The following is a 56979-nucleotide window of genomic DNA, read 5'->3' as shown; positions in this document are numbered from 1 at the left end:
TTTTCACGAACAGGTCATCGACTTTTTGCAAGGCCTGGACATCCCGTGGCTCCACCGGCAAGAGCGATTCATCACCCCAGCTGCGCAGACGTTGCGAGACGTCCAAAGGGATGTCGTTGACCTTGGCGAAGACCCGCGCGTACTCGTCCTGGTTCTTCTGGGCCCATTCGAACGCCTTGGCGAAACGCTGCAACACGTCACTGAGCGCCTTGCGTTTCTGCGGGTCTCCCAGGACTTGATCCGAGGCGGTAATGAAGGTCAGCCCGGTGTTGATGCCCTCGCCAGTGATCAGCACGCGGGCGCCCTGCTGCTCCGCAAACGCCTGATAGATACCGAACGTGGCCCAGGCTTCGATCTTCCCGGCGTTGAACGCGGACAAGGCATCGGTGGGCAGCACGAAGCCGACATTGACGTCCTGTTCGGCGACCCCGGCATTGGCCAGTGCCCGTATCAGCAGATACTGGGAAATGCTGCCCCGGGCCGAAGACACCACAACGTTGCGCCCCTTCAGATCTGCCACGTCATGAATGGACGAATCGGCTGGCACCAGGATCGCGATCCCCCGCGATTGACTGCGCCGCACGGCGACGATACGCAACGGCGCGCCGCCGGTTGCCGCAGCCAGTACCGGCGTGTCCCCGGCTGGCGCCAGGTCGACAGCACCGGCGCGCAAGGCTTCGAACAACGGTGCAGCCCCCTGGAAGTTGGCCCATTCGACCTTGTAGTCGATACCCTCCAGCGCATTCGACGCCTCGACCACGGTGCGCAAGCCTTTGGCTTGATCGCCCAGTATCAGCGTCACCCCGGACAAGTCCGAGTGGGCAGCTGAGGTCGATTTACTGTCGAGCGTTTCACCGCACCCGCTGAGCAGCAGCGCGGCACCCGACAGTAACAAGACGGTAGATTTCCAAACGTGGATCGACATGGCGGAACATCCCTGTAGCAACAGTGTGAAAACGCGATCAGCCATGGGCGAAACGCCGGACAGTGTTGTTGGTCGCGTGTCGCTCGGCGACGGCCGCGTGTTCCACTTCAACGCCCAGCAAATTCAGCAGGCGTGCCCGGATGGCTTGAAAACCTGCCTGCCCAGTGTCTCGGGCCCGCGGCAGATCGATATAAACCTGTTCGGCGATCTTGCCATTGGCCAGCACGATGACCCGATCGGCCAGCAGGATTGCTTCATCGACATCATGGGTGACCAGCAATACGGCGGGCGTGTGTTTGCGCCACAACTCGATGATCAGCCGGTGCATGCGAATCCGGGTCAACGCATCGAGTGCGGCGAACGGTTCGTCCAGCAACAACAGCTTTGGCTCGCGCACCAGGCCACGGGCCAGTGCCACCCGTTGCGCTTCGCCGCCGGAAAGCGTGGCCGGGTAGGCGTCGAGCCGATGGGCCAGCCCCACTTCGGTCAGGGCCTGCACCGCACGCGCTTTGGCGTCCGGGATGCGCAGCCCGAGAATCACGTTTTTCCAGGCGCGCTTCCAGGGCATCAAGCGAGGTTCCTGAAACACCGCGGCCCGCGCTTTGGGTACCAGCAACTGACCGCTGTCGATACTGTCGAGACCCGCCAGGCTGCGCAGCAAGGTGGTCTTGCCCGAACCGCTGGCCCCCAGCAAGGCGACGAACTCGCCCGGCGCGATGTCCAGGTCCAGGCCATCAATGACCCGTTGCTCACCGAACTGGCGCACTACGTTGCGCAGTTGTACCGGCGCCGGCTGAGCAGATTTCGGCGCGTCCAAAAGATCGATGCTCGACATATCAGTTCCTCACAAAAGTTGGGCGCCAGGCCAGGGCAAAACGCTCCAGCGTGCGGATCAGTCCATCGATCAACAGGCCGAGGACGCTGTAAATAAGCAGGCAAATCACAATGACGTCGGTGCGCATGAAGTCCCGCGCATCGCTGGCCAGAAAGCCGATGCCGGCGGTGGTGTTGATCTGCTCGACGAACACCAGCGCCAGCCAGGAAATCCCCAGGGAGTAGCGCAGGCCGACAAAAAACGAGGGCAAGGAGCCCGGCAGGATCACGTGCCAGATCAGCTCGCGACGGTTCAGGCCCAGGGTGTTGGCGGCCTCGATCAGCTTGGGGTCGATGTTGCGAATGCCGGCGAAGAGGTTCAGGTACACCGGGAAGGTTGTGCCGGTGACGATCAGCGCGATCTTGGTGAACTCGCCAATACCGAACCAGAGAATGAACAGCGGTACCAGCGCCAGCGAGGGAATGGTGCGCAGCATTTGTAGCGGCGAATCGAGGATGACCTCGCCGCGTTTGGACAATCCGCTGATCAGGGCCGCGACCACACCGATACTGACACCGATGCTCAAGCCCACCAGCGCCCGTTGCAGCGACACCAGCAGATGTTTGCCCAACTCACCGGAGGCGATCATCGCCCACAACGTCCCGCCAATCTGCGAGGGCGCGGCAATGACTCGTTGTGGGATCAGCCCCGCTTGAGACGCCAGTTCCCACAGCAACAACAACGCGATCGGGCTGAGCAATCGCAGCAATACATCCGGTGTGCGCCAGTTGCGCAACCACTGCGGGAGCAGCCTTGACGCGCGCTGAAGTTCGCCGGTGTGGCGGGCAGCCTTATTGACGGAAAACGAGCTACCGGGGCTCTGTGGATCGAGGGTCTTTTCAGTCATCAGGCTTCCTTCCTCATAAAGAACATGGCCAGAGGTGCCATGGGTCAGCTTTGGTTTTCATGCTATTCGTATAAAAAACCTCAGTGAAATTCTTTTTAGGCATAACCTAATATGATTAAAAATAAGATATCGAATCCACCTGATGAATTGTTTGCATAATAAACCGGGCCAGCCCTGCCCTGCCGCGGCCTGCATGAATGCCTTGGCATAAAATGCAGTTATCTGATATCTACAAATAAACATAATTCTTTTTTTTAATAATTAACTTAGAACCAATCGGCATTTCACAGCCACGCACTGCTGCGTCTACTTTTGATCCCACAGACCGACCCCAATGCCAGGTGGAGGCTTGAATCACGCCTATTCAACGACAAGGAACTCCCCATGAGTATTGAATTCATCGGCTACATCGGCGGTCACCATTCTTCGGAAATCCACCCTCGCAGTGGTCCTGTGTTGCAGCCCGAGTATGTGGAAAAAGTCGCGCGCGCCCATGACGAAGCCGGGTTTGACCGGGCCTTGGTAGCCTTCCACTCCAACAGCCCGGACAGCACCCTGATTGCCTCGCACGCTGCCAGCGTGACCCGCAATCTCAAGTTCCTGATTGCCCATCGGCCGGGTTTTGCCGCGCCAACCCTGGCTGCACGACAGTTCACCACCCTCGACGTGTTCAATGGCGGACGCACCGCCGTGCACATCATTACCGGCGGTGATGATCGCGAGCTGCGGGCTGATGGCAGCTACATCGGCAAGGACGAGCGCTACGCGCGCACCGACGAATACCTCGATGTGCTGCGTCAGGAATGGACCCGCGAAAAACCCTTCGACTATGAAGGCAAGTATTACCAGGTCGAGGGCGCGCACTCGGCGGTGAAATCACCGCAACAGCCACACATCCCGCTGTACTTCGGCGGATCATCGACAGCGGCCATTGAAGTCGCGGGCAAGCATGCGGACGTGTATGCGTTATGGGGCGAAACCTACGAACAGGTCCGCGAGGTGGTGAAGCAGGTGCGTGCCGAGGCGGCCAAACATGGCCGCAGCATTCGCTTCAGCTTGTCGCTGCGGCCCATCCTGGCGGATACAGAAGCCCAGGCATGGGAACGTGCCGAGCGCATCCTGCAACAGGCCACCGCATTGGCCGAGCAGAATGGTTTTGTCCGCCGCGAACCACCGAACGAAGGCTCCCGCCGCCTGCTTGCCGCTGCCGCCCAGGGCTCGCGTCTGGACAAGCGCCTGTGGACGGGTATCGCCGGTTTGCTGGGTGCGCGAGGTAACTCGACCTCACTGGTCGGCACCCCGGAACAAGTGGCCGAAGCTTTGCTGGATTACTACGACCTGGGTATCACCACGTTCCTGATCCGCGGCTTCGACCCACTCGACGATGCCATCGACTACGGCAAACGCCTCATCCCCCTGACCCGCAAACTGGTGGCGGAGCGTGAACGGCAGGCGGCGGAAAAGGTAGCCTGAAGAGCTTGACCTGAAGACCCTGAGAAACTCATGTGGAAGCGGGCTTGCTCGCGATGGCGGCAGTACATTCAACGGGGATGTTGACTGATACTGCGCTTTCGCGAGCAAGCCCGATTGTTTTCCAGGCGCAGATTCAAAGGAACTGTGCGCCTGCAGGTATGTGGTGTACGCAACGCATGCGTACACCACAAAGAATCAGCTCTTGTATTCGGTATCACTGCGCTCAAGCTGACGAATCAGCGCATTCCAGTGCCGGGCAACTCCCGGTCCATCACCGCTCTTGAACACCTCCGCCTGCTTCTCGACCTTGGCCACCACTTCGGCCGGCGGGAAGATCAGTTCGGCGTTGCCGGCGGCCTGGGCAGCAATCTGAATATTGCAGGCCCGCTCCAAACCGTGCAGTTGCTGGAATGCATGTTCAACGCTGATGCCGGCCGTGAGCAGTCCGTGGTTGCGCAGGATCAACACGCTCTTGTCGCCCAGATCCGCCACCAGCCGCTCACGCTCGTCCAGGTCCAGCGCCACCCCTTCGTAACCGTGATATGCCACCCGCCCGGAAAAACCGATGGCATGCTGGGAAATCGGCAGCAAACCGTCACGCTGGGCGGACACCGCGATCCCGTCGCGCGTATGGGTATGCAGCACTGCTTGCAGGTCGGGTCGCGCAGCGTGAATCGCGCTGTGGATCACGTAACCGGCGGGGTTGATGCCAAGGCCGGTCGGGTCATCGATGAGGGTGCCATCGATGTCAACCTTGACCAGGTTGGAGGCGGTGATTTCGTCGAACAACAGGCCGAAGGCGTTGATCAGGAAATGCTCTTCGGGCCCTGGCACCCGAGCGGAAAAGTGCGTGTAGATGTGGTCGGTCCACTTGAACAGGGCTGCCAGCCGATAGGCCGCAGCCAGTTTTACACGCACTTCCCATTCTTCGGGACTGACGCGCTGGCGAACATTTTTCGAAACGCTGGATAACGGGCTGACGCTGCTCATGGCAAAACTTCCTGGATGGCCTTAAGGACTCCAGCAAGCCTAGGGGAAGGCAAAAAATAATAAAAAGCACATTTTAATCTAAGCTAATTATTATTTTTTTTTATTATGTGACCACCCTCCCCTCACGCCGCATTCTTGATCTTCTGCAGCGATCCAGCGACCAGTTTGCCAAAGGCGTCAACTGGCCCTTGCAGGTTGCCGAGAAAATGCGGGTAGATCAGCCACAGGTCCATCACCGGTTTGAAATCCTTGAGCGGCATGACGGCCAACTGATCGAAATGCACGCTGCGTTCCAACAACGGAAGCGGCACCAGGCCCAGTCCCAGGCCGTCGGCGACCAGGCCCAGCTGCAACTCGGTGCCAAAGGTTTCCAGGTTGACCCGCAGAGCCAGGCCCTGGTCCGACAAGGTGCGTTGCAGCCCGGCGCGGAAGCCGCAGCCATCGGGATTGAGAATCCAGCCATTCTGGTAAACGTCCGCCAGCTTGCACGGACGCTTGGGCAATTGCGCCTTGGCGCACACCACTACCAGCTGCATCTTGCCGATCGACTCACCGATGATGTTGTCCGGAAAAATCTTCCCGGCCGGAAACAATGCCGCCGCCGCATCCAGCTCACCGCGCTCGATCTTGCCGACCAACTGACTCCCCCAGCCCGTGGCCACTTGAGCGCGTAAGTCGGGGTATTCGATGCGCAAATGCTTGAGTGCATCGAGCAACACCACATCACCGATGGTTTGCGGAACTCCCAGGCGCAACAACCCGGTAGGCGGTGCATCGGTGGCAACCAGTTCGCGCAACGCATCCATTTCCCGCAGGATCACCCGGCATTGTTCATACACCCGTGTACCGATCAGCGTGGGTTTGAGCGGCTTGGTATTGCGGTCGAACAACTCAACGCCCAGCGCTTGCTCAAAGTTCTGCACGCGCCGCGTGATAGCCGGCTGAGTCAATTGCAGCGACTCGGCGGCATGGCTGATGGACTGGCAACGAATCACTTCGACAAAGGCGTCGATATCATCAATTTTCATTTGGCCCGCACATAGAGAACAGTCAATAAGATGTCTGAAAAGCATAGTTCCATTGTTGAAAGAAGGATAGTCCGCCCTACGCCAGACCGTTGGTCAATAGCCTATAGCGCTATGCAAACCAGTTATAAATTCCCTTCAGTTATAACCTAATCATCAAACAATCGCATATTGATACAAAACATTATGCTTAAATCAATCTATCGACATTCACCACGAACGATGGAATCGCCATGACCCAGGCCCGACACCCGGAGAGACTCAGAGCATTCATAGGCGCCTTGGCGGAACTGATCGACAGCAATCCCCGCGAGGGTGATTTGCTGCACCGCGGCGGCAAGCTGCTCGGCCAACTGGTCAGCCATGATGACTGGCTGCCGGAGGACTTTGCCCGGCCAGACCCCGAGCGCTATCAGCAATACCTGTTGCATGCCGATTCTCGGCAGCGTTTCAGCATCGTCAGTTTTGTCTGGGGGCCGGGGCAGCGCACGCCGATCCATGACCACCGCGTGTGGGGACTGATCGGCATGTTGCGCGGCGCGGAGTATTCCCAAGGGTTCCAGCGCCATACCGATGGTTCCTTGATCGCCGAAGGTGGCCGCGTGCACCTTCATCCTGGTCAGGTCGAGGCCGTTTCGCCCAAGATCGGTGACATCCACCAAGTCAGCAACGCCTTTGATGACCAGGTATCCATCAGCATTCATGTCTATGGCGCCAACATCGGCGCCGTGCGTCGGGCGGTGTATCAGGCCGACGGCAGCGAAAAACCGTTCATCTCCGGTTATTCCAACGCCTTTCTCCCCAACATCTGGGATCTGTCCAAAGAGAGCCAAGCCCTATGAGCACTGCACTCACCCGCTCCTATGCCGAAATTCGCAAGGCCTTGCTGAACCGTGAAGAACTGGCGCTGGTGGATGTGCGCGAAGAAGCCCCTTTCGCCGAATCGCATCCACTGTTTGCCGCCAACATTCCCTTATCGAAACTCGAGATTGAAGTGTTCTCGCGGATTCCACGGCGCGATACCCAAGTGACGGTCTACGACAATGACGAAGGCCTGGCGAGCATCGCAGCCCAGCGCTTGCAAGCGCTGGGCTACACCAATGTCAGCCTGCTCGAAGGCGGCCTTGAGGGTTGGCGCCGCGCCGGCGGCGAATTGTTCATCGACGTCAATGTGCCGAGCAAAGCCTTTGGCGAGCTGGTAGAAAGCCAGCGTCACACCCCCTCCCTGGCGGCCGAAGAAGTTCAGGCGCTGCTCGACAGCGAGGCCGATGTGGTGGTGCTCGATGCCCGGCGTTTCGATGAATACCAGACCATGAGCATTCCCACCGGTATCAGCGTTCCCGGGGCGGAACTGGTGCTGCGCGCCCGGGAACTGGCGCCCGACCCGTCCACGCGAATCATCGTCAACTGCGCCGGTCGTACCCGCAGCATCATCGGCACCCAGTCGTTGATCAACTCCGGTATCGCCAACCCGGTTTCAGCCTTGCGCAACGGCACCATCGGCTGGACCCTGGCCGGTCAGACTCTGCAGCACGGCCAGTCGCGCCGATTCGCGCCGACCAGCGAAGAGCATCGGCAAATTGCCGCCCGCGATGCCCGCCGCGTCGCCGACAAAGCGCTCGTAGGTCGCGCCAGGCTGGCGGACTTGCAGCGCTGGCAACAGGAGCCGACCCGCAGCACTTATCTGTTCGATGTGCGCACCCCTGAGGAATTCGAAGCCGGACACCTGCCTTCTGCGCGCTCGACACCCGGCGGGCAACTGGTCCAGGAAACCGATCACTTCGCCAGTGTGCGCGGCGCGCGCCTGGTGCTGGTCGACGACGATGGCGTACGCGCCAACATGTCGGCTTCCTGGCTCGCACAACTCGGTTGGGAAGTGCATGTACTGGACGACCTTGAACCTGCGCACTTCAGCGAACACGGTGCCTGGCAGGCGCCGGTTCCCGCACCACAACACGCCGAGGAAATCAGCCCTGAGACATTGGCCGAATGGCTGAGCCATGGCGACACCGCGGTCCTGGACTTCACCAGCAGCGCCAATTATGTCAAACGCCATATCCCGGGCGCCTGGTGGGCATTGCGCAGCCAACTGCGTGAGGCCTTGGCCAAGGTGCCGTCCGTCGAGCGCTATGTACTGACCTGCGGCAGCAGCCAATTGGCGCGCCTGGCGGTGGCCGAGGCCGAGGCGTTAACCGGTAAAACGGTGTTTCTGCTCAAGGGCGGCACGGCCAGCTGGATCGCTGCGCAATTGCCCCTGGAGGAAGGTGAAAGCCACTTGGCCTCACCGCGCATCGATCGCTATCGCCGCCCCTATGAAGGCACCGATAACCCGCGCGAAGCGATGCAGGCTTATCTGGACTGGGAGTTCGGACTGGTCGACCAACTGGCCCGTGACGGCACCCACGGCTTTTTTGTGATCTGACAGCTCACGCCCCGGCGCCGTAGCAGGCAAAGGGGCAACCCCCCCCCTACATCCGACCCCTCTCCAGGCGGAGGCTGAACCCATAATCGAGAGGATTGGCATCATGCCCGCTACCTTGCATCACACCGACTCACCACCTGCCGAAACGTTGCTCGTCACCCGCCTGGAACCCACCATCGGTGCAGAAGTCGGCGGCATCGACCTGCGTCAGCCGCTGACGCCGGCACTGCGCGATGAACTTCGCCGCCTGCTGCTTGAGCACAAGGTGATTTTCTTCCGCGACCAGGCCATCAGCACCGAACAACAGATTGCTTTCGCCCGGGAATTCGGCGAGCTGTACGTTCACCCGACGACCCAGCAAAACGACCCGACGCAGCCGCAAGCGCATCTGATTCAGGCGCAGGACGAACGCAAGCTCTACGGCCCAAGGATCAGCGGCCGTTGGCACACTGACACCAGCTGGTTGCTGCGCCCCACGCTTGGCGCGGTATTGCGCGCGGTCGACTTGCCCCCCGTCGGTGGCGATACCGTTTGGGCCGACACGGCCGCGGTCTATCGCGCCTTGCCCGACGCGCTACGCGAAGAGATCGATGACTTGCATGTGGTCCACGACTTCAAGTCGTCGCTGGAAAAGGTCGGCTACGACTATCCGATCCTTGCCCATCCGTTGGTCCGCACTCATCCGGAAACCGGCGAAGACGGTCTGTTCATCAATTTCTCGCAAAACCCTTCGGTGATCGGCTGGCCACCAGAGAAGAGCAAGCAGCTGATTGATCGCTTGCTGCTGGAGTTCAACAAGCCCGAACATCAGGTGCGTTTCAAATGGCGTGAAAACTCCGTGGCGTTCTGGGACAACCGCTCGACCCTGCACTACCCGGTCTACAACTACGGCGACTATCCGCGCCGCATGGAACGGGTACTGATCGCTTACGACGACATTCCTCATCGGGCAAGACGCGCCAGCGCGGCCTGATACCCCCCCAAAAAAACCAACCCGGCAAACCCCGTTATTCGCCAACGTCGCGAAGGGGTTTGCCTGTGCGTGACGATCTTTCAGGAATTGGCGCCATGAGCTCAACCAGCCCCCGAGTGAAATACGATTATTATGCGGCTGCCGCCCTGAGCCTGCTGGCCGCAAGCAGCCCGGTCCAGGCCGAGCCCGTAGAGCCGGACAAGACCCTGAACACCGTGGTGGTGACCGGCAACCGTGGCAGCCAGCCACGCACCATCACCGACAGCCCCTCGCCGATCGACGTGATCAGCGCCGAACAGTTGCAAGCCAGTGGAAAGGTCGGTCTCAAGGAATTGCTCGCGCGTCTGCTGCCCTCCTTCAACCTGCCGGCGATCAATGGCGGCGGCACATCCTGGTCGGTTCGCGGTGTGACCATGCGCGGGCTGTCCGGGGATCAGGTACTGGTGCTGGTCAACGGCAAACGACGGCACAACACGGCGCTGATCAACAACCTGGCGCGCATCGGCACGGCAGCGGTGCCGGTCAACCTGGACCTGATTCCGGTCTCGGCAATCGATCATATCGAGGTACTCCGTGACGGCGCCTCTGCGCAGTACGGCTCGGACGCCATTGCCGGGGTGATCAACATCATCCTCAAAGAAAACGACAGCGGTGGCAGCGTCGAAACCTCTTTCGGGCGCTACGGCAGCGGCGATGGCGACACCGTGCACCAGACGGCCAACTACGGCCTGGCGCTGCCCAACGACGGCTTCGCCAACCTGGCGCTGGACAGCAAGGAGCAAGAACCCTTCGACCGCACCGGCAGTGCCACAGGCAACCTGTATTCGCTGCCCGGCTTTCCAGACAGCCGCGACCAGACCGTCAATCGCCACGGCTGGAACCCCAGCTATGGTCTAGGCCGGGAAAAGGTCACCAACGTCAGCTACAACCTCGAACTGCCGCTGCAGGACGATCTGCGGTTCTACTCGTTCTCCACCGCCAGTTACATGGAGACCACCAAAGTCACCGGCAACTATCGACCCAACGAAATCACTTCTCTGGCCGGCGACCCGAACACCCCCTACCCCGACGGCATCCACGCCCAGCGACGCAACCGCACCAAAGACTTTCAGGTGGCGGGAGGATTCAAAGGCGAGGTCGGTGGCTGGAACTATGACGCCAGCTCCACCTGGGGTGAAGACGACTCGACGCTCAATGCCAACAACACCCTCAATCCGTCCCTGGGACCGACCAGCCCCACCGAGTTCAACCTGGCGTCGCAGATCTTTGATCAGTGGACCAACAACCTCGACTTTAACCGCGGCTTCGACATTGGCCTGAAACACCCACTGCAAACCGCCTTCGGTTTCGAATACCGCTGGGAGAAATACCAGATCGAGCCCGGCGACTTCGACTCGTACACGCCTGGCAATTACGTCATTCCCAGCGGACCGTTTGCCGGTCGGACGCCCTTGCCCGGCCTTGCCTCCTACAACGGCACCAGTCCCGCCGACTCGGGTGAAATCAGTCGCAGCAACGTCGCCAGCTACGTTGATCTGGGCCTGGACGTGACGGACAAATGGTTTGTCGGCGCGGCGGCTCGCTATGAGCACTACACACAGGACATCGGCAGCACCTGGAGCGGCAAGTTTTCGACCCGCTATGCCTTCACCGACGCCTTCGCCCTGCGTGGCACGATCAACAATGGCTTTCGCGCGCCGTCCCTGGCGCAGACCATTTATGCCTCGTCTACCTTCACCTCCGGCGGTGTGGTCAACGGCCAGCAGATCTCGGTTCCGGTCAAGGTGCTGCCAGTGGACACCCCTGAAGCCCAGGCCCTGGGTGCGGAGAAACTCAAGCCGGAAAAGTCCCTGAACTACAGCTTCGGCTTCACTTATGAACCCCTGCAAAACTACCGGCTGACCACCGACTTCTACCAGATCGATATCCGCGACCGCATCGTCTCCACCAGCCTGCTGGGCGGCACGGCGGTCTCGCAGGTCCTTGCCGCCAACGGCTTGTCCCCCGGTTTGTTCGCCCAGTACTACACCAACGCGGTGGACACGCGAACCCGTGGCGTGGATATCGTCAACGAGTTCCGTCAGCAACTGGATCAGTACGGTCAGGTGCGCTGGAGCGCGGCCTATAACTGGAACCAGACCAAAATCGAGAAGATTCAGGACAATCCGTCACAACTCAGCGGTTCAGGCCTGCAACTGTTCGATCGACGCCTGCAAAAGGACCTGACGGTCGCCACACCGCAATCGAAACTGATCCTCGCCGCGAACTGGAAAATCACGGACTACAACCTCAACCTGGCTGTGACTCGATTCGGCAGTTACATCGAGGGCGACAACAACCCGGTGAACGACCGCAAATTCAGCGCCAAGTGGATCACCGATATCGATGCCGCCTACGAACTGACCCAGCACCTGACGGTGGCACTGGGGGCGAACAACCTGTTCAACGTGTACCCGGACAAGAACGGGATTCAGGACTGGGCCGGGGCCTACAAATATGGTCAGTTCTCACCGTTCGGGTTCGGTGGCTCGTACTACTACACGCGAATCGCCTACAACTTCTGATGGTCCTGCGCGTCGTGATCGGTGATCCAGCCTGGACCTGTGGGCGAACGAATGATTTTCGCCCGGCATTTAATGCATTTATTTTATATTAGATAAACCGATAATCAGCTAACTTCATAATTAGCATATAACCATAAAGAATTTCACAGAGGATTCTTATAGATATAACGTCAACTCCACACCGACCCCTTCTCCAGGCGGAGGTATTCGAAGCGTAACAACCTGCCTGGAGTCCCTATGTTACCCAAATCCCTGTTGAGCCTCTTTTGCACCCTGGGCTTCGTTGTTTCTACTCACGCTGCGGACCTGCAGCCTCTTTTGGTGGCTAATCAGAAGTCGTCGATCAAGGTGCTGCTGGAAGTGTCCGGCGAGCTGAAGAATGTGCCTTACGACATCCAGTTTTCCGAGTTCCCTGCCGCCGCACCGCTGGGCGAAGCGCTGAATGCCGGGGCGGTGGATATCGGTGCATTGGGTGATGCGCCCTACGTCTTCGCGCTCGGGGCTGGCGCACCGATCAAGGTCGTCAGCATCGTGCATGCCGAGGGTCGCTACACCACCGCCATCCTCGCGCCCAAGGATTCGCCGCTGAACAACGCCAGCGACCTGAAGGGCAAAAAAATCGTCACCACCCGTGGCTCCATCGGCCACTTCCTGGCGATCAAGGCCTTGCGCAGTGCGGGCCTGAGCACCCATGACGTGCAATTCATCTACTTGCTGCCGAGCGAGTCGCGCATCCTGCTGGACAATGGCAGCGCGGACGCCTGGTCGACCTGGGACCCCTACACCACCATTTCCACCACCCAGAATCAGGCCAAGGTGCTGGTCAGCGGCGAAAAACTGCTGACCAACCATCTGTACTTCGCCGCCACCAGCCAGGCCATCGCCAACAAGCGCCAGCAACTGGACGATTTCATCGTCCGGGTCGATCGCGCCTATCGCTGGACCAACGCCCACCCCGAGGAATATGCCGCCGCCCAAGCGCGCGTCACCGGCCTGCCGCTGGACGTGCACATCGCCGTGGCCAAAGGCACACACATGCAACCGGTGGAAATTGACGATCAGGTCATCGGCGGACTGCAAACCACCGCCGACATCTATCAGCAAGAAGGGATTCTCAGCAAACACATCGACGTTTCCCAAGGCTTTGACAAGAGCTTCAACGCCAAGCGCACCCCACTCAACCAGGCATCTCGATAACGATGCGACGGACGCAGGAGTAAAACCATGAGCAAGCAACGCCAACTCAAACTCGGTGCAATGGTCCATGGCGTCGGCCACGGATGGGGCGAATGGCGCCACCCGCAGGCCCAGCCCAATGCCAGCGTGAGCTTTGATTTCTACAAACAACAGGCACAACTGGCCGAGGCGGCCAAGTTCGATTTCGTGTTCATTGCCGACAGCCTGCACATCCATGAGAAGTCCAGCCCGCACTACCTCAACCGTTTCGAACCGTTGACCATTCTCTCGGCCCTGGCGGCCACCACGCAGCATATCGGGCTGGTGGCGACCGTCACCGTCAGCTACACCGAACCGTTCCAGGTTGCCCGCCAATTTGCCTCGCTGGATCACATCAGCGGCGGTCGCGCCGGGTGGAACGTGGTGACGTCCTGGCTCAGCGGCACCGCCGATAACTTCGGTAAATCCGAACACCCGCCCCACGCCGTTCGCTACCGCATCGCCAAAGAGCATGTGAATGTGGTCAAGGGCCTGTGGGACTCCTGGGAAGATGATGCCTTCGCTTATGACAAGCAAAGCGGCGAGTTTTTTACCCCTGGCAAATTGCACGCTCTTGAGCACAAGGGTGAGTTTTTCTCGGTGAAAGGCCCGCTGAACATTTCCCGTTCAAAGCAGGGCCAGCCCGTGATCTTCCAGGCCGGCACCTCTGAGGATGGACGCAATTTCGCCGCAGAAAACTCCGACGCGATATTCGTCAGCCCCGAAAGCTTCGACGACGCACACGCCTACTATCAGGACCTGAAAAACCGCGCGGTAGGTTTCGGTCGCGATCCGCAGAAATTGTCGATCCTGCCGGGCATCCGCCCGATCGTGGGTCGCGATGCCGCCGAAGTGGAAAGCCGCTACCAGCAGGCCGTCGAGCTGGTGTCCATCGAAGACGCCATCGTCGCCCTCGGCCGGCCGTTCAACGATCATGATTTCAGCCAGTATCCACTGGATGCGCCGTTCCCCGAGTTGGGCGATCTGGGGTCCAACAGCCAGAAAGGCGGATCGGACCGGATCAAAAAGCTTGCTCGAGACGAAGGCCTGACCTTGCGAGAAGTCGCCCTGCGCTTTTCACGGCCTCGCCGTGACTTTGTCGGCACGCCCGAGCAAGTCGCCGATGCGATTCAGAAATGGTTCGAACAAGGAGCGGCAGACGGTTTCATCATCAACTCGCTGCTGCCTGACGGCTTGCAATATTTCACCGAGCTGGTGGTACCCGTGTTGCAAAAACGTGGCCTGTTCCGCGATGAATACAGCGGTAGCACCCTGCGCGACAACCTTGGCCTGCAAGTCCCGGCCAACCGTCATGCTCACGCTTTGGTCAAGGCTCGGGAAGACAGCGAGGCACTGGCATGAGCGAATCCCTTAACCGCTTGCTGGCGGACTTGCATGCACAACGGGTGGCGACCTGGGAACCGGCGACGTTGCAGGTCAATGTCGATCAGCGCCAACGCCTGGTGGATGAAGCCCGAACTGAAGACTTCGTCAAAGTCGGCGACACACTGGAGCTGTTCACCTTGTTGAAGGTCGAAGGCGGCAGCCTGAGCCGCGACGAGTTGCTCGCCAAGGGACCGGCGGTGCTGATTTTCTTCCGCTTCGCAGGCTGCCCGGCCTGCAACATTGCCCTGCCCTATTACGAGCGTCAGCTCTATCCGCAACTCCACGCCCTGGGCGTGCCGCTGGTGGCGGTCAGCCCGCAGGTACCGGAACGTCTGGTGGAGATCAAGACCCGCCACCACCTGAAACTGCAAGTGGCCAGCGACCCGGACAACCAGCTCGGGCGCCGTCTGGGCATTCTCTACAGCTTCGATGACGCGTCGCGTAAAGCCGCACTGGCCAAGGGCAACAGCATCGGTGAAACCACCGGCACCGGCACCTGGGAACTGCCGCAGCCCACCGTGGTGATCATCGCCAGGGACGCAACCGTGGCATTCGCCGACGTCAGCCCGGACTGGCTGGTGCGCACCGAAGCCGACCCGATCATCCGCGCCGTCGAACAGTTACTGGGGCAAGCCCCGGTGCAAATCGCCATCTGACAAGAGCCTGACCATGACGAAAAAGATAATACAGGGACAGTTCAATCGTCGCGGCTTCCTCACGGCCAGCTCCATTGCGCTCGGTGCGTTGGGGCTGTCTTCCCTGGGGCTGGCCCCGCGCGCATTCGCCCAGACCAACAAGCTCACGGACCTTACCCTGGGCGTGGCGACTTATCGAGGCCAGGACTCGTATTTCGCCGAAGACGCCGGCACCGCCAATACCCCCTACAAAGTCGAATATGCGGAATTCGCCGGCGGTAATCTGATTGTCGAAGCCTTGGCCTCGGGCAGTCTGGATGTGGGCGGCATGAGTGAGATTCCCCCGATCTTTTCGATCCAGAGCCATCGCCAGCCACGACTGATAGCGGTGCTGCAAGGCGATGTGAACAACCAGGTGTTCCTGATCCCCAAGGACTCCAGCATCGAATCGGTCGGGCAGTTGCGCGGCAAGCGTGTCGGCTACGTTCGCTCCACCACTTCGCACTATTTTCTGATCAAGGCGCTGAAGGAACAGGGCCTGACCATGAAAGACATTACGGCAGTGGCGCTGACGCCCCAAGACGGTTTCAGCGCGTTTCAGAGCGGCCAGCTCGATGCCTGGGTGATCTATGGCGTGTTCATCCAGTTGGCGAAATTCCGCAGTGGCGCCCGCGTTCTGAAAACCGCGCTGGGCTATCTGTCCGGCAACTACCTGATTGCCGCCCGCCCGGCCGCGCTGGAGGACGCACTGCGCAAGCAGGCGATTCAGGACTACCTGCAGCGCCAGGCCCGTACTCTGGAATGGATCAACAACAATCCCGAGCCTTGGGCCGCCAAATCGGCGCAATTGTTGGGCGTCGACAAAGCGGTGTTCCTCGATATGCACAACAACCGCAGCCAGGCCTCGAGAATCATCCAGGTCAACGATCAGGCCGTCGCCTCGCAGCAAGAAGTCGCGGACCTGTTCTTCGATGCGGGCGTATTGAGCGAACGGCTCGATGTCAGCCCGTTGTGGGACAAAAACTTCCCGCTGCTGCCGCTGTGAACCCGCGCCAACCATTTTGATCGAGTGAATACATCATGAGTCTTACTTCTCAACTGTCTCCACCGCTGCGATCCATCGAAGTGGCCAATTTCGAGGCACTGCTCGAACGCCTCAGCGAACAGCTCGGCGCCACCGCCCACGTCTATGACGAAAGCGGTGCCTTCCCCAAGGACAACTTCAAGCTGCTGCATGACCACGGACTGGTCGCGCTGACCGTGCCCAAGGCCCTGGGGGGTGGCGGCGCCAATCTCGTGCAGGCGCGCAAGGCAATCAGTGCGATTGCCAAGGGTGAGCCGTCGACGGCGTTGATCCTGGTGATGCAGTACATCCAGCATGCGCGTCTGCAAGACAGCCCGAACTGGCCCGAAGCCCTGCGCCTGGCAGTGGCGCACGATGCCGTGCGAAATGGCGCGCTGATCAACGCTCTGCGCGTCGAGCCTGATTTGGGCACCCCCGCGCGTGGCGGTCTGCCGGCGACGGTGGCCCGACGCACCGCGGCCGGCTGGCGCATCAGCGGTCGCAAAATCTACTCCACCGGCAGCCACGGCCTGACCTGGTTCAGCGTCTGGGCACGCAGTAGTGATGAGGATCCGTTGGTCGGCGCCTGGCTGGTACACAAGGACACGCCGGGGATCAGCATTATTGAAGACTGGGACCATCTGGGCATGCGCGCCACGTGCAGCCATGAGGTGGTGTTCGACAACGTACTGGTGCCGCTCGATCACGCAGTCAGCGTCAGCCGCTGGAGCGCGCCGCAACCCGAACTCGACGGTGATGGTTTCCTGTGGATGTCGGTGTTGCTGTCATCGGTCTACGACGGGGTCGCCCAGGCCGCTCGCGACTGGTTGGTGGGCTGGCTTCAGACACGCAAACCGTCCAATCTCGGCGCCTCACTCTCGACCCTGCCGCGCTTTCAGGAAACCGTCGGCCACATCGATACCCTGCTGTTTGCCAACCGCAGCCTGCTCGACGCCGCCGCCGAGGGGCACACGCCTTCCAGCAATGCCGCGCAACTGAAATACCTGGTGACCGGTAACGCGATTCGTGCGGTGGAACTCGCCATCGAGGCATCCGGCAATCCCGGCCTGTCACGCCAGAACCCACTGCAACGGCACTACCGCGATGTGTTGTGCAGCCGCGTCCATACCCCGCAAAACGACGCCATCCTGCAAGGGGTCGGCAGAGCCGTCTTCGCCCAGCGCCAGTCTGCATTCCAATTTGGGGAACGCCCATGAGCCAATTTGTCATCGCCAGCCAACTGGATGAAGACTTCAACGAAGTGATCCGCCAGCGGCTCGCTAAAACCCACCCTGAGGCTCGTGTCATTGGTGTGCCCGCCGGAGTGCCCAGCGATTTGCCGGCCGAGGTCAGCGTGCTGCTGGCACGGCCGATCAACGTGCGTGGTTACCTGGCGCCGGACACGCCGCCGCCCGGCTGGCCTTATGGGCTGAACTGGATTCAAGTGGTGTCATCGGGCATCGACTTCTACCCGAAATGGCTATTCAACGGTCCGCCGGTGAGCACCTCGCGCGGCAGCGCCGCCGAAAACATCGCCGAGTTCGCCCTTGCTGCGATCTTCGCCGCGGCCAAGCGCCTGCCGGACATCTGGGTGCATGACGCGCAATGGAACTTCACCGCGCTGACGCCACTCAAGGGCACGACGTTGGGGATTCTCGGCTTTGGCGCGATCGGTCGCAGCCTGGCCGCCAAGGCACAGGCACTGGGCATCAACGTGCTGGCGCTGCGTCAGAGCCAGACACGGTTCGAGGTTGAAGGCGTCGAAGCGGCGCGGGACATTCATGAGCTGTTTTCCCGTTCCGATCATCTGGTGCTGGCGGCGCCCTTGATCGATTCAACCCGACACATTGTCGATAGCGCCGTGCTCGCCAGTGCCAAGCCCGGCCTGCACCTGATCAACATCGCCCGTGGTGGTTTGCTTGACCATAGAGCGCTGCTGGAAGCGCTGGACAGCGGCCACATCGGCCTGGCCTCGCTGGACGTTACCGAGCCGGAACCGTTGCCGGACGGACATCCTCTCTACGCCCATCCACGAGTGCGCCTGTCACCCCATACCTCGGCGATTTCCAGCAACAGCCGGCATGAAATCGCTGACAGCTTCCTGGCCAATCTCGAGCGTTTTCTCAATGGCCTGGCGTTGGAGAATCAGGCGGACGTTCAACGCGGGTACTGACCCAAACGCAATACAACTGTGGGAGCGGGCTTGCCCGCGAAGTGGGAATGTCGATCGACAAAAATGTCGTCTGACACTCCGCTTTCGCGAGCAAGCCCGCTCCCACAGTTGTTTGTGCATACCGCTGCAAACAACATCAGTATTACGCATTTTTACGAACAGCTTAATGCGTAGTTTTTATAATTAACTTATAACTAATCGGACTTTTACACCGCTCGCTTATATAAATATTGTTACAACCATCACCGACCCCTGACCAGGTGGAGGCTTTCGGAACCACTCGTTTTTCCGGCCGACACCACTCCACGGTCAAACGCTTCACCCAAACCAGAACCGGCTCAAGCCAATCCCGCCATGGCTTTCAAACCATGGTCACGGCAACGCTTTGCCCAAAAAAAATAACGACGCCAACACAGCACTTACACACCTGGGGTTCACCATGCACAACACTTTGCGCTCAAACCGTCTGACGCTGACCCTGTCGCTGGCCATGCTCGGCTTGTCGGCCCACGCCGAAGAAAACACCAAGGATGGTGCCCTCCCCGTCGTGACCGTCACCGCCGAACACCACAGCGAAGACCTGCAAAAGACTCCACTGGCCATTTCCGCATTCGACGAAAAGGCCCTCGAAGACAAACAGATCAAAAGCATCCGCGACCTGTCCGGCCAGGTGCCGAACCTGACCCTCAGTCGCCAGTCGATTTCCTATAGCGCGCAGACCTACAGTATTCGTGGCATCGGCGAGACCGATCCGATCCAGGAATCCGCCGTCGCGGTGTACGCCGATGACCTGTACATCCCACGGGCGATTTCCTCGATGCTCGACTTCAACGACGTCGAGCGTGTCGAGGTCCTGCGCGGTCCGCAAGGCACGTTGTATGGGCGTAACAGCAGCGCCGGTGCGATCCGGGTGATCACCCGCGATCCGACCCAGGAAACCCGAGGGTTCTTCGAGCTCGGCGCCGGTAATTACAACGCGCAGAACGGCCGGCTGCTGATCAGCGGCCCGTTGGTGGATCACGCACTTTACGGCAGTTTCTCGGCGATTCGCCTGACCCGTGACGGCACCGTTTCCGACCCGACACGCGGCACCGATGTGAACAACATCGACATCCAGTCCTACCGCGGCAAGCTGCGCTACAACCCGGATGACTCGCCCTGGGATGTGCAGTTGACCCTGGCCGGCACCTTCGACCGTGGCGATACCACCAGCTACACGCCGTTCGATGTCAACGGTCACTTCGACAAATTCAAGAGTTACAGCAGCCTCAATCCGAAAAATCGTCTCGACCAGGGCAGCTCGGTGCTGCGCGCGATCTACACGATTGATGACCATCTGAACGTCAAGTCGGTGACGGCCTATTCCGCATTCAATCAACCTGTGGACTATGACAACTCGGGGCAGGCTGCCCTGATTCAGAACAACCTGATCAACTACAACCAGGACTACGCCACCCAGGAGTTGCAGCTCAACGGCGACTACGACGATTTCAGCTTCAGCACCGGCCTGTACCTGTACCGCGAATCGTTCGACGCCGAGCGCGACAACCTCACTTTTTCCGTCGCGCGTAACCGGGTGATCGGCCAAGGCCAATACAGCACAACCGATACAGAGAGCTACGCGCTGTACGGCCAGGGCAGCTACAAGGTCACTTCAAAGCTGTCGCTGATCGCCGGGCTGCGGTTTACCCGCGAGCACAAAAACTTCGACTACACCAACTACGCCATCACCACCTCACGGCAGATTACCGGGACCAACTTCAGCGCCGATTCGAGTAAATCGTGGCAATCCACCAGCCCGAAAATCGGCTTCGAATACGCCTGGACCCCGCACCTGAACCAGTACGCCTACGTGGCCAAGGGCTTCAAGGCCGGTGGTTACGACAACCGCGCACCGACCAAAGCCGCCGCCGAGCAGGCCTTCTCGCCGGAGGACGTGACTACGTGGGAAACCGGCATCAAGGGGGACTTCTTCGAGCGTCGCCTGCGTGCCAACGTTGCGCTGTTCTATAACGACTACAAGGACCTGCAGACCAACGCCTATGACCCGGCACTGGGCGTGAGCCTGCGCACCAACGTCGGCAAGGCACACACCTACGGGGTCGAGCTGGAAACCCTGACAGCCCTGACCAACGACCTGCAACTGACCGCCAACGTCGGCTATCTGGAAAGCCAGTACGACGATTTCGAAAACGCTGGAGGCGCGGGTGTCGACGCCAACGGCAAACAACTGGTGTTTTCACCGCGCTGGAACGCCAGCGTCGGGCTCACCTATACCATCCCGGCCGGTCTGCCCGGTACCTGGCTGGCAGGCACCGATGCGCAGTTCCAGACCAAGTCTTTCGCCAACGCGCTGAACGACGATGTCCAGGAAATCCCCCAGCAGACTTTCTGGAATGCGAACACTCGCTACATCTCCGGTGACGGTCACTGGACCACCACGCTCGCAGTGAAAAACCTGCTCGATCGCGCTTACCCGCAATCGGTTGGCTTCGTGCCGTCCAGTGGCGCCCGTTACTACGCGATCAACGATCCGCGAACCCTCTTGTTGTCTGTGCGCTACGACCTTTAACCCCCCCCAAAAAAACAAGCATGCCAAGGAGCACTTTATGGCTTTCACTCGCAGGGAATTGATCTCCCGTATCGCCGCCGTCGGTGGCTATTCCGCCGCTGTCAGCGCCCTGGGCGCACTGGGGCTGACGCCACAGGCCGTGGCAGCAACTTTCAATCCGTTGCAGCTGGGCAGCAGTGGCAAAGGCAAGAATGTGGTGGTGGTCGGTGCCGGTATTTCCGGCCTGGTCAGCGCCTATGAACTGCGCAAGGCTGGTTTTACCGTGACCCTGCTTGAGGCCCGGGAACGGGTGGGCGGGCGCAACTGGACGCTGCGTCGAGGCAGCAAAATCGATTTCGACGATGGCGTCAGCCAGACCGTCGACTTCGACGAGGGGCAGTTTTTCAACGCCGGTCCCGCCCGCATCCCCAGCCACCACCAGACGATTCTCGGTTACTGCCGCGAGTTGGGCGTGGAGCTGCAAGTGTTGGTAAACAGCAGTCGCAACGCATTGGCCCTACCGGACACGAAACAACCGGCGTTCCAGTTGCGCCAGGCCGTCAACGATACCCGTGGTCAACTGTCCGAACTGCTGGCGCGGACGGTCAGTCGCAAAGCTTTGGATCAGGACTTGAGCGTTGACGACCGGCAAGCGCTGCTGAAATTCCTCAAGGTCTACGGCGACCTCAACGCCGACTTCCAATACAAGGGCTCGGTGCGCTCGGGGTATACACGAGTGCCCGGCGCCGGTGATCAGACCGGTATAACCCGCGCGCCTCTGGAGCTGCAAACGCTGCTCAACCCCAAGCTCTGGGGCGCACTGGTGTTCGATGAAATCCCGGAGTTCTCCTCGACCATGTTCCAACCGGTCGGCGGCATGGACCGGATTCCCTACGCGTTCTTCGAGAAGCTCAAGGACGCGGTGCGCTTCAATGCCGAGGTCAGTGACATCCAGACCGCCGAGCACGGCAGCCGCATCACTTACCGCGATCGCAAGACCGGCGTCACCCAGACCCTGAACGCCGATTACGCCATCGTCACCGTGCCTCTGCCGCTGCTGGCCAAACTGCCGAGCAACTTCAGCCAGCCGTTCAAGCAGGCGATCCTCAGCGCGCAAAGCGATCAGGCGAACAAGGTGGCCTGGCAGTCGCCACGGTTCTGGGAAACCGACTTCAACATCTACGGCGGACTTTCCTACCTGGACCATGAAGTCAAAGGTCTGTGGTACCCCAGCGATCGCCTGAACAGTGCCCAAGGGATTCTGGTGGCGGCCTACAACACCAGCGAATCGGCCCAGGCCTTCAGCAAAAAATCCCTCGCCGAACAGTTCGCCTCCTCCCGGCAAGCCGTGGAACTGCTGCACCCCGGTCACAGCGCCAAGCTGCAAAAACCGGTGGCCATCAACTGGGCCAAGGTGCCCTTCAGCAAAGGTCCGTGGATCGTCAACGACGAAGTCGGCGAGAGCGCCTACCAGCTCCTCAACCAACCGCAGGGCCGGACCTATCTGGCCAGCGATGCCCTGGCCCATGGCGGTGTCGGCATCTGGCAGAACAGCGCCGCCGACTCGGCACGGCGCATCGTGTCGCTGATCGGCCGGCATGCCGAGCGCAACCAACCGGGCGTTGCCGCCTGACTCATTGAACAAAAGGACTGAACGATGAAAACCATTACTTTGCTCACAGGGATTCTCATGACCGCCACCGCCCTCACCAGCCACGCCGACGACATCAAGCGCATTGCCCTGCCGAATTCAAACTTCCCGATCTCGCTGGCCGTGTCGGTGCCAGCGCAAACCGACCTGTTGTTCGTCAGTGGCCTGCTGGCCGACCTGCACGACCCGAATGCTGCGAAGGATTCCTTTGCCGCCTATGGCGATACTGCGACCCAGACCACTTCGATTCTGCACAAGCTCAAGGGCGTACTGGAAAGCCAGGGCCTGGGCCTGGGCGATGTGGTGCAACTGCGAGTGTTCCTGGTCGGGGATCCAGCAAAGGGCGGCAAGCTCGACTTCGCCGGACTGCAAGAAGGCTATACGCCGTTCTTCGGCAGCGCCGAGCAACCGAACAAACCGGCACGGACCGCCATTCAAGTGGTGGCTCTGCCGCTGCCCGGCGGCCTGGTCGAAATCGAAGCCGTCGCCGCTCGCAAGAAGTGACACGGAATTCACCCGCCATTCAGGAGTTTCACCTTCATGCTCAACTGCCCGGCGCGCCGAACGGCGCCTCCCTATCGCCCTTTATTGGTACCGTTGTCCATCGCTTGCGGCCTTGCCTCGTTCAACCTCGAGGCCGCCGAAACCAGTTCACCCACCCTCAACACCGTGGTCGTTACCGGCAACCGAGGTACCGAACAACGCACCGTCACCACCAGCCCGACACCGATCGACGTGGTGACGGGTGAACAACTGCGCTCAGTCGGCAAACCGAGCCTGCTGGAAGCACTGAGTAAATTCATTCCGTCGTTCAACCTGCCCGACCGGGCGGGCTGGGACGCCAGCGGCGTGGTGCGCTCGGCCACCTTGCGCGGGCTAACGGCCTCGCATGTGTTGGTGCTGGTCAACGGCAAGCGTCGCCATACCAGTGCCACGTTAAACATCAACGGCATCAACAGCGGCGCGGCGCCCAGCGACCTCGACCTGATTCCGGTGGCCTCCATCGATCATATCGAGGTGCTGCGCGACGGCGCGGCCGCCCAATATGGCTCGGACGCCATCTCCGGGGTGATCAACATCATCCTCAAGCAAACCACCGGCGGCAGCTCCGACACGACCCTCGGCCAGAACTACGACGGCCAGCGCGGCACCGGACAGGAAGCGCTCAACTATGGTTTTGAAGTCGGCGAAGCCGGCGTGCTCAACGTCTCGCTCGATACCCGCTATCAGGAACGCGACAACAAGGCCGGCAGTAACGGCTACAGTTCGCATTACTATCCATTGGCGGACGGTTCGCCCGATCCGCGCGAAGCCACGGCCAGCCATCACACCTACAAAGGCTACGGCTTGCCACGCAGCCAACTGGCGGATGCCGCCTATAACCTCGATCTGCCGCTCAACGACGCGGTCACGCTTTATTCGTTCTCGACCGTGGCCACCCGCGAGAACAACGACGGCCAGAATTTCCGTCTGCCCAGTGGTCGCAATACCATCACCACCGGCCCCAATGGCTACCCTGACGGTTACAGCCCGTATTGGCTGATCAACGAAACCGATTTCCAGTCGGCCTTCGGCGCCCGGGGCGATAACATCGGCATCGGCGGTTGGGCTTGGGATTTGAGCAGCACCTATGGGCGTAACTACGCCAAGCAGCGTACCTACGACAACCAGAACCCGTCCCTTGGGGAAAACACCCCGAACAAGTTCACCTCCGGCATTTACATCGCCGATCAGCTGACTACCAACCTGGACCTGAAAAACAACTACGACATCGGCCTCGCCAAGCCTCTGGATGTCGCCTTCGGTTTTGAGCATCGACGTGACGGCTACGAGACCCGCGCTGGCTCCGAAGCCTCTTACATCGACGGTGGCTACGTGTTCCCGGCCGGCCATCCACGCGCCGGACAACGTCCCGATCCGGGCGCGCAAGTGACCAATGGCATCACCCCTGACGACGCACAAAAAGTCAGTCGCAACAACGTTGCCAGCTACATCGACCTCGGCTTTTACCCCGTCGAGCAGTGGTATCTGGGCGTCGCCGCGCGCTATGAGCATTACAACGAGGGCGTAGGCAGCACGCGCAGCGGCAAGATCAGCAGCCGTTATGAATTCAACCCGGTGTTTTCGGTGCGCGGCACCGTCAGCAACGGCTTTCGCGCACCGTCGCTGGCCAATGAGATTTTCACCGCGCGCTCGACCGGGTTCGACACCATCAACGGCGTCTACCAGTCCTACAACTACGTGATTCTGCCGGTGGACTCGGTGGGTGCGCAGGCGCTGGGGGCCGAAGCCTTGAAGCCCGAACGATCGACCAACTTCAGTCTCGGTTTCGCGCTGACGCCCAGCGATGACCTGAGCCTGACCGTGGACGGCTACGTGATTAACCTGCGCGACCGCCTGGTGCTCAGTGAACGCTTCCAGGGCCCGGGCGTCGCCGCCCTGCTCGACGGCATCGGCGTGCCGGCCACCGCCGGGGCGCAGTTCTTCACCAACGGGGCCAGCACACGCACCTCAGGGGTTGATGTGGTGGGCAATTATCGACAGAACCTGAACAGCTTCGGCTCGGTGAGATGGACCGCGGCGCTGAACTACAACCACACGCAAATCCTCAGCGTCAATGACACGCCGGCGCAACTCACGGCGCTCAACAGCAGCTATCAGTTGCTCGGCCGCCAGGCGCGCGCGCTGATCACCAAGACCTCCCCCAGCAGCAAGGCGATTTTCTCCGCTGACTGGGCGATCCATGACTTCGACGTCAATCTGCGGTTGACCCGTTATGGCACGTACACCGAGGTGAACAGTTCCAGTGATCCGAGCCTGGACCGCGAGTACTCAGCCAAATGGATCACCGACCTGGACGTGGCCTATGCGCTCACCAAACAACTGACCGTGGCCGTCGGCGCGCAGAACCTGTTCGACAAGTACCCCGACCATATCGGCGTGCCCAACTCCTCGTTCGGTGACAACTGGGGCAGTTACTCACCTTTCGGCTTCACCGGTGGGTACTACTACACCCGTTTGCAGTACGCGTTTTGATGGGGAAAAACCCACTAAGCTAATTCTTAAAAAGTATTTATAAAGACTTTTTTATAACCATATTATTGATCCAGATCGTCTAATCCCTTAATGAATATCGAGCGTGCCATGTCGAAGTCCACCCGAAATGCTCAATCAATCTTTCATCGCCCCCTGCTGACAGGCCTGTTTGTCGCGCTAGCCGCTTTATCCTTTGCCCTGCCGTCCCAGGCCCGGGAAACGTTGCGGATCGGATACCAGAAATCATCGACCCTGATCACCCTGTTGAAGACTCAAGGCAGTCTGGACAAAGCCCTCGCGCAACAGAACATCGATGTCAGCTGGCATGAATTTCCAAGTGGCCTGCCACTGCTGGAAGCACTCAACGTTGGCAATGTCGACATCAGTGCCGACGTGGCAGACACCGTGCCGATTTTCGCGCAGGCCGCACAGGCCAAGTTGACCTACTTCGCCCAGGAAGCGCCCTCACCTTCAGCCCAGGCGATCGTCGTGCACAAGGATTCGTCACTGCAGCAACTGTCGGATCTGAAAGGCAAGACAGTGGCCGTGACCAAAGCGGCCGGTTCCCACTATTTGTTGATCGCCGCCCTGAACAAGGCGGGTCTGAAGTTCTCTGACATACAACCGGCCTACCTGTCGCCCGCCGACGGTCGCGCAGCCTTCGAGAACAACAAGGTCGACGCATGGGTCACCTGGGAACCCTTCCTCACCAGCGCGCAACGGCAGCTGCCGACCCGCACTCTGGCGGACGGCCAGGGATTGGCCAGCTATAAACGCTATTACCTGACCAGCACCAACTATGCCCAACAGCACCCGCAAGTGCTCAAGGTGGTTTACGACCAGCTGTACAAAACCGGTAGCTGGATCAAAACCAACCCCCGTGATGCCGCTCAAGTACTGAGCCCGCTGTGGGGCAACCTGGGGGTGGACGTCGTCGAAAGCGCCAACGCCCATCGCAGCTATCAAGTGCAGCCGGTAGCAATCGATCAACTGGGTGAACAGCAGAAAATCGCCGATGCGTTCTTTGCTGCCGGCTTGTTGCCCTCGGCTGTTGATGCGAAAGACGTTGAAATCTGGAGGCCGTGAAGCTATTGCGCAGCTGTCCATGTGCAGCACACTCGATCGCCTTGGCTCAGGTTAAGGCGCATCCATTTTCATGACCTGAGAGCGGCTGACCGGCCCATGCAATCGACTCACAGCGTTACATTGAGCGCAACCACGCAAAGCCAAAAAGGTCATGTTGAACGGTTCATCGTCATCCATGGAGTCACGCCGACCCAGTGCCAGAAGCTCACGCCATGAAATGCGACATGGCTGGATAAGCGAAGACGCTGGTGGAGGTCAGAAACACCCAGACACGTGCGAAAGGAGATAAACGGTCCTCGTAGCCCCCCGACTCTGTGTGAGTCAGCGCCAAACCAGAGCAATGACGACCGGCAGCAACGGCGACGACGACATCCGAGGCAAATATCAAGCAGGCGTCTCATTCCTCAACCAAACTTTTCGCGTTCCCAAGCGTCCTTCTTAATACTGCCTACACGGCTTTGTAACCCCAGACAGCTGACATCAGCCAAGGACACGCGATGACCTTTTTTATTTTACTTCTGGCCTGCGCTGCGGCGGCGAGCACCGGCTTCCTGTTCAAACCGGGCCCATGGTACGAATCGCTCGTCAAACCGAGCTTCACACCACCCAACTGGATGTTTCCGGTCGCCTGGACTGTGATCTATCTGTTGCTTGCCTGGGCTGGATATCGGTTGACCCTGATACCAGGAAGCCAAGTGGTACTGGCGTTATGGGCCGCGCAGATCGCGCTGAACACGCTGTGGACACCGGTGTTCTTCGGCGCGCACCACGTTCTCGCCGGCATGGTGATCCTGATAGTGCTTTGGCTGGTGGTCGCGGCAATGGTGGTGATGGCGTTGCAGCTTGACGTGATCACGGGCTTGATTCTGTTTCCTTACCTGGCGTGGCTGTGTGTAGCCGCAGCGTTGAATTTTTCCATCTTGTTCAAGAATCGCTGATGACGAATTTCGAAGCAGGTCCTGAAGCGCCCTGGCCTGCCACCGAGCAGGAGTGGGAGCAAGTGCGCAGCTTCAACAAGAAGCTCGCCTTGATGCCGCGCTTTCGAATCCGCAATCGCATCACGCCCCGTGTGATCCAGGCGCTGCTGAGCGTCAGTCAAATCGGCAGTGCGGGTAAATTGCTCAAGCACGGGCTCAAAGCTGAAAGAAAGGTGATTGGTGTCGGCGGCGTTCCAGTGCCCGTACGAATCATCAGGCCGAAAGGCAAGGCCAAGGGCGTGGTGCTTGATTTCCATGGCGGCGGATGGGTAATCGGCAACGCGCAGATGAATGACGACTTCAACGTTGCCATGGTGAATGTGTGCAACGTTACGGTCGTCTCGGTCGATTACCGGCTTGCCGTATCGACTCCGGTTGAAGGCCTGATGGAAGACTGCCTTAGCGCCGCTCGCTGGGTGCTCAATGATGACTCCAGGGAGTTTGCCGGTCTGCCCGTTATCGTCGTGGGTGAATCGGCAGGGGCTCACCTTGCGGTGGCGACGTTGCTGGCGCTGAAGCAATGGCCAGGCTTGCTGCAACGTGTGAACGGTGCGCTGTTGTATTACGGCGTCTACGATTTGACCGGAACGCCGAGCGTCCGCGCCGCGCCCCCTGAAACACTGCTGTTGGACGGCCCTGGTATGGTCGAAGCATTTCGCATGCTGACGCCGGGCTTGAGTGACGAGCAACGCCGCCAGCCACCGTTGTCACCGCTATACGGCGACTTTACCGATTTCCCGCCTGCACTGATGTTTGCCGGTGAGCTGGATCCCCTGCGAGACGACACACTGGAATTAGCCGATCGGTGGATGAAATCAGCGCCCGTCGAGAGGCATGTGTTGCCGTCTTCGCCACACGGATTTATTCATTTTCCGACCGCTGTTGCAGCCAGTGTGCTTGCGCACAGTCGTGAGTGGATAACCGCTCAAGTCGGACGTGGTAAGGATTAGCTTTTGTAACGTAACGCCTCCACCAGCAACGCAAACGCAGGCGACGCCTGACGTCGACTCGGGTAGTAGAGATGAAACCCGGCAAACCATGGCGACCAGTCTTCCAGCACTTGGATCAGGCGCCCCGCTTCGAGGTGAGGCGCGACCAGGTCATGGGGAACGTAGCTTAATCCGAATCCGTCCAGCGCCGCTTCCAACAACTGGTAAACACCGTTGTAGGTCACTTGGCCTGTCACACGAACATTGAGACGTTCGCCGTCTTTGGCGAACTCCCAGGCATACAGACCGCCATTGGTGGGTAACCGCAGGTTATTGCACAAGTGATCCGTGAGGGCCCGTGGCGTCGTGGGTAATTCACGGTTGGCAAAGTAGCCAGGAGACCCCACCACCGCCATACGCATATCCGGTCCGATACGCGTGGCGATCATGCCGTCCGCCACGTCCTCGCCCAACCGGACCCCGGCATCAAAGCCTTGTGCGGCGATGTCAACGAAGCTGTAGTCGCAGCAGACTTCCACCGAGATGTCCGGGTACTTGGGAAGGAAGTCTTTCAGCACAGGCCGAATGATCTGGTCCAGCACATGGTCCATCGCGTTGATACGGATATTGCCAGCGGGGGTATCGCGCAGATCACTCAAGCCCGCCAGCTCCATTTCGATTTCCTCAAAATGGGGCCCCACCCTTCTCATCAAACGTTCGCCTGCCTCGGTGGGCGAAACGCTGCGCGTGGTATGCGTCAACAAACGCAGGCCCAGCCGCGCTTCCAAGCCACGAATAGTGTGGCTCAAGGCTGATTGGGACACTCCGAGTCTGGCAGCCGCTTTGGTGAAGCTTCGCTCCTTCGCGACAGCGAGGAAGGCAAGCAGATCACTGGCGTTTTCCCTGAGCATTGATGAGCGCCTCACATAAGTATTTTCGGATTCTAGCGGCTAATTATATTAATGAGGAGCTGATAGATTTTAGATCTCAACCGTAGAGGGAAAAATTCATGCTCGTCATTCACCCAAACGGGTCGCAGCCATCTGCCAAGGGGCCAGCCGATTACTTTACGGGCACTGTTCGTGTCGACGCGCCGTTCAAGGGGACAGAAGAGGCTCGGGTCAGCGGCGCCACCGTGACCTTTGAACCAGGGGCTCGCACTGCCTGGCACACTCATCCGCTCGGCCAGACCTTGATCATCACGGCGGGATCCGGCCTGGTTCAGGAACTGGGGCAACCGGTCCGTTCAATCAAACCAGGTGACACCGTGTGGATTGCGCCTAATGTCAAACACTGGCATGGCGCGACCGCCACCACCGCAATGACTCATATCGCCATTGCCGAAGTACTGGACGGCAAAGTGGTCGACTGGATGGAACAGGTCAGTGACCAACAATACGCCCAGGAATCATGATCGAGTTCACACGAGGTCTTCATGAAAAACCCTAGCAACGTCACAGTCGTCATCGGAGCGGGTTCGATTGGTCATGCGATTGCCCGCCGCGTCAGCGCGGGTAAACATGTCGTGCTGGCCGACCTGCGTCAGGAGAACGCCGATTCAGCGGCCAAAGTGCTGCTCGACGCCGGCTTCGAGGTCACCACAGCCGTCGTCGACGTTTCTTCGCGCGAATCGGTCGAGGCACTGGTTCGAATCGCAACCGCCATCGGGGATGTCACCGGCGTGATCCATGCTGCGGGAGTTTCACCTTCGCAAGCGCCGGTAGCGACTATCCTGCGAGTGGACCTTTATGGCACGGCATTGGTGCTGGAAGCGTTTGGCAATGTGATTGCCGAGGGTGGCTCAGCAATAGTCATCGCCTCGCAATCGGGCCATCGCCTGCCCGCACTGACGCCGGAGCAGAACAAAGCGCTGGCCACCACCCCCGTCGAGGACTTGCTGGCGCTGCCGATGCTTCAGGCCGACAAGGTGACGGATCCATTGAACGCCTATCAGCTCTCCAAACGCGGTAATTCCCTGCGGGTGATGGCCGAAGCCCTGCGCTGGGGCAAGCGTGGAGCACGGGTCAATACCATCAGTCCGGGCATCATCTTCACCCCGCTGGCCAGAGACGAATTGAACGGTCCGCGTGGCGAAGGCTACCGCCGCATGATCAACCTCAGCGCCGCCGGCCGTGGCGGTACACCCGATGAAGTCGGTGCTGTCGCGGCGTTACTGATGGGGCCTGAAGGAACCTTCATTACCGGCAGCGACTTTCTCATGGATGGCGGCGTCACCGCTGCCTACTGGTATGGCGACCTGGCGCCTCAGTAAGACGCTCCCTTTCGATCAAAACAGCTCTACTCCCATTCCCATATTTCAAGGACTTGCCATGAAGACCGTAGGCTACGCAGCGCTGACCGCCGAATCCCCAATGGCCCCGTTTGTATTCAATCGTCGCGCCCTGCGACCAAACGATGTCGCCATGGAGGTTCTTTACTGTGGCGTCTGCCATTCGGACCTGCACACCGCACGCAACGATTGGGGCTGGACGGTTTACCCGGCGTTGCCAGGCCATGAAATCGTCGGCCGCGTCACCTCCGTCGGTGCCGATGTGAGCCGCTACAAAGTCGGCGACACCGTTGCCGTCGGCTGCATGGTGGACAGTTGCATGGCGTGCGACCAGTGCCGCAAGGGCGAAGAGCAGTTGTGCCGCGAAGGCAATACCAACACCTATAACGGTCGAGACCGGGTGACCAAGGAAAACACCTACGGCGGTTATTCCAAGCATCTGGTGGTGCGCGAAGAGTTCGTCTTGCGCGTGCCGCAGACACTGGACCTGGCGAAAGTCGCTCCCCTGCTCTGCGCGGGCATTACCACCTACTCGCCGCTGCGCACCTGGAACGTCGTGCCGGGCAGTCGCGTCGCGGTCATCGGACTGGGTGGCCTGGGTCATATGGCGGTCAAGCTGGCCCACGGCATGGGTGCCAACGTCACCGTACTGAGCCGCTCCGCTGACAAGAAGGCCGACGCCCTGGCACTGGGTGCCGACCACTTCCTGCTCTCAACCGACAGGGACGCGATGACCAAGGCTCAATCGAGCTTTGACCTGATCATCGACACCATTCCGGTGAAGCACAGCGTCGATCCTTACGTCTCGCTGCTGGATATCGACAGCACGTTGGTGCTGGTTGGCCAGGTCGGGCCGATGGCTGAACACAGTTCCGTGCCGATGCTGCTGGGGCGCCGTCGCATCGCCGGTTCGCCGATTGGCGGTATTAAAGAAACCCAGGAAATGCTCGATTTCTGCGCCGAGAAAAACATCCTGCCTGACTGCGAAATGATCCGCATGGATGAGATCAACCACGCTTTTGAGCGCATGGAAAAAGCCGATGTGCGTTATCGCTTCGTCATCGATATGGCATCACTCGCTGAGGAATAGAGGCTGTTGAACGGAGGACCACCGCCCTCCCCGCGTTCTACGTTGGCTGGGCGAAGGGAATGTCAGCCCTCAGAACCTCGTTGATTCAAAAACCCAAAACCGCGCGGCTTTCGTGGACCGGGCGGTCTTGGGGCTGTCTTGCGACAACTCGTTCAGGGCTGTGTCTCTGGTTCACGGGCACAACCGCTGTGTAATTCGGCCGCCATCTTCTCTTCGTCCAGAGCCCCTTCCCACTTGGCAATAAACAAGGTGGCGACACCGTTGCCGATAACGTTGATCAACGCCCCGCCTTCGGAAATAAACCGGTAGACCCCAAGTACCAACACCAGCCCCGCCGCCGGAATGACATCCAGACTGCCAAGCGTCGCCGCCAGGGTAATGAATGCACCGCCGGTGACACTGGCCGCGCCCTTGGAGGTCAGCAAAAGAATCAACAACAAGGTGATCTGGTGCCACAGGTCGAGGGGGATATCCAGCGCCTGGGCGATGAAAATGGCCAGCACCGTCATGTTGATGCAGCTGCCATCGAGGTTGAAGCAGTAGCCCGACGGCACCACCAGCCCCACCACTGACTTCTCGCAGCCCAGACGCTCCAGCTTGCCCATCAGCCGAGGCAGTGCCGACTCCGAAGATGAGGTGCCCAGCACCAGAAACAGCTCATCACGGATGTACTTCAGAAATTGCCACAGGCTGAAACCGGCCAGACGCGCGACCAGGTTGAGGATCACGAATACAAAAAACAGTGCGGTCACGTAATAGCAAATCAGCAAGCTGCCATAGGCGCCCAACGAACCCACTCCATACTTGCCGATGGTAAAGGCCATGCCACCGAAAGCTCCCAGTGGCGAGACATACATCACGATCTTGACCATGCGGAAAAATGCCTGGGCCACCAGATCGATCAGGTTCAGCAACGGTTTGCCGGCGGCACCGAGCATCTGCAAGGCGAAGGCAAACAGGATGGAAATGAACAGCACCTGAAGAATATCGCCCTCGGCAAAGGCGCCAAACACGGTGCTGGGCACAATATGGGTGAGAAACCCCACCACACTCTGTTCGTGGGCCAGCTTGCTGTAGCTGTCAACGGCATGGACGTCGAGTGTCGCCGGGTTGATATGCATGCCTGAGCCAGGTTGCATCAGGTTGACGCCGATCAAACCGACGACCAGCGCCAGCGTGGTCAGCACTTCGAAGTACAGCAGCGACTTGAAGCCGACCCGACCGATGCGCTTGAGACTCTGCATGCTCGCAATGCCGCTGACCACGGTGCAGAAGATGATCGGCGCGATCAGCATCTTGATCAGCTTGATGAACGTGTCGCCCAGCGGCTTCATTTCTTCGCCGAGGCCGGGGTAGAAATGACCAAAGATAATGCCCAGCACAATCGCCAGCAGCACCTGCACATACAGATGACGCAACACTCGGCGCAGTCGTGAATGGTTCGGTTTTTTTTCGGCAATCGAGGGTGTAATTGTTGTTGTCATGATGGCTTCCTCGCAGGCGTGATGCGTTTCCCCAGGCAGCCGATTGCCCTACCGGTGCGCGACCGATCGCCGGGGAAAGATTGTTTCAGGGGAATGATTACTGCTGGATGTACTCGGAAATCTCGATCAGGTTGAGATCGGGATCACGCAGGTGCTCCAGGTACATGCCCATCGCCTCGGTTTGATTGTTATTGTTTTCATGAGTGGACCTTCTTGTTGGGTGCTGAAGCATTTACGACACGACGTTGATCAAGTTCCCCGAGTGGTAACCCTGCAGGTTGCCCAGGATGCCGTCGGCCAGCCGTTGCAAGCTGCTCTGACTGGCCCAGGCCACGTGAGGAGTGACGATCAGGTTGGCGTGTCGGCTGCAGAGCAATGGGTGGTCGGCGGGAGGTGGTTCCTGGCACAGCACATCGAGGGCCGCGCCACCTAGGCGGCCGCTGTCCAGCGCATCGAGCACCGCAACCTCATCCACCAACGGCCCGCGCGCGGTATTGATCAGCAAGGCGCCGGGTTTCATCTGTGCCAGTGCTGAAGCATCGATCAGGTGTCGGGTATGCTCGGTCAGCGGACAATGCAGAGAAATCACATCGCTTTGCGCCAACACCGTTTCAAAGGCCTGGTAGCCCTTGCGCACCGGGACCACGCCTCGGTGTTCGGCAAACAGCAACTGCATGCCCAAGGCGCTTGCAAGTCGCGCCGTGGCCAAGCCGATACCGCCACGGCCGACAATGCCCAGCACGCTGCCCTGAACATCTTGAATGGGTGAGCGATGCACACAAAAATGTCGCGAGTCAGGCCAGTCCCGCAGCGCAGCCGCCTGATAGACGAACAACTGTCGACGCAGGGCGAAGATAGAGGCGATCACCGACTCGGCGACGCTTTGCGCCGAGTAGGCCGGGACATTACACACCGTCACGGCAAAATCACGGCAAGCCGCCAGATCAATGCAGTCGTAACCGGTGGCCGCGACACAGATGAATCGCAGGTTCGGCAATTGCTCAAGTTCGGCCCGGCCAATGCGCACCTTGTTGGTGATCACCGCATCGGCGTCCCGGGCGGCATCCACCACTTGGTCTGGCGTCGTGTCGGGGCGGTCCTGCCAGTCCGTGACCCAGGCCGGGCGAGCAATGCTCACGGGCAGGCTGTCGCTGTCGAGGAATACTACTTTCATGCTGCACACTCCCGCTGGACGACTTCGGAAATCTCGATCAGGTTCAGGTCCGGATCACGCACATACACTGAACGAATCGGCCCGGTGGCACCCGTGCGCAATACCGGGCCTTCAATGATTGGCCAGTCGACACGGGCCAGGTGAGCAATCACCCGGTCCAGGGGGATGGAGGCGATAAAACACAGGTCCAGCGCTCCGGGCACCGGCAAGTGCGCCTTGGGATCAAACTCATGGCCACGTACGTGCAGATTGATTTTCTGCTGTCCGAAAGCAAACGCCTTGCGTCCACCGGCGAAGGTTTGCACCTGCATGCCCATGACACGCACGTAAAAATCCTCGGCCGCCACGGGGTCGATGGTGGTCAGCACCAAATGGTCGAGATGCTCGATCATGGCTGCAACTCCTGGGCTCGAGCCGACGGCACTTGTTTTTCCAGGCTGGCGACATGGGCGGGTATCGGGTGCAGGTCCAGGCGTTTACCGGCCTTGAGAATCTGGCTGGGAATCTCGTGACCGATCAGGCCCGGCAACTGCGCGGCGACCGCCAGCACCCGATCCAGATCGACCCCGGTGTTGAATCCCATCAACTGCAGCATGTGCAACAGGTCTTCGGTGCACACATTGCCGCTGGCCCCTGGCGCATAAGGGCAACCGCCCAGGCCACCAAGGGACGAATCGAAACGATCGACCCCTGCCTCAATCGCCGCCAAAGCATTGGCCAGGGCCATGCCGCGGGTATTGTGAAAGTGCAGGGTCAGCTGCAACGCCGGAAAGCGCTCACGAACTGCCCGGGACAGTGCCTCGACCTGACTCGGATACGCCATGCCCGTGGTGTCGCACAAGGTCACGCCGCGAGCCCCCAGATCGGCAAACCGCTCGACCCAATGCAACACCTCCCCCACCGCTACATCACCCTGCATCGGGCAGCCGAACACCGTCGACAACGACACATTGATCGCGACCGGCCCCTGGCCGATGACGCTGACCACTTCCCTGAGCTGGGCAAATGATTGCTCGCGGCTCATGCGCAAGTTGGAACGGTTGTGCGGTTCGCTGACCGACATCACCAGGTTGGCTTCATCGATGTTGCACGCCAAGGCACGTTCGGCACCGCGCACGTTAGGCACCAGCACGGTGTATTCCACCGCAGGATTGCGCTGGATGCCCTGCATCACCGCCTCGGCATCGCGCAGCGCGGTAATGGCCTTGGGCGAGGTGAACGAGGTGACCTCGATCTTGGCAAAACCACACTGGCTGAGGGCATCGATCATCGCGATCTTGTCGACGGTTTCGATAAAGCGCGCTTCATTCTGAAAGCCGTCACGCGTGGCGACTTCCTGCAAGAAAAGACGTTGCATGTTCATTCTCCGGTTCAAATGATGCCGCGCTGACGCCAGTCGGCTTGCTGTTCAGCGTCGATGCCGAGTTCGCCCAGAATCTCGGCGGTATGCTGGCCTAGCGTCGGCGCCGAACGAGTCACGTTGCCAGGGGTCGTGCCCAGCTTGGGGACGATGCCGGGCAAGGTCACTGGCGTGCCGTCGTCCAATTGACTGTCGAGCAACATGTCGCGTGCCCGGTAATGCGGGTCCTGGGCAATGTCGGCAGCGTTGTAAATCTTGCCGGCCGGGATGCGCGCTTCGGTCAGGATCGACAAGACTTCGTCGAGGGTGAGCCGCGCGGTCCATTCCGAGATCGCGGCATCGATGCGCTCAACCTGCAACACTCGACCATGGTTTTGCGCAAGCTCGGGATCAGCCCCCAGATCCCAACGACCAATCACCTCCATCAGACGCTGATAGATGCTGTCGCCATTGCCGGCGATCAAGGCAAAACCGCCGTCCCGGCAGCGATAGGCATTGGTCGGCGCGATACCCGGCAAACTGCTGCCGGCAGGCTCACGAACGACGTTGAACACCGAGTATTCGGGCAACAGGCTTTCCATCATGTTGAACACCGACTCGTACAGCGCCACATCGATCTGCTGGCCGTCACCACCGTTCTGCTCGCGATGACGCAGGGCAAGCAGAATCCCGATCACCCCGTGCAAGGCCGACAACGAGTCGCCAATGGAAACACCCACCCTGACCGGCGTGCGCCCCGGCTCACCAGAAAGATGACGCAAGCCGCCCATGGCTTCACCGATCACGCCAAAACCGGGACGGTCACGGTAAGGCCCGGTCTGGCCGTAACCGGACACCCGGAGCATGATGAGTTTTGGGTTAAGGGCGTGCAGTGTGTCCCAACCGAGCCCCCAGGTTTCCAGGGTGCCTGGGCGAAAATTCTCGATCAGCACATCCGCATCGGCCAGCAACTGGCGCACGACCTGTTGGGCTTCACTCTGGCGTAAATCTAGGGTCAGCGAGCGTTTGTTACGCGATTGTGCAGCCCACCAGACGGAAGTACCGTCGTGCAGCAAGCGCCATTTGCGCAATGGGTCACCGGTGACCGGAGGCTCGATCTTGATCACGTCGGCGCCAAATTCACCGAGCATTTTCGCCGCAAATGGCCCGGCAATCAGTTGACCGAGCTCCACGACCTTGACACCTTGCAGAGGTAATCTCATGACGTTTCCCGTTCTTGTTGAGTACTTGTGACATGGATAATCGACACAAACCGGGCAGATGAAAATTTCATATTTCGCCACTACTCTTTCCAGAATGGAAAACCTTGGATCCCTTTGATGATCAATCCCCTGCATTTCGATCTGCTGTCCTTACGCCTGCTGATCTTCGCCGCCGAATCCGGCAACCTGACCCGTGCCGCCGAAAAGGCCAACATGACAGTCTCGGCGGCCAGCAAGCGGTTAGCCGAGCTGGAACGAACGACCCAATGCCCACTGTTCGTGCGCCTGCCAAGGGGACTCGAACTGACCGCGGCGGGACAAGGGATCGTTGAACATGCCAGAACGATTCTGGAAGGCGTGAACCGTATGGCGTGCGACGCCAGTGATTACGCGGTCGGGGTGCGCGGGCATGTGCGGTTGTTCGCCAACACTTCCGCCGTCGTGCAGTTTCTGCCGGATGACCTCGCGTCATTCCTGCGCGCCAACCCGAACGTGCGTATCGGGCTGGAAGAAGCGCTCAGCGAACCGATTATTCAAGCCGTGGAAAACGGGCGTGCCGACATCGGCATATTTGCCGATAACGTGCCGGCTGAGGGCTTGTACAAACTGCCCTATCGTGATGATCGACTGGTGCTACTCGTGCCAGTCAGCCATGAACTGGCCAAGGAGCGCCGCGTGTCCTTTGCCGACACGCTTGGCTTTGATTATGTGGGGCTCAACCAAGGCAGCTCGTTGCTGCGCAGAATCACCGATGCCGCCGTCAGTGCGGGCAAGATTCTCAAGGTCCGGATCCAGGTCAGCAGCTTCGACGGCATCTGTCGCATGATCGAAGCAGGCTTGGGTATCGGAATTTTGCCGTTGTCATCCGTGCGTGCCGAATTACTTGGCTCCCGTCTTATGGCTGTCGACTTGAGTGATGACTGGGCTGATCGAACATTGTTCGTGGGGGTTGCGAGTCAGGCTCAACTGGCGCCGGAAGCGGCCAAGTTGTTTGAGTATCTGAGCAGCGTGCATGGCTGACAGCGGCGTAAATATCCCTGTCCGTGCACTTGGGTTACGGGTATCAAAATCATAAAAAAACCACTGCCTCATGTATGCGTGGCACATGCGACAGTGGCAAAAGCGCAATAGTTACCTCACGTATAATTTACGAGTGCGCACTACGACCGTATGCAGGCGACCTCACGAAATTGTCCTCGACAGTTCCAGTGCCATCCAGATACCCGTGCTTACGCAAATCAGGCATTAATAACGAAGCAATAAACGTTACACATACCAACGCCGCCACATAATAGAAAAAGTAACTTTCAACACCCATCGACTTAAGCATCAATGCGACGTATTCCGCGGTGCCGCCACACAATGCATTGCCGATCGCATAAGGCAGACCAACGCCCAGCGCCCTGACCGAGGCCGGATAAAGATCCGCTTTAAGTACGCCTGTGACGGGCGTATAAAATGCAGCAATAAGAAGACCAGACATAATTAGCGCAAAGGCCGCATACGGACTCGATACAGTCTTTAACGTGGTTAAAATTGGCACAACCAACACGGTTGCCAAACCACCAAATATCATCATGCTTTTTTTCACGCCCATACGGTCTGCCAACATGCCGAAAAATGGCTGACAAATCATGAAGCACACCAAGGCAGACGTCATGATAAAACTTACCGTCCCCGCATCCATCCCGACTGACAGTACCAGGTATTTCTGCATATACGATGTGAACGTATAGTAGTACAGCGAACATCCCATGGTGATAGCCACCGTTAAAATTACGGCCCGCTTATGCTTTAACAACGCACGAATAGATCCGGCCTCCTTACTCTTCATTTCTTTTACTGAAGCCGTTTCGGTCATCGATCGACGTAGAAACACGACCACAAGGGCGCTAATTGCTCCGATGAAAAATGGAATTCTCCAACCCCAGGCTTTCAAATCTTCCGGAAGTAATACGTGCTGAAGAACAGCAACCGTCAGCAGCGCAAGTAGCTGGCCTGCAATAATGGTGGAGTATTGGAATGAACCGAAAAATGATCGGCTCCCGGCAGTCGACATTTCACTGATGTAGGTGGCACCCGTTCCGTACTCCGCGCCCACTGAAAGTCCCTGCATCAGCCTGGCTACAACCAACAGGATGGGTGCCGCGACACCAATCGATTCATACGTTGGCATGATCGCGATCATCAAAGACCCACCGCACATCATGAAAATCGAAATGATCATTGAGATTTTTCGACCGCGCGTATCCGCAATATAACCAAATATCCAACCACCGAGGGGGCGCATAAAAAAGCCGACAGCAAAAATTCCCGCTGTCGCTAACAGTTGACTATTTTGATCTCCTGCAGGAAAAAACAACGAAGCAAAATAGATAGAAGTATAGGCATAGATGAAAAAATCATACCATTCAACCAAATTGCCCGAGCAAGCTCCAAGTATTGCTCGAACCCGTGCTTTATTTGTAATGGGAGGACGCTTGACAGCACTGTTATCAGTATTACTTATTATTATCATTTCAATCTCCACGAGCAGAAATAATCTGTTGACGCGTTTATGCGCTAAACCACCAGCCCAACATCAGTCCACGCGAAGACAAACGCCAATCGCACAGACTGTCAGATCGATCATCTAATCAATTAATAAAAATTATTCAGGGAAAAGGCTACCTCAACCGAAACGGCAAAAGTCTTGATGTGTCTTCATAGTGCATTTCTCACTGTAATACAGACTCAAAAACTGGCGCGCGCCTGCATTGAAACTGAACCGTCAGGCAAACTGACCCATAACAGCAAGTCATCACCTTCATGAACAGCATTTAATATTAGCGTCATTCCCAGCAAGGCAGGACGAACACCTCGGTAATTAAAGAGTTTTACTGACTTTCCCGCGATACGTTCGGCATAGCCTGCCAGCAGAGTCGCGTTCAGCGGACCATGTATTACTTGACTCGCGTAACGTTCAACACCTCGGCAGTAATCAGCGTCATAGTGAATACGATGACCATTGAACGTCAGTGCTGAATAGCGAAACAACGTGGTCGAGGTAGGCAGCCATTCATAGGAATGAGTGGCTTGCGGCATAGCGGCGAAAGGTTTATTTGAGTCGACTGGAGTTGCCTCCTTGTAGACGATGTCGTGGTGTTCGGAAATGGCAACTTCGCCAGCATGCAAAATCTCATGCAATACGGTGACAAACACCAGCTCGCCGCTACGACCTTGCTTGTGCTCGATCGAAACAATGCTGGAGCGTTTCTCGACGCTGCCATCCAGCGGCAGCGCTTTCTTGAATTCAAGCTGTCCACCGGCCCACATACGATTGGGCAACGGCACGGGAGGCAAGAAGCCTCCTCGCGCGGGGTGACCATCACGCCCCAACTCTTCAGGTGGCAGCCCGTCAAGGAAATACAACCAGTGCCACAATGGCGGCAATGGATAACCCGAAACCAAATCGCTTTGTGGGATGCCCAGCGTTGCGGCCATCAAACGAGCATGGCGTGAAGACAGAACATCGTGGTCGACATGGGTCTTGCCGATCCATTGCCGAAGGTGTTGAAGGTCAATAGTGCTCATGCAGGGATCCCCTCTTGTTTGTTCTGCATTGCTGTCGCCCGGAATTCTTCGCGCAAGCGATCACTGTGTTCGCCCAGGAGAGGGGCCTTTTCGAATCGTTGATCGTCCCAAGGAGCGCGTACCGGAGGAGCAATCATCTCGACTTCACCGGTCTCTACTGCCATCGGCCATTTCCGAAGGCCTGGATGTTCTGCCATCTCGGCGACGGAGCGCACCTGACCAAAAGCGGTATTGGCCTGACCCAGTTTGTGGATCGCCTGCTCGGCGCTCAGGGTGGTGAAAGACGCACTGATGAGCGCGTCCAGCGCGTCTCGGTTACGGACGCGCTCTGTGTTGGATGCAAAACGAGGATCAGTAGATGCACCAGTGCCCTCAAGGAACAGGTTAGAGAACTGCTGCCATTCGCGTTCGTTCTGAATGCTGATCACGATGTCTCGCTGATCGCCAGTGGTATAAGCACCATATGGAGCAATTGAAGGGTGGCGCAGCCCCTGGCGTGTTGGGGCTCCATTGCCATAAATCGCGTGCAGGTAGGGAATAGTCATCCAGTCCGCCGCACCATCGAACAACGAGACGGAAATTCCAGTGCCCTGCCCGGTTCTTTCACGTAATTGCAGCGCAGAAAGCACGCCAATCGCAGCATTCAAACCTGCCCCGATATCGCAAATCGAAACGCCGATCCGGCCGTAGCCTTCAGGTGAACCGCTGATGCCGGCCAGACCGCTTTCGCATTGGACCAACAGGTCATACGCTTTCAAACCACTGGCAGGCCCCTCAGTACCGTAGCCACTGATATCGCAGGTGATCAATTGTGGATTTAGTGCCCGCAGTTCCGAGCTGTCAAATCCTGCGCGAGCAAGGGCACCGGGCGCCAGGTTTTGAACAAAGACATCGGCGCTGGCAATGATCCGTTTCAGCAGCATCGCGTCGTCAGCATTCTTGAAATCCAGGACCAGCGATTCCTTGCCGCGGTTGGTCCACAGGAAATACGAAGAGTGACCTTTAGCGGCGTCGTCATAGCCCCGGGCAAAGTCACCTTCTGCGCGCTCGACCTTGATCACCCGCGCGCCCATCTCTGCCAAACGACAGGTGCACAACGGCGCGGCCAACGCCTGTTCGATGGAAACGACGGTAATGCCTTTTAAAGGTTTTGTAGTGGACATCAGGTTCTCCCATTGACAGTTTGCGTGCACAAGTATGGGCAAATCACGGTCAGGGGAGCAGCGAGCTTTTACGAAGACAACGTTTGTAAAATACAAACACTACTGGACTTACGAGAGGTTAAATTAGACAAGATCCTCATGATTTCGCCGGAGACTAACGCAATGATGTACGACTTGATCGACCTGAAGGTCTTCCTGGCCGTCGCAGAGGAAAGCAATCTGTCGCGGGGTGCCGAGCGCTGTAATCTCGCTCCCTCCTCAGTCAGTTTGCGCATAAAAGGGCTTGAAGCCAGCCTCGGGACACCCTTGCTGCTGCGCCAGGCCAGGGGTGTGGGTTTGACCCCGGCGGGTCATGTGCTGGTCGAACATGCGAGACGCTGCATGGCTCAGTTGGAGCAGATGACTACTGACTTGCAACCCTTCGCCAATGGCTTGATCGGCCACGTGACCTTTTTTGCCAACAACAATGCCATCAGCTCATATTTGCCGGATGACCTGGCGCGCTTTTTCTCCAAGCACCCCAATGTCCGCATCACTCTTGAGGAGCGATTGAGCCATGACATTATTTCAGCCGTGTCCTCAGGCCGTGCCGACATCGGAGTGGTAGCGCTGGAGTCCGATCATCCAGATCTTGAGTTTCTACCCTACCGGCAGGACCAATTAGTCCTGTTAGCGCCGTTGAACGGTCGGTTTGACAACCAGCATTCGGTTAGTTTTTCCGAATGCCTGGGGCTCCCATTTATCAGCCTTCAATCGGGTGCGGCACTGCATACCTTTTTGATGAATCACGCCAGCGCCCTTGGCGGGCGATTGGATGTGCGCGTCCAGGTCTCCGGATTTCGAGCGATTGCTCGCCTGGTCTCATCGGGAGCCGGTATCGGCATCGCCCCACGCTCAGCGTTAGAGCCAGCAGACCTGGATCGCCTTCAGGTTATCGATCTTGTAGAGGGATGGGCCAAGCGTGATTTACGAGTGTGCGTACAGCGCAACCCGCGTGAAAAGAATGTGTTGCGAGATCACCTGATAGAGATTCTTTGTCAGCCCGGAAATGCCCGATAGCGCATGGGAGCAGGTTTCCCGGCTCCTACAGTTCAGTGGTTTGGCCTGCGCGGGCCAGCACCCGGCGGGCTTGGCGAGCGACGGCCTCATCGACCATGACCCCGTTCACTTGCCCGGCGCCCCGACAGTTTTCAATCAAAATGGCCCGCGCTGCGATGATCTCATCAGCGGTCGGTGTGAACGCCTGATTGATGGCAGCAATCTGACTCGGGTGGATCGCCGCTTTACCAGCAAACCCCATGTCGGCAGCCTGGAGCGCTGCCCGCTCGAGCCCGGCCGAATCGCGAATATCGAAAAAAGGAGAATCGATAGCAGCGATAGCCGCTGTCGCGCACGCGCTCACAAGCGATACACGTGCGAAGGTGAGATTCGCTGCAAAGGGTCCACAGCCTAGATCCGCCGCCAGATCCGCAGCCCCGAACATGAGTGCGGCGAGTCGGGGCGTCGCATGAGCGATGTCTGCCACCGCCTTGAGCCCTACCGCGCTTTCGATCAATCCGATCAAACGAGTGCTCAGACCTTTTTCACTGAGCAGACGGTCCACTATCTGCAAATGTGCAACGGATTCGGTTTTGGGAAGTAGCAGAAATTCAGGCTGAACCGGACTTGCCAACAGTTCAAGCACGTCACAAAGCCCTGCAGACGTATCCAGCCCGTTGATACGAATAATGCAAGGGAATCGCGTTTCCTTGGCAGCATTGAGTGTGGTGAAAGCAGTAGCACGAGCACTTTTTTTGTCTTTAGGCGCTATCGCGTCTTCCAGATCAATGATCAAAAGATCGGCGCCCACCTCCTCGGCTTTGGCGAAACGTTCCGGGTGTGTTGCCGGGGTGAAAAGAGCACTGCGCATACGTACGGACATTTTCTACTCCAGAGGGGGGTGAAGGTGCCGCAAGGCGTGCTGTGATCCTTGCCGGCGCGTGAACCACAATAGCTAGACAAATCCCAATGGACTATTGTATGGAACTGTCGATCTTCATATGTTTTACAAATACCTATGGAGCTATTACCTATGGAATTACGTCACATCCGCTACTTTCTAGCCGTCGCTCAAGAGCAGAATTTCACCCGTGCTGCTCAGAAAATCGGCATCGGACAACCTCCATTGAGCTTGCAGATCCGCGACCTGGAGCGTGAGGTGGGCACCCGGTTATTTCACCGTATTCCGCAAGGCGCAGAATTGACTGCGGCTGGGCATGCGTTTCATGACCTGGTTCGAAATATACCGGCTCAGGTAGAACGAGCAACGCATGCGGCTCAACGAGCCGCTCGGGGCGAGTTAGGGGCGCTGCGCATAGGTTTCACTGCCTCCGCAAGTTTCAATCCGGTCGTGGCTGCGGCGATTCGTAATTTTCGGCGGGCATACCCGGATGTTGATTTGACCCTGGAGGAAAGCAATACCATTCGATTGATGGCAGGCATTAATGAAGGCGACTTGGACGCGGTTTTTATACGCCCTGGAGTAGCTGAAGCTGATCATCTGACGATGCGAACTCTCTCGGAGGAACCATTGCTCGCGGTTCTGCCAAAATGTCATGTGGCTGCACGCCAGAAGAAATTGAACCTGAAAGATCTCAGTAAGGACCCGTTCATTCTCTATCCCAGGGAAGTAGGACCCACCTTATTCGACACAGTTATCGCTGCTTGCCGCGATGCTGGTTTTGACCCGATCCTGGGACAAAGCGCTCCACAACTGGCCTCTGTCGTACATTTGGTAGCGGCAGAACTGGGAGTTTCGCTTGTACCGGCTTCGATGCAGCAAGTGCATGCCGCAGGGGTGGTTTTCAAAGAGATAAATGATGTATCCCCTGTTGCCCGACTTACACTCGCCTGGCGTCGCAGTGACAACTCGATTTTCCTGCAGAACTTTGTAAATTGTGCAGTCAGTTAACTACACACTTTCCGCCGGTATGGAAGTCGACTGCTTTCGAAAGCGGCCATTGTGAAGATCTAAAAAATTGTCGTGAAGAGATCAGTTTTTTCACACCAACCGAATGAGCAAAAACACCAAAAGCACATTCAACACGGCCAACGAACTCAAGCCCGCAAGTACACCGCCAGCGCCCCAGGTCTGCAATAGGTAGCCACCAGCGAGCGGGGTCAAGGCTTGTCCAATGAGCGAAGGCCGAGCCATGCGCCCCATCAGCAACACATAATGGGTGGGCGACATCAGGGCCAGCGGCAGCAGGCCTCGAACAATCGCCCGCAAACCATTACCCGCGCCGTAGGTCACCAGCCCCACCGCCGTCATTGCCGGCGCTATGGTCACCAGCAACAGACCGATCGCCACAAATACCACGGAGATCAACGTCGTCCAGATCGGGTGTCGCTTTCGCGAAAACACTTGTAGGACACGTGAGCCTACCTGACTCGGACCCAGCAAGGCGCTCAGTCCGATGGCGGCTGCAAGTGAGTAGCCCTGCCCCTGCAACAATGAAATCAGCTGGACAGACATCGCCGTCATGATCACTGCTCCCAGCGCAAAAATCAGTGTGAGCAGCAGGTAGATCCGCCGGTCGATTGAGAGGCTTTCATCACTCATGGCATGGCTTTTTACGAGTAGCCCCGCCCCCCGCGCCAGCACCCAGAGATAAAGCGGTGCCACGGCAATGACCAATAACACCCCATAAGCCACGCACGTCGTGCGCCAGCCAACGTGCTCGATAACCAGTGCAACCGCTGGCCATGACAGCGTTGTCGCCAACCCGGAAATAAGCGTGATGCCGGTAATCACACTGCCCGCCCGCTCCCCGTATAGAGAACCTAAAGTGGCGAATAGCGCTTCATACAGCCCCAGCGCCATACCGACGCCAATCACTGCCCAAGACAAAAGAAACATCGGTAACGAGGTCGAACTGGCCATCAGAAACAACCCGATGGCGACGCCCAGGCCGCTACTGGCCAGGATAGGGCGGCCGCCGTAGCGGGCAATAAGCCGGCTGGTCAATGGCGCCAGCATCGCGGAAACCAGAATGCTCAGCGACAGCGCGCCATACACCCATTGGCTGGCCCAACCAGTCTCCCTCATGATCGGATCGGCCATAACGGCCATGAGGAAGAACGAACCTCCCCAGACCAGAACTTGCAGCATCCCCAATATAAAAATGCCAAATACGCCGGGCAGTCGCGTTTGATGGTTCAAAGCAGTGTCATCAGTGGTGAGAAAAGAATGGAAGTCGTGGGTAGCTACGCAACTACGGGTAAGCAGGCGCTTCAGGTTGGGTCAAGGATGGACGGCTTTCGCGGAGGGGCTTTGGCCGTTGGCTCAAAGCATGTGCCCAGCCCAAATCTTGCGATTGACCAGGTCGGCAGCAATTTCGATGAAGGCATCGCCGACAAACTTGGCGGCCGGACTGACTCGCCTGTCGGCAGGAAAGACCTGAACCAGTTTGCGCATGGGAACCGGATCGACCAAGGGAGCGGCACTGAGCGCGCCAGATTCGATTTGCGTGTAAATCGATGCCAGAGGTAGCGCGGTCAAACCAAAGCCGTTACAGACCAGGGCTATCATCGCGCCGAAGGAGTCGGCCTCGACGCTGGTCTTGAGCTTGATCCCGACTTCGCGCGCACAATCATCCAGAATCACGCGAAGGCTGTGTCGAGCGCTTGGCAATACCAATGGCTGCTCAGCCAAAGACTCGAATGACACCGGCGTATCAAGCCGCAGGTTGGCGCTGGCGGGGCCGACCAATAGCAGATTTTCCATCATCACCGGCACGATTCGCAGCGTATGCAGGGGTTGGGGATCGTAAGAAATCGCCAGTTCCAATTCGCCGCGCTGAACCCAATCGAGCAAGTAGCCGCTAAAGGCTGAGGAAAACCTGACAGCGAGATTCGGATGCGCCTCTTTGATTTTGCGCACCAGAGGAACGGTGACAATTTCCGCCACCGTCGGCGTTGTACCGATGATGACCGTGCCCCGAAAAGAGGTCTTCGCGCCCGACACAGAACTTCGAATGGACTCCATTTCTTCCATGATTCGGGTGGCATGCGCCAGCACTTCGCGGCCGGCATCGGTAATTTCCATGCCTCGCCCATGCCGATCAAAGAGGTAGGTGCCAAGCTCCTTTTCCAGCAATCGAATTTGCCGGCTAAGTGCCGGTTGTGCGATGTGCAGCCGGTCGGAGGCCTTGCTGAGACTGCCCAGCTCGGCCACATGAATCAGGGTTTTGAGTTGAACGACATCCATTACCAGGCCAGTCAAAGTCGGGCTCGGCGCGAAATGCGTCGAACGTAGGGTGAGTGTAAACGCATTGGCATTTCCTGGAATGCCGCAGGGTCTACGTCTTATGGCGCCGTGTGGCATTCGACCCGGCTGTATCCCTCTGAGCGCAGGGGCTGCAAGGCAAGCTATAGAATTTCGGTATATCAGTTAGGCCTGGCTGACGGCTTATTACCCTTCTCACTCTGCGGTAGCGTGCAATCAACGTCGACGCCAAGAGTGATCGACTGACTACAAAAATAAGATTCGAGGGCTTGCGCCATGATTGACTACCTTTCTCGCTACCTGACCGACCCTCCTCACACCGTCAGCGAACAGCTGACTTCTCGCCTGCATCCCCCCTCTTCCTGTGCCTTGGTCATCAAAAGGCCACGCGCACTGCGTTAAGCACATCAACCCATCGAGCTAGCAACGTCGGACACGCATCAGCGTGCGCCTCGTATCGTCTCGCCTTGAAAAAAGGGTGAACAACATGTCCGCATCAACCAGCGACTCAACAAACCACACTGTAAACATTAAAAGCCTGAATCGCGTCAGAGCCATCATGGGTGCCTGCTCGGGCAATTTGGTGGAGTGGTACGATTTTTTCATTTACGCGTACACCGCCATCTACTTTGCCGCTTCGTTTTTCCCCAAAGGCGATACCACCAGCCAGTTGCTCGCAACCGCCGGGGTCTTCGCCGTCGGCTTTTTCATGCGCCCGCTCGGCGGCTGGATTTTCGGCTGGATTGCCGATACTCGCGGTCGCAAGGTCTCGATGATTATCTCGGTGTTCATGATGTGTGCTGGCTCGCTGTTGATCGCCGTCATGCCCACCTACGCAACCATAGGGGTAGCCGCGCCAATTCTGCTGGTGGTTGCCAGGCTGATTCAGGGCCTGTCCGTCGGCGCGGAATACGGCACCGGCGCCACCTACATCAGCGAAATCGCCACACCGGGTCGTCGGTGTTTCTATGGGTCGTTTCAATACTTCACCATCATCGCCGGCCAACTGCTGGCCTTGATGACCGTGGTCATTCTCCAGCAAACCCTGACGGGCGATGAGTTGCGCGAATGGGGTTGGAGGATACCGTTCTTCATCGGCGCGCTGAGCTCGATCGTGGTGGTGTATCTGCGCCGCGCAATGCATGAAACCGCCACCAAAAAGGACATGAACCGTAAAGATGCCGGCTCGCTGCGCGGCATGTTCAAGCACAAACGCGCGGTCGCCCTCGTGGTGGCTTTCACCATCGGCGGTTCGCTGTATTTTTACACCTTCACCACCTACATGCAGAAGTTCCTGGTGATCTCCGCCGGTTTCAGCCCGGAAACGGTCAGCTTCATCATGACGGCGGCGCTGATTGGTTTCATGCTCTGTCAGCCGCTGTTTGGCTTGCTCGCCGACCGCATCGGAATAAAGACGCACATGCTGATGTTTTCCGGGTTGGCCATGGTGCTGGTGATCCCCCTGCTCTATTTGCTGCAGTCGGTCAGTAATCCGTTTACGGCGTTCCTGTTGGTGTTTGGCGGGCTAGCCATCGCGTCGCTCTACACTCCGGTTGCCGGGATCGTCAAAGCCGAACTGTTTCCGCCAGCAGTACGCGCTTTGGGCGTGGGTTTTCCATATGCCGTCGGCAATGCGGCGTTCGGCGGCACTGCCGAATACGTCGCCTTGTCGCTCCGGTCTCAAGGCATCGAGGAATATTTCTTCTTCTATGTCGCCGCAGTAGTGACCGTCACGTTCATCGCCGCGATGCTGATGCCCAATCTGTCTCGCTACGGGTACATCAGCGGCTCGGGTGAAATTGAAGAGCGCACCGGTTTGAAGGGTTGCGTAAAACCCCACGCTGCCAGCGTGTAGTTTTGATTAAAAGGGCTCCACGGGTGCAACCCATGTGGGAGCGAGCCTGCTCGCGATAGCGGTTTAGCAGTCAATATCTATGTTGACTGACACTCCGACATCGCGAGCAGGCTCGCTCCCACAGGTTCTGGCTAGCATTACCAAACTGACCTTTTTTGCATCACTTCACGATACCAGTCTGGAAATCAGCAATCTGTCGCCACATTGCGATCGGGTTGGAATACATCGGGAAATGCCCGCAACCGGCAATAGGTGCCAACTGCACTCCTTCAGCCTGGATGTGTGGCAAGTAGGACAACGACGCGTTCTGTTCGCCGTACATGAACATTCGCGGGCACTTCAACCCGAGGAATTTGCCCATCAGGTCAGCGTTATCGGAGAGATCGACCATGGACTGGAAAATCCCCCGTACCGCACCGGCACGCACCTTGTGCCGCAAGCTCGCGGAATAGAGTGCGCTGGCGTACGCCGGTGCGTGCCGGGCACGTTCGATGAAGGCGGCGAAAAACGCCTCGGGATCGTCGCTCGGATAGTCAACGATCTGCCGGCTGAGAAAACAGTCTTCCGGGGCGATATTGCCTTCGATATCAACGAAGCTGAGCACTCGGTCCGGAAACTGATGGGCCAGCATCAATGCAGTCAGTCCGCCCATGGAATGGCCGACCAGATGGAAGCGTTCGATGCCGAAATGCGCCAGCACCTGCAATGCCGTCTGCAGCAGAAAGGCAATGGAAATCCTGGAAAGGTCATTGCACTGGCTTTCACCACAACCCGGTGCGTCGTACGCCACGAAAGGGTGACCGGCAAATGCGGGCTGCTGCACGATGTCGGCATAGTCCTCCTTGGTCGAACCAAAACCATGCAGGAACACGATAGGCGCAAGGACGCCGTCGCGATGGATGGCGGCCACGTTCAGTTGGACACCCTCCACCGTCAGTGGGAGTTGCACATGAGTGAACGTTTCTGGAGAGGACACGTTGTTGACTCCTTGAGCGAAAAAGTAGCGCCGAACCTGGGTTGCCGGCAGCCAAGCTCGCAATTACAAGGGGAATCGAGCCTTCTGTAAATTCCTGATACGGGAAGGCTTTCATACGCCAAACCTATCGATCCCGTTCATGCACAGAGCGTGGGTCGACTCACGCTCTGGACTGGAACCGGTCGACCAGTTCCGTCACCAGCGGGTTGGGCCGATCTGCATTCCAGGCCACCGCTGTGGTCACGACATTGAGCTTCTGGCTCAGCGCTCGAAACACCACGTTGTCGGGCGCCAGTTTTTTCAGCGACGCCGGAACCAGTGCGATGCCCTGGCCGCAGCTGACAAAGGCAATTTGCGAGGCGACCGAGCGCACTTCATGCAGCACGCGCGGGGAAAAACCGCTGGCGCGGCAGGTCGCGATCAGGTTGTCAAAGTAGACCGGGCTGACCTTTCGGGAAAACATCACCAAGGGTTCAGTAGCCAGGCTGGACAGGCTGATTCGCGTGCGCGCAGCCAAGGGGTGATCGCTGGGCAGGGCCACAACCAGACGGTCCTGAGTCAGCGGCAGCGATTTGATCGAGGGTCCCAGGTCGCCGTCAAGACGAGCGAAGGCCAGATCGATGTCGCCGGCTTCCAGCGCCGGGATGGCTTCGACGCTGTCAATCTCCCGCACGGACACCGTGAGGTGCGGGTAATCATTTTTCAATTGCTCGATCAAATCGGGCAAGACATCAAACATCGCCGTAGAAATCGCGCCGATAGTCAACATCCCGGACTGCCCCGCCACCGCCTCCTCCACGGCGAGTTCAAGGCGCTCCAATTGATCAGCGAACTTGCGCACGGCCGGCAGAATCGCCGCTCCCACCGGGGTCAGCTTCGCGCCGCGTCGCGAGCGATCAAACAGCTTGACCTTGAGCGCCTGCTCCAGCACCTGGATCTGCTCGCTCAGCGGTGGCTGGGACATGCCCAGACGCTTGGCCGCACGGCCGAAATTCTGTTCTTCGGCCACCGCCAGGAACAACCAGAGATGACGAATCAGTCGAAAATTGATCATGATTAATCCATAGGTTTAACGTATCTAAGGCATCTGTGATTAGTAATATACCTATCAAAGTGTCTCACTGACACTGGACGCCTCCGTCACCACTGGGGCTTCCCATGATCAATAAGAGTTTGCTGGATCGCTTGGCGGCGCTGGACACCAACACGGTTTCCGATGCGCTCGACTTCCTCGGCTTGCCGGGTGCCACCGTTGGGCTGCGCCCGTTGTGGAACTGCCCAAAGATTGTCGGCCGCGCCAGCACCGTGCTGCTGGCACCGAAATCCGACAACACCCCCACTGTGCACCTGATTACCCCCGTGGTGGAACAGATCGACAGCGACGATCGTGTGCTGGTGATCGCCGGTGGAATCGAAGGCATCTCCTGCTGGGGCGACATCCTCGCCAACGCAGCGACCAGCAAGAAAGTACGCGGCACGGTCATCGACGGCTTCAGCCGCGACATCGACGGCAGCGAGTCAATTGGCTACCCGGTTTATGGCCGTGGCGTGACCATGATCAGTGCCCGCAATCGGGTGGTTCAGATCGATGCCGCCGTAACCATCAACGTGGCCGGCGTCGACGTCAGCGAGAACGACTATGTCATCGCCGATACCTGCGGCACCGTGTTCGTGCCTTCAGCCTATATCGAGAAAGTGCTCGACCTTGGCGAGCGTATTGCCCACCGCCAGGACAGCATGGTCGAGGCTGTTCGCAGCGGTCGCTCGGTAGCCGAGGTCATGCATGACAGCCAGTTCGAAGCGATCCACGTGGAGCACGCCTGATGAATATCGAAGACAAAGCACTGGTCGTCTTGTTTGAAGGCCTGGACACCCCGGGCGTGTCTGACGCAATGGACAAACTCGGCCTGCCTGGCCAATGCCTCGGTGTGGCGCCACTGGACAACTACAGCAAGGTTATCGTCGGCCCGGCGTTTACCGTGCAGTACGTCTCGGCCAGCGTACCCCCGGGCACCGTGGGCGATTTCATCGAAGACGTCGCGCCCGGCGATGTGGTGGTCATTGACAATGGCGGCCGCACTGACTGCACCGTTTGGGGCGACATCATGACCCAGTACGCCAGTACTCGGCAGATCGCAGCCACGGTCATCGACGGTGTTTGCCGTGACGTCAACAAAGCACTGGGCGATGGCTACCCGATCTTCAGCAAAGGCCGCTTCATGCGCACCGGTAAAGATCGGGTGCAGGTTCAGTCGGTCAACCAGCCGGTGTCCATCGGTGCCGCCCGGGTCTGTGCCCGCGACATCGTGGTCGCCGACGCCAACGGCGTGGTGATCGTCCCCCGGGCTCGCGCAGCTGAAGTGGCCGCGTGTGCCCGTCAAATCGAATCGGTCGAAGCCGACATTCGCGCCTTGATCAGCCAAGGCAAAACCCTTAAAGAAGCCCGGACCGCACTGGGTTACCACAGCCTGCAGAGGAAAGTCTGATGACCATGCTCCCCCTCCCCCTGGATGCTTACGCACGGGCCAAAGTGCTGGGCAGCTCGACGCTGTATGAAGCGTCCCATCTGCCTTGCGCGGTCGACAATGCAATTCGCCCGATCTGGGACGGCGCCTTCATCTCCGCCCCCGCTTACCCACTGGAATGCTCGCCAGGCGACAACCTCGCGCTGCACCTGGCGATGGAACGTGTGCCCCGTGGCAGCGTGCTGGTCGTGGGCACCGGCAGCTTCATCGCCGGTTATTGGGGCGAAGTGCTGACCGTGGCGGCCGAAGCGGCTGGCGTCGTCGGGCTGGTGATCGATGGCGGCGTGCGCGATATCGCGGCCCTGAAGAAGCGCCAGTTCCCGGTGTTTGCTCGCGGTATTTCGGTGAAAGGCACAGTCAAGGCCAGTGCGCCTTCGGTGGGGCAACCGTTCAATTTCAACGGTGCCTTCGTGGCACAGGGCGACTGGGTGGTGGCTGACGATGACGGTGTGATCATCATCCCCAAGGCGGATGCGGCACGAACCCTGGCCGAAGGCGAGGCGCGCGCGAACAAGGAAGCGCAGATGATGCGGGCGTTGACCGAAGGTCGCTCGACCCTGGAGCTGATGAACCTGACTGAGTGGAGAACCCGCGCATGAGCGCCGATATCCAGCGTCTGAATCATCGTCTGGCCTGCGCGCAGCCTTCCGCGACTTACCGGATCATGGATCGGGTAGCAGAGCGCCGTGCACAAGGCGCGAACATTATTTCACTGTGCGCCGGCGAGCCCGATTTCGATACGCCCAAGCATGTGCGCGACGCGGCCATTCAGGCCATTGAACACGGCCACACCCGCTACACCCAGGTCGCCGGTGTACGTTCACTGCGAGAAGCCGTGGCCACCAAGTTCCGTCGTGAGAACGGTCTGGACGTCGCCTGGCAAGACACGCTGGTGTGCAACGGGGGCAAACAGGTGATCTACAACGCCCTGGCCGCTACCCTCAATGAAGGTGACGAAGTCATCGTGCCGGCGCCGTACTGGGTCAGTTACCCGGAGATGGTTCAGCTGTGCGGTGGTGAAGCCCGAATCGTTACCTGCGATGCCGACACCGGTTTCAAGCTGACGCCCTCGGCACTGGCCGCCGCGATCACCCCGCAGACCCGTTGGTTGATCCTCAATTCGCCGTCCAACCCGACCGGTGCGGTGTACAGCGAGGAAGAACTGCGCGCTCTGGCGCAGGTGTTGCTGGCTCACCCTCAGGTGCTGATTTTGGCTGATGACATCTACGAGCACCTGATCTTCGACGATCAAACGTTCCATACCCTGGCCCAAGTCGAACCACGGCTGGCACCGCGCACCCTGACCATGAACGGGGTGTCCAAGGCCTATGCCATGACCGGCTGGCGAATCGGTTTCACCACTGGGCCGCGCTGGCTGCTGGACGCCATGGAAAAACTGCAAGGTCAGCAAACCTCTGGCGCCTGCTCTGTGTCGCAACAGGCTGCGCTCGCGGCGCTGGAAGGTCCCAAGGATTTCATCCGTGAAAGCCGCATCGCATTCCAGAGTCGTCGTGATTTGATGGTGGCGCTGCTGAACGATACCCCAGGCCTTGAATGCGTCAGTCCGGCCGGGGCGTTCTACGCGTTCGCGTCCTGTGCCGGATTGATCGGTCGCACCTCACCCGGTGGCCTGGTATTGCACACCGATGAAGATGTCGCGCATGCGCTGCTCGACGAAGCGGATGTAGCCGTAGTGCATGGCAGCGCTTTTGGCCTCGGCCCTTACATTCGCATCGCCTACGCCCTGGATGACGCTTCATTGCGCCGGGCGTGCGAGGCGATACATACGTTCTGTACCTCGCTACGTTAATCGTTTTCCCTTCCCATAATGCGTGGCTATCGCCATTGCCCGGCAGGCCACGTATTCACCTTCCAGCTATACAAAATGGGCATATCTCAAAGACAAAAACGGTAGTCGTAGTTCGCTTCCAGCACTCCCAGAATGGTGAAAACACAAAAGCAGCACTGCTTGGGAGATGGGTATGTCAACAGAAGCTGAACACACCGTGGGACAGGATTGGCAGGAGGACGTATTCCGCGTGCTCAAGGCCCACGACGTCAAACACGTGGTCTTCGTACCGGATGCAGGCCACTCGGCGGCGATCCGTATGTCCTATGCGGATCCGGACATCAAGGCCGTCGTCCTCACCACCGAAGAAGAAGGCATCGGCTACCTGGCAGGTGCGTGGCTAGGTGGTGAGCGCGGCGCTCTCCTGATGCAGTCCAGCGGCGTCGGTAATTGCATCAACACCCTCGCCCTGCAAGTCTGCGCCGGCTTTCCGCTGTTAATGGTCGTCACCATGCGCGGCGACTGGGCCGAGTTCAACGCGTGGCAGAACCCGATGGGGCAAGCCACCGAAGCCTCCCTGAACCTGATGAAGGTCATGACCTGGCGCGCAGACGTTCCAGAAGACGTCGCCCCGCTGCTGCACGGTGCCGCGACCATGGCCTTCAACGGCGATTCGTCCACTGCCCTGCTGCTCGGCCAGCGCCTGATTGGAGAAAAAAAATGGGTCAAGTAAGCGCAAACCACACCCTGTGCCGCCGCGAAGTGGTCAAGGCCTTGCTGGCCGACCGCAAAGACGTGTTGGTCGTGACCGGCCTGGGCTCTGCGTCCTATGACGTCATGGCTGCCGGTGACCATGATCTGAATTATTACCTGTGGGCTGCCATGGGCAGCGCAATCACTGTGGGGCTGGGCCTGGCAAATGCGCAGCCAGACAAATCGGTGGTGGTGGTCACCGGTGACGGCGAGTTGCTCATGGGCTTTGGTGCCCTGGCCACGGTAGCGCTGCAAAAGCCCGCCAACCTGACTATCGCGGTGCTGGATAACGGTCACTTTGGTGAAACCGGCATGCAAGTCAGCCACGCCGGTTTTGGTATCTCACTGGACCAGGTCGCCAAGACTTGCGGCTTCAGCTGGACCGATGAAATCCGGGACATGGAAGGCGTACACGACTTGCGGGAGCGCTTTGCGACACGCGATGGCGTCAAGCTCGCGACGATCAAGATCAAAGCGGAAAACCCGCCACGGGTACTGCCGCCGCGTGATGGTCACTACGTCAAGAATCGCTTTCGTGCTGCGCTGGGTTTCAACCCGATCTGATTGCGCCATACCCGGACCCGGTCACGCAGGGCTGATGCCGTGCGTGACGCGTTGAGGAGAATAATAATGACTGACCGTATCTCTGAAGAACTCAATGCCATCCGCGAGGGCGTACGCGCTCTTTGCGCTGAATTCGATGCGGCTTACTGGCGTAAAGTCGATGAGGAAAAAGGCTTTCCGGAAACCTTCGTCAAGGCCCTGACCGACGCCGGTTGGCTGGCAGCAATGATTCCTGTCGAATATGGAGGCTCTGGCCTGGGGCTGGCCGAGGCCTCGGTGATCCTCGAAGAAGTAAACCGCTGCGGCGGCAACTCCGGCACCGTTCACGGGCAGATGTACAACATGTTCACCCTGCTGCGTCACGGCAGCGAGGCACAGAAAAGCTACTACCTGCCCAAACTGGCCAACGGTGAATTGCGCCTGCAATCAATGGGTGTAACCGAGCCCACCACCGGCACCGACACCACAAAGATAAAGACCACCGCCGTGCGCAAAGGTGACAAGTACGTCATCAACGGGCAGAAGGTATGGATCTCACGCGTCCAGCATTCCGATCTGATGATTCTGCTGGCGCGTACGACTCCTTTGGCTGATGTGAAGAAAAAGTCCGAGGGCATGTCGATCTTCCTCGTGGACCTGCGTGAAGCCATCGGTAACGGCATGACCGTGCAGCCGATCGCCAACATGGTCAACCACGAAACCAACGAGTTGTTCTTCGACAACCTGGAAATTCCTGCCGACAGCCTCATCGGCGAAGAAGGCAAAGGTTTCCGCTACATCCTGGACGGACTGAATGCCGAACGCACGCTGATCGCAGCCGAATGCATTGGCGACGGCCGCTGGTTTATCGAAAAGGCCAGCGCCTATGCGCGTGATCGCATCGTGTTCGGACGCCCTATCGGGCAGAACCAAGGCGTGCAGTTCCCCATCGCTGAAGCACACATTGAAATCGAAGCGGCTGACCTGATGCGCTGGCGTGCTTGCGAGGAATACGACGGCGGCATCAACGCTGGGGCCAGCGCCAACATGGCCAAGTACCTGGCGGCGAAAGCCTCTTGGGAAGCCGCGAACGCTTGCTTGCAGACCCACGGCGGTTTTGGTTTTGCCTGCGAGTACGACG

52 protein-coding genes (2 of these 52 running past the window's edge) are annotated in these 56979 nt (G+C 58.8%); 32 read left to right on the top strand and 20 right to left on the bottom strand.

Annotated features, from left to right (window positions below):
* The 3 genes in view from K5K95_RS22815 to K5K95_RS22805 are tightly spaced (at most 37 nt apart) and all read right to left on the bottom strand, a layout consistent with a single transcriptional unit that may run on beyond the window.
* Positions 1–925 carry the 5' portion of an ABC transporter substrate-binding protein gene (locus tag K5K95_RS22815; RefSeq protein ID WP_222586225.1) on the bottom strand. 101 nt of this gene lie to the left of the window's left edge, so only the first 925 of its 1026 coding nucleotides appear in the window; the start codon lies at positions 923–925; its stop codon lies off the left edge, out of view.
* Between the two features lie 37 nt (positions 926–962).
* On the bottom strand, positions 963–1760 hold the full coding sequence (locus K5K95_RS22810; RefSeq protein ID WP_222586224.1) for an ABC transporter ATP-binding protein: 798 nt from the start codon (positions 1758–1760) through the stop codon (positions 963–965).
* A gap of 1 nt (position 1761) precedes the next feature.
* Entirely contained in the window at positions 1762–2646 is an 885-nt protein-coding gene (locus K5K95_RS22805; protein WP_222586223.1) for an ABC transporter permease, read from the bottom strand.
* A gap of 384 nt (positions 2647–3030) precedes the next feature.
* Between K5K95_RS22805 and K5K95_RS22800 the strand changes: the two genes are divergently transcribed.
* Positions 3031–4119, top strand: a complete 1089-nt coding sequence (locus tag K5K95_RS22800) for an LLM class flavin-dependent oxidoreductase (protein WP_222586222.1) — start codon at positions 3031–3033, stop codon at positions 4117–4119.
* A gap of 195 nt (positions 4120–4314) precedes the next feature.
* Here the strand turns inward: K5K95_RS22800 and K5K95_RS22795 are convergent, their stop codons facing one another.
* Positions 4315–5109, bottom strand: a complete 795-nt coding sequence (locus K5K95_RS22795) for a class II aldolase/adducin family protein (protein WP_222586221.1) — start codon at positions 5107–5109, stop codon at positions 4315–4317.
* A 122-nt stretch (positions 5110–5231) separates the two neighbouring features.
* Positions 5232–6137 (bottom strand): LysR family transcriptional regulator, encoded by a 906-nt coding sequence (locus K5K95_RS22790; protein WP_222586220.1) that lies wholly within the window; start codon positions 6135–6137, stop codon positions 5232–5234.
* Positions 6138–6367: 230 nt separating this feature from the next.
* Here K5K95_RS22790 and K5K95_RS22785 point away from each other — a divergent pair, with 230 nt between their 5' ends.
* The 17 genes from K5K95_RS22785 to K5K95_RS22705 all read left to right on the top strand — a co-directional run bounded on the left by K5K95_RS22785 (position 6368) and on the right by K5K95_RS22705 (position 28816).
* Positions 6368–6976, top strand: a complete 609-nt coding sequence (locus tag K5K95_RS22785) for a cysteine dioxygenase (RefSeq protein WP_222586219.1) — start codon at positions 6368–6370, stop codon at positions 6974–6976.
* Entirely contained in the window at positions 6973–8556 is a 1584-nt protein-coding gene (locus tag K5K95_RS22780; RefSeq protein ID WP_222586218.1) for a rhodanese homology domain-containing protein, read from the top strand. The genes K5K95_RS22785 and K5K95_RS22780 overlap by 4 nt, the downstream gene beginning before the upstream one ends.
* Positions 8557–8659: 103 nt before the next feature.
* The gene (locus K5K95_RS22775) at positions 8660–9529 is read left to right on the top strand and encodes a TauD/TfdA dioxygenase family protein (RefSeq protein ID WP_222586217.1); all 870 of its coding nucleotides are present in this window, start codon (positions 8660–8662) and stop codon (positions 9527–9529) included.
* A 95-nt stretch (positions 9530–9624) separates the two neighbouring features.
* Positions 9625–12093 (top strand): TonB-dependent receptor plug domain-containing protein, encoded by a 2469-nt coding sequence (locus K5K95_RS22770; protein WP_222586216.1) that lies wholly within the window; start codon positions 9625–9627, stop codon positions 12091–12093.
* Between the two features lie 237 nt (positions 12094–12330).
* Entirely contained in the window at positions 12331–13290 is a 960-nt protein-coding gene (locus tag K5K95_RS22765) for an ABC transporter substrate-binding protein (RefSeq protein WP_222586215.1), read from the top strand.
* Between the two features lie 27 nt (positions 13291–13317).
* Positions 13318–14670 (top strand): LLM class flavin-dependent oxidoreductase, encoded by a 1353-nt coding sequence (locus K5K95_RS22760; protein WP_222586214.1) that lies wholly within the window; start codon positions 13318–13320, stop codon positions 14668–14670.
* Entirely contained in the window at positions 14667–15350 is a 684-nt protein-coding gene (locus K5K95_RS22755; RefSeq protein ID WP_222586213.1) for a peroxiredoxin-like family protein, read from the top strand. The genes K5K95_RS22760 and K5K95_RS22755 overlap by 4 nt, the downstream gene beginning before the upstream one ends.
* A 13-nt stretch (positions 15351–15363) precedes the next feature.
* Positions 15364–16374 (top strand): ABC transporter substrate-binding protein, encoded by a 1011-nt coding sequence (locus K5K95_RS22750; protein WP_222586212.1) that lies wholly within the window; start codon positions 15364–15366, stop codon positions 16372–16374.
* Between the two features lie 35 nt (positions 16375–16409).
* The gene (locus tag K5K95_RS22745; protein ID WP_222586211.1) at positions 16410–17609 is read left to right on the top strand and encodes an acyl-CoA dehydrogenase family protein; all 1200 of its coding nucleotides are present in this window, start codon (positions 16410–16412) and stop codon (positions 17607–17609) included.
* On the top strand, positions 17606–18565 hold the full coding sequence (locus tag K5K95_RS22740) for a D-isomer specific 2-hydroxyacid dehydrogenase family protein (RefSeq protein WP_222586210.1): 960 nt from the start codon (positions 17606–17608) through the stop codon (positions 18563–18565). Before K5K95_RS22745 ends, K5K95_RS22740 begins: the two co-directional genes overlap by 4 nt.
* Before the next feature lie 439 nt (positions 18566–19004).
* Positions 19005–21137, top strand: coding sequence for a TonB-dependent receptor (locus tag K5K95_RS22735; RefSeq protein ID WP_222586209.1), 2133 nt, complete (start codon positions 19005–19007; stop codon positions 21135–21137).
* A gap of 37 nt (positions 21138–21174) precedes the next feature.
* Positions 21175–22749: a flavin monoamine oxidase family protein gene (locus tag K5K95_RS22730; protein ID WP_222586208.1), complete on the top strand. Its 1575-nt coding sequence runs from the start codon at positions 21175–21177 to the stop codon at positions 22747–22749.
* A gap of 24 nt (positions 22750–22773) precedes the next feature.
* On the top strand, positions 22774–23271 hold the full coding sequence (locus K5K95_RS22725) for a RidA family protein (protein WP_222586207.1): 498 nt from the start codon (positions 22774–22776) through the stop codon (positions 23269–23271).
* A 36-nt stretch (positions 23272–23307) separates the two neighbouring features.
* Complete coding sequence (locus K5K95_RS22720; protein ID WP_222586206.1) at positions 23308–25803, top strand: TonB-dependent receptor plug domain-containing protein; 2496 nt, start codon at positions 23308–23310, stop codon at positions 25801–25803.
* Positions 25804–25911: 108 nt separating this feature from the next.
* A complete protein-coding gene (locus K5K95_RS22715; protein WP_222586205.1) occupies positions 25912–26889 on the top strand; it encodes an aliphatic sulfonate ABC transporter substrate-binding protein in 978 nt (325 codons plus the stop codon).
* A 497-nt stretch (positions 26890–27386) separates the two neighbouring features.
* The gene (gene tspO / locus K5K95_RS22710; RefSeq protein ID WP_222586204.1) at positions 27387–27827 is read left to right on the top strand and encodes a tryptophan-rich sensory protein TspO; all 441 of its coding nucleotides are present in this window, start codon (positions 27387–27389) and stop codon (positions 27825–27827) included.
* Complete coding sequence (locus K5K95_RS22705) at positions 27827–28816, top strand: alpha/beta hydrolase (RefSeq protein WP_222586203.1); 990 nt, start codon at positions 27827–27829, stop codon at positions 28814–28816. The genes tspO and K5K95_RS22705 overlap by 1 nt, the downstream gene beginning before the upstream one ends.
* Here K5K95_RS22705 and K5K95_RS22700 read toward each other — a convergent pair.
* Positions 28813–29706, bottom strand: a complete 894-nt coding sequence (locus tag K5K95_RS22700; RefSeq protein ID WP_222586202.1) for a LysR family transcriptional regulator — start codon at positions 29704–29706, stop codon at positions 28813–28815. The two genes, K5K95_RS22705 and K5K95_RS22700, sit on opposite strands and share 4 nt — an antisense overlap.
* A gap of 98 nt (positions 29707–29804) precedes the next feature.
* Here K5K95_RS22700 and K5K95_RS22695 point away from each other — a divergent pair, with 98 nt between their 5' ends.
* Genes K5K95_RS22695 through K5K95_RS22685 form a run of 3 tightly spaced genes read left to right on the top strand, consistent with a single transcriptional unit; the run spans position 29805 to position 32175 of the window.
* Positions 29805–30209, top strand: a complete 405-nt coding sequence (locus tag K5K95_RS22695; protein WP_222586201.1) for a cupin domain-containing protein — start codon at positions 29805–29807, stop codon at positions 30207–30209.
* 21 nt (positions 30210–30230) lie between these two features.
* On the top strand, positions 30231–31067 hold the full coding sequence (locus K5K95_RS22690; protein WP_222586200.1) for an SDR family oxidoreductase: 837 nt from the start codon (positions 30231–30233) through the stop codon (positions 31065–31067).
* 58 nt (positions 31068–31125) lie between these two features.
* Positions 31126–32175, top strand: coding sequence for an NAD(P)-dependent alcohol dehydrogenase (locus K5K95_RS22685; RefSeq protein ID WP_222586199.1), 1050 nt, complete (start codon positions 31126–31128; stop codon positions 32173–32175).
* Positions 32176–32327: 152 nt separating this feature from the next.
* Here K5K95_RS22685 and K5K95_RS22680 read toward each other — a convergent pair whose 3' ends face one another.
* From K5K95_RS22680 to K5K95_RS22660, 6 genes are all read right to left on the bottom strand, one after another.
* Positions 32328–33659 carry a dicarboxylate/amino acid:cation symporter gene (locus tag K5K95_RS22680; RefSeq protein WP_261398037.1) on the bottom strand — a complete coding sequence of 444 codons (1332 nt, stop codon included), beginning with the start codon at positions 33657–33659 and terminating at the stop codon, positions 32328–32330.
* Between the two features lie 97 nt (positions 33660–33756).
* Positions 33757–33891, bottom strand: a complete 135-nt coding sequence (locus K5K95_RS33220; RefSeq protein WP_261398036.1) for a hypothetical protein — start codon at positions 33889–33891, stop codon at positions 33757–33759.
* Positions 33892–34833: a D-2-hydroxyacid dehydrogenase gene (locus K5K95_RS22675; RefSeq protein ID WP_222586198.1), complete on the bottom strand. Its 942-nt coding sequence runs from the start codon at positions 34831–34833 to the stop codon at positions 33892–33894.
* Positions 34830–35225, bottom strand: a complete 396-nt coding sequence (locus K5K95_RS22670) for a VOC family protein (RefSeq protein ID WP_222586197.1) — start codon at positions 35223–35225, stop codon at positions 34830–34832. Before K5K95_RS22670 ends, K5K95_RS22675 begins: the two co-directional genes overlap by 4 nt.
* On the bottom strand, positions 35222–36190 hold the full coding sequence (locus K5K95_RS22665; RefSeq protein WP_222586196.1) for a hydroxymethylglutaryl-CoA lyase: 969 nt from the start codon (positions 36188–36190) through the stop codon (positions 35222–35224). The genes K5K95_RS22670 and K5K95_RS22665 overlap by 4 nt, the downstream gene beginning before the upstream one ends.
* A 14-nt stretch (positions 36191–36204) precedes the next feature.
* On the bottom strand, positions 36205–37395 hold the full coding sequence (locus K5K95_RS22660) for a CaiB/BaiF CoA transferase family protein (protein WP_222586195.1): 1191 nt from the start codon (positions 37393–37395) through the stop codon (positions 36205–36207).
* A gap of 117 nt (positions 37396–37512) precedes the next feature.
* On the opposite strand from K5K95_RS22660, the gene K5K95_RS22655 reads away from it, so the two are divergent.
* Positions 37513–38415 (top strand): LysR family transcriptional regulator, encoded by a 903-nt coding sequence (locus K5K95_RS22655; RefSeq protein ID WP_222586194.1) that lies wholly within the window; start codon positions 37513–37515, stop codon positions 38413–38415.
* 127 nt (positions 38416–38542) lie between these two features.
* On the opposite strand, the gene K5K95_RS22650 is transcribed toward K5K95_RS22655, so the two are convergent.
* From K5K95_RS22650 to K5K95_RS22640, 3 genes are all read right to left on the bottom strand, one after another.
* A complete protein-coding gene (locus K5K95_RS22650) occupies positions 38543–39913 on the bottom strand; it encodes an MFS family transporter (protein ID WP_222586193.1) in 1371 nt (456 codons plus the stop codon).
* 215 nt (positions 39914–40128) lie between these two features.
* Positions 40129–40968 (bottom strand): MaoC family dehydratase N-terminal domain-containing protein, encoded by an 840-nt coding sequence (locus K5K95_RS22645; protein WP_222586192.1) that lies wholly within the window; start codon positions 40966–40968, stop codon positions 40129–40131.
* On the bottom strand, positions 40965–42131 hold the full coding sequence (locus K5K95_RS22640) for a CaiB/BaiF CoA transferase family protein (RefSeq protein ID WP_222586191.1): 1167 nt from the start codon (positions 42129–42131) through the stop codon (positions 40965–40967). The genes K5K95_RS22645 and K5K95_RS22640 overlap by 4 nt, the downstream gene beginning before the upstream one ends.
* A 162-nt stretch (positions 42132–42293) precedes the next feature.
* Between K5K95_RS22640 and K5K95_RS22635 the strand changes: the two genes are divergently transcribed.
* Positions 42294–43190 (top strand): LysR substrate-binding domain-containing protein, encoded by an 897-nt coding sequence (locus K5K95_RS22635; protein WP_222586190.1) that lies wholly within the window; start codon positions 42294–42296, stop codon positions 43188–43190.
* A gap of 25 nt (positions 43191–43215) precedes the next feature.
* Here the strand turns inward: K5K95_RS22635 and ripC are convergent, their stop codons facing one another.
* On the bottom strand, positions 43216–44052 hold the full coding sequence (gene ripC / locus K5K95_RS22630) for an itaconate degradation C-C-lyase RipC (RefSeq protein WP_222586189.1): 837 nt from the start codon (positions 44050–44052) through the stop codon (positions 43216–43218).
* 150 nt (positions 44053–44202) lie between these two features.
* Between ripC and K5K95_RS22625 the strand changes: the two genes are divergently transcribed.
* Positions 44203–45081, top strand: coding sequence for a LysR family transcriptional regulator (locus tag K5K95_RS22625; protein ID WP_222586188.1), 879 nt, complete (start codon positions 44203–44205; stop codon positions 45079–45081).
* 90 nt (positions 45082–45171) lie between these two features.
* Here K5K95_RS22625 and K5K95_RS22620 read toward each other — a convergent pair whose 3' ends face one another.
* Together K5K95_RS22620 and K5K95_RS22615 are read right to left on the bottom strand one after the other, a co-directional pair.
* Positions 45172–46281, bottom strand: a complete 1110-nt coding sequence (locus K5K95_RS22620) for an MFS transporter (protein WP_222590394.1) — start codon at positions 46279–46281, stop codon at positions 45172–45174.
* Positions 46282–46455: 174 nt separating this feature from the next.
* Entirely contained in the window at positions 46456–47379 is a 924-nt protein-coding gene (locus K5K95_RS22615; RefSeq protein WP_222586187.1) for a LysR substrate-binding domain-containing protein, read from the bottom strand.
* 505 nt (positions 47380–47884) lie between these two features.
* Between K5K95_RS22615 and K5K95_RS22610 the strand changes: the two genes are divergently transcribed.
* Positions 47885–49252, top strand: a complete 1368-nt coding sequence (locus tag K5K95_RS22610; protein ID WP_222586186.1) for an MFS family transporter — start codon at positions 47885–47887, stop codon at positions 49250–49252.
* Positions 49253–49412: 160 nt separating this feature from the next.
* Here the strand turns inward: K5K95_RS22610 and K5K95_RS22605 are convergent, their stop codons facing one another.
* Together K5K95_RS22605 and K5K95_RS22600 are read right to left on the bottom strand one after the other, a co-directional pair.
* Complete coding sequence (locus K5K95_RS22605) at positions 49413–50228, bottom strand: alpha/beta fold hydrolase (protein WP_222586185.1); 816 nt, start codon at positions 50226–50228, stop codon at positions 49413–49415.
* Positions 50229–50388: 160 nt separating this feature from the next.
* Complete coding sequence (locus tag K5K95_RS22600; RefSeq protein WP_222586184.1) at positions 50389–51282, bottom strand: LysR family transcriptional regulator; 894 nt, start codon at positions 51280–51282, stop codon at positions 50389–50391.
* A gap of 104 nt (positions 51283–51386) precedes the next feature.
* Between K5K95_RS22600 and K5K95_RS22595 the strand changes: the two genes are divergently transcribed.
* The 7 genes from K5K95_RS22595 to K5K95_RS22565 all read left to right on the top strand — a co-directional run.
* Positions 51387–52052 (top strand): RraA family protein, encoded by a 666-nt coding sequence (locus K5K95_RS22595; RefSeq protein WP_222586183.1) that lies wholly within the window; start codon positions 51387–51389, stop codon positions 52050–52052.
* Complete coding sequence (locus K5K95_RS22590) at positions 52052–52714, top strand: RraA family protein (RefSeq protein ID WP_222586182.1); 663 nt, start codon at positions 52052–52054, stop codon at positions 52712–52714. The genes K5K95_RS22595 and K5K95_RS22590 overlap by 1 nt, the downstream gene beginning before the upstream one ends.
* Positions 52714–53352, top strand: coding sequence for an RraA family protein (locus K5K95_RS22585; RefSeq protein ID WP_222586181.1), 639 nt, complete (start codon positions 52714–52716; stop codon positions 53350–53352). The genes K5K95_RS22590 and K5K95_RS22585 overlap by 1 nt, the downstream gene beginning before the upstream one ends.
* Positions 53349–54563, top strand: a complete 1215-nt coding sequence (locus K5K95_RS22580; protein ID WP_222586180.1) for a pyridoxal phosphate-dependent aminotransferase — start codon at positions 53349–53351, stop codon at positions 54561–54563. Before K5K95_RS22585 ends, K5K95_RS22580 begins: the two co-directional genes overlap by 4 nt.
* 172 nt (positions 54564–54735) lie before the next feature.
* Complete coding sequence (locus tag K5K95_RS22575; protein WP_003442221.1) at positions 54736–55275, top strand: thiamine pyrophosphate-binding protein; 540 nt, start codon at positions 54736–54738, stop codon at positions 55273–55275.
* Positions 55263–55859, top strand: a complete 597-nt coding sequence (locus tag K5K95_RS22570; RefSeq protein ID WP_150812760.1) for a thiamine pyrophosphate-dependent enzyme — start codon at positions 55263–55265, stop codon at positions 55857–55859. Before K5K95_RS22575 ends, K5K95_RS22570 begins: the two co-directional genes overlap by 13 nt.
* 66 nt (positions 55860–55925) lie before the next feature.
* On the top strand, positions 55926–56979 hold the 5' portion of the coding sequence (locus K5K95_RS22565) for an acyl-CoA dehydrogenase family protein (RefSeq protein WP_222586179.1). It continues 110 nt past the right edge of the window; only the first 1054 of its 1164 coding nucleotides appear in the window; its start codon is at positions 55926–55928; its stop codon lies beyond the right edge, outside the window.

Origin of the sequence: Pseudomonas sp. DR48 (genome assembly GCF_019823085.1) — a bacterium.
Classification (GTDB): domain Bacteria; phylum Pseudomonadota; class Gammaproteobacteria; order Pseudomonadales; family Pseudomonadaceae; genus Aquipseudomonas.
Note: the sequence above shows the minus strand (reverse complement) of the source record. Positions and strands in the feature narration are given on the sequence as shown.

What these genes read in the sequence shown, in the direction of transcription:
- K5K95_RS22640 (WP_222586191.1), bottom strand. Translation starts at nt 42,131, where the DNA reads ATGTCCACTACAAAACCTTTAAAAGGCATTACCGTCGTTTCCATCGAA.
- K5K95_RS22655 (WP_222586194.1), top strand. Translation starts at nt 37,513, where the DNA reads ATGATCAATCCCCTGCATTTCGATCTGCTGTCCTTACGCCTGCTGATC.
- K5K95_RS22715 (WP_222586205.1), top strand. Translation starts at nt 25,912, where the DNA reads ATGTCGAAGTCCACCCGAAATGCTCAATCAATCTTTCATCGCCCCCTG.
- K5K95_RS22765 (WP_222586215.1), top strand. Translation starts at nt 12,331, where the DNA reads ATGTTACCCAAATCCCTGTTGAGCCTCTTTTGCACCCTGGGCTTCGTT.
- K5K95_RS22695 (WP_222586201.1), top strand. Translation starts at nt 29,805, where the DNA reads ATGCTCGTCATTCACCCAAACGGGTCGCAGCCATCTGCCAAGGGGCCA.
- K5K95_RS22610 (WP_222586186.1), top strand. Translation starts at nt 47,885, where the DNA reads ATGTCCGCATCAACCAGCGACTCAACAAACCACACTGTAAACATTAAA.
- K5K95_RS22675 (WP_222586198.1), bottom strand. Translation starts at nt 34,833, where the DNA reads ATGAAAGTAGTATTCCTCGACAGCGACAGCCTGCCCGTGAGCATTGCT.
- K5K95_RS22770 (WP_222586216.1), top strand. Translation starts at nt 9,625, where the DNA reads ATGAGCTCAACCAGCCCCCGAGTGAAATACGATTATTATGCGGCTGCC.
- K5K95_RS22595 (WP_222586183.1), top strand. Translation starts at nt 51,387, where the DNA reads ATGATCAATAAGAGTTTGCTGGATCGCTTGGCGGCGCTGGACACCAAC.
- ripC (WP_222586189.1), bottom strand. Translation starts at nt 44,052, where the DNA reads ATGTCCGTACGTATGCGCAGTGCTCTTTTCACCCCGGCAACACACCCG.
- K5K95_RS22685 (WP_222586199.1), top strand. Translation starts at nt 31,126, where the DNA reads ATGAAGACCGTAGGCTACGCAGCGCTGACCGCCGAATCCCCAATGGCC.
- K5K95_RS22780 (WP_222586218.1), top strand. Translation starts at nt 6,973, where the DNA reads ATGAGCACTGCACTCACCCGCTCCTATGCCGAAATTCGCAAGGCCTTG.
- K5K95_RS22570 (WP_150812760.1), top strand. Translation starts at nt 55,263, where the DNA reads ATGGGTCAAGTAAGCGCAAACCACACCCTGTGCCGCCGCGAAGTGGTC.
- K5K95_RS22635 (WP_222586190.1), top strand. Translation starts at nt 42,294, where the DNA reads ATGATGTACGACTTGATCGACCTGAAGGTCTTCCTGGCCGTCGCAGAG.
- K5K95_RS22690 (WP_222586200.1), top strand. Translation starts at nt 30,231, where the DNA reads ATGAAAAACCCTAGCAACGTCACAGTCGTCATCGGAGCGGGTTCGATT.
- K5K95_RS22575 (WP_003442221.1), top strand. Translation starts at nt 54,736, where the DNA reads ATGTCAACAGAAGCTGAACACACCGTGGGACAGGATTGGCAGGAGGAC.
- K5K95_RS22740 (WP_222586210.1), top strand. Translation starts at nt 17,606, where the DNA reads ATGAGCCAATTTGTCATCGCCAGCCAACTGGATGAAGACTTCAACGAA.
- K5K95_RS22590 (WP_222586182.1), top strand. Translation starts at nt 52,052, where the DNA reads ATGAATATCGAAGACAAAGCACTGGTCGTCTTGTTTGAAGGCCTGGAC.
- K5K95_RS22760 (WP_222586214.1), top strand. Translation starts at nt 13,318, where the DNA reads ATGAGCAAGCAACGCCAACTCAAACTCGGTGCAATGGTCCATGGCGTC.
- K5K95_RS22705 (WP_222586203.1), top strand. Translation starts at nt 27,827, where the DNA reads ATGACGAATTTCGAAGCAGGTCCTGAAGCGCCCTGGCCTGCCACCGAG.
- K5K95_RS22620 (WP_222590394.1), bottom strand. Translation starts at nt 46,281, where the DNA reads ATGCTGCAAGTTCTGGTCTGGGGAGGTTCGTTCTTCCTCATGGCCGTT.
- K5K95_RS22600 (WP_222586184.1), bottom strand. Translation starts at nt 51,282, where the DNA reads ATGATCAATTTTCGACTGATTCGTCATCTCTGGTTGTTCCTGGCGGTG.
- K5K95_RS22735 (WP_222586209.1), top strand. Translation starts at nt 19,005, where the DNA reads ATGCACAACACTTTGCGCTCAAACCGTCTGACGCTGACCCTGTCGCTG.
- K5K95_RS22805 (WP_222586223.1), bottom strand. Translation starts at nt 2,646, where the DNA reads ATGACTGAAAAGACCCTCGATCCACAGAGCCCCGGTAGCTCGTTTTCC.
- K5K95_RS22625 (WP_222586188.1), top strand. Translation starts at nt 44,203, where the DNA reads ATGGAATTACGTCACATCCGCTACTTTCTAGCCGTCGCTCAAGAGCAG.
- K5K95_RS22775 (WP_222586217.1), top strand. Translation starts at nt 8,660, where the DNA reads ATGCCCGCTACCTTGCATCACACCGACTCACCACCTGCCGAAACGTTG.
- K5K95_RS22700 (WP_222586202.1), bottom strand. Translation starts at nt 29,706, where the DNA reads ATGCTCAGGGAAAACGCCAGTGATCTGCTTGCCTTCCTCGCTGTCGCG.
- K5K95_RS22795 (WP_222586221.1), bottom strand. Translation starts at nt 5,109, where the DNA reads ATGAGCAGCGTCAGCCCGTTATCCAGCGTTTCGAAAAATGTTCGCCAG.
- K5K95_RS22680 (WP_261398037.1), bottom strand. Translation starts at nt 33,659, where the DNA reads ATGACAACAACAATTACACCCTCGATTGCCGAAAAAAAACCGAACCAT.
- K5K95_RS22670 (WP_222586197.1), bottom strand. Translation starts at nt 35,225, where the DNA reads ATGATCGAGCATCTCGACCATTTGGTGCTGACCACCATCGACCCCGTG.
- K5K95_RS22800 (WP_222586222.1), top strand. Translation starts at nt 3,031, where the DNA reads ATGAGTATTGAATTCATCGGCTACATCGGCGGTCACCATTCTTCGGAA.
- K5K95_RS22745 (WP_222586211.1), top strand. Translation starts at nt 16,410, where the DNA reads ATGAGTCTTACTTCTCAACTGTCTCCACCGCTGCGATCCATCGAAGTG.
- tspO (WP_222586204.1), top strand. Translation starts at nt 27,387, where the DNA reads ATGACCTTTTTTATTTTACTTCTGGCCTGCGCTGCGGCGGCGAGCACC.
- K5K95_RS22615 (WP_222586187.1), bottom strand. Translation starts at nt 47,379, where the DNA reads ATGGATGTCGTTCAACTCAAAACCCTGATTCATGTGGCCGAGCTGGGC.
- K5K95_RS22750 (WP_222586212.1), top strand. Translation starts at nt 15,364, where the DNA reads ATGACGAAAAAGATAATACAGGGACAGTTCAATCGTCGCGGCTTCCTC.
- K5K95_RS22585 (WP_222586181.1), top strand. Translation starts at nt 52,714, where the DNA reads ATGACCATGCTCCCCCTCCCCCTGGATGCTTACGCACGGGCCAAAGTG.
- K5K95_RS22790 (WP_222586220.1), bottom strand. Translation starts at nt 6,137, where the DNA reads ATGAAAATTGATGATATCGACGCCTTTGTCGAAGTGATTCGTTGCCAG.
- K5K95_RS22785 (WP_222586219.1), top strand. Translation starts at nt 6,368, where the DNA reads ATGACCCAGGCCCGACACCCGGAGAGACTCAGAGCATTCATAGGCGCC.
- K5K95_RS22755 (WP_222586213.1), top strand. Translation starts at nt 14,667, where the DNA reads ATGAGCGAATCCCTTAACCGCTTGCTGGCGGACTTGCATGCACAACGG.
- K5K95_RS33220 (WP_261398036.1), bottom strand. Translation starts at nt 33,891, where the DNA reads ATGCTTCAGCACCCAACAAGAAGGTCCACTCATGAAAACAATAACAAT.
- K5K95_RS22810 (WP_222586224.1), bottom strand. Translation starts at nt 1,760, where the DNA reads ATGTCGAGCATCGATCTTTTGGACGCGCCGAAATCTGCTCAGCCGGCG.
- K5K95_RS22725 (WP_222586207.1), top strand. Translation starts at nt 22,774, where the DNA reads ATGAAAACCATTACTTTGCTCACAGGGATTCTCATGACCGCCACCGCC.
- K5K95_RS22730 (WP_222586208.1), top strand. Translation starts at nt 21,175, where the DNA reads ATGGCTTTCACTCGCAGGGAATTGATCTCCCGTATCGCCGCCGTCGGT.
- K5K95_RS22580 (WP_222586180.1), top strand. Translation starts at nt 53,349, where the DNA reads ATGAGCGCCGATATCCAGCGTCTGAATCATCGTCTGGCCTGCGCGCAG.
- K5K95_RS22645 (WP_222586192.1), bottom strand. Translation starts at nt 40,968, where the DNA reads ATGAGCACTATTGACCTTCAACACCTTCGGCAATGGATCGGCAAGACC.
- K5K95_RS22665 (WP_222586196.1), bottom strand. Translation starts at nt 36,190, where the DNA reads ATGCAACGTCTTTTCTTGCAGGAAGTCGCCACGCGTGACGGCTTTCAG.
- K5K95_RS22650 (WP_222586193.1), bottom strand. Translation starts at nt 39,913, where the DNA reads ATGATAATAATAAGTAATACTGATAACAGTGCTGTCAAGCGTCCTCCC.
- K5K95_RS22720 (WP_222586206.1), top strand. Translation starts at nt 23,308, where the DNA reads ATGCTCAACTGCCCGGCGCGCCGAACGGCGCCTCCCTATCGCCCTTTA.
- K5K95_RS22660 (WP_222586195.1), bottom strand. Translation starts at nt 37,395, where the DNA reads ATGAGATTACCTCTGCAAGGTGTCAAGGTCGTGGAGCTCGGTCAACTG.